The sequence below is a fragment of the Curvibacter fontanus genome (assembly GCF_054780335.1).
In genome coordinates this window covers 1-55,222 of record NZ_BAAGWN010000006.1, presented here as the reverse complement: position 1 = coordinate 55,222, position 55,222 = coordinate 1, and the positions used below count along the sequence as shown (strand labels likewise).

Below are 55,222 nucleotides of genomic sequence, written 5' to 3'. Positions count from 1 at the left end.
CTTCCAGGAGCGACCGGTCCACTCGCCCCTGGCCACATTGAATTCCAGCACGCGCAGGTACTCACGGCCGTCCTTGTTTTCCCACTGCTTGCCGGCTTCGTCCCACAGCGGGCCTTCGAGCAGGGGGTAGAGGAACCGGCCGTCCTTGGAAGCGGCCATGCCTTCGTAACCGCGCGAGCGGCGTACCGGGGTGCTGAAGGCGCCGGGCGTGGCGGGTGTGGTGACCGTGTAGTGATCGGGCGAGCGGGCCAGCTTGCCGTCGACCAGGGTGTCGTACACGGCCAGCACCTTGCCCTGGCGGTCGGTCTTGATCAGGTAGGGTCCGAGTTCGTCACCGAACCAGACGTGCTCGCCGATGAACTGCATCGATTCGATGTCGAAGTCGGCGCCGGTCAGGTAGCGCTTGCCCGTGCCTTCGTTGACGATGAGGAAGGGCACCTTCTTCTGCGGGTCGTGCAGGAACACGGTCTGCAGGCGTTTGACGCTGCCGCTCTTCCAGTCGGGCAAGACGCGGTGGAACATCAGCATGGCGTCGGCCGAGTTGGCCTTGCTGCCGTAACCGTTATCGGTCAGCACCCAGTAGCTGCCGTCCTTCATCGCCTTGATGCCCGAGAAGCCCTGCACCGGCTGGCCCTGGAAGGGCAGGCTGATGCCGGTGGGCCGGGGTGCGTCCTTGGCCGAGAGGAAGGAAGTGCCGGCGATGATGTTCAGGCGGTCTTCGCGGCGGCCGTCGGGGGTGGTGTATTTGCCGGAGGTCTGCAGGCTGGCCGGCGCATCCTTGGGCGCGGCCATGAAGGTGGTGGCCGGCAGGGCGGCATGGCCGGCCAGGGTGGCGGGGAAGGCGGTCTGGGCCTGGACAGGCGCCAGCGTGGTCAGGCTCAGCAGTGCCAGCAGGGGAGCGAGGCGCATGGTGTACAGGTTTGCGGTGGTTGGAAAACCTGCATGCTAGGCAGCGCATGTGACAGTCGCGTGACCGCTATGGAGGAGATATTTTCCGTTCGGGCTGAGCTTGTCGAAGCCTGTTTTGATCTGAGCCGAAGGGCCCGACGACCGCCTCAGGGCGAACGGATGTCTGCTTCAACCGTGGACCCGCTCGGCCTCGATCCAGCCGCGCAGGCTATTGAACACGGCCAGGCCCTCGGCGTCTTGCAAGGCCTCGACGGGAATCACGGCCTCTTCTATGCGGCCCTGTTCCAGATAGACCGCCCGCGCCACACCGTCGAGCAGGCCGCAGGCCAGCGCCGGCGTGAGCCAGCGCCCGCCCAGCTTGACGGCCACGTTGCAGCGCGTGCCCTCGGTCAGTTCGCCACGCGGGTTCCACAACAGGGTGTCGAAGACGGCGGGGTCGCGCGGGGCCAGGGCTTCGTAGTGGGCGCGACGCGTGGTCTTGTGGCGTACGAATTCACCGGGTGCGTCGAGGGCTGCGTGTGCAAGCTGCACGCGCACCCGTGCGGGCGCTGCGTCCATCGCGTAGCTTTCGGCGCGTACCGAGCCGTTGGCGGCCAGCAGCAGGCGCATGCGGCGCAGGCCCTGAGGATGCAGGGTGACCTCCTGCGTCAGCGCCGCCTGCAGGGCGGCCGGTTCGCAGCTAAACCCGAAATGCTGTGCCGCGCGCGCCATGCGCGCAAGATGCCGCGGCGTCTCAAGCAGCCGGCCATCCTGCAGGCGCAGGGTTTCGAGAAGCTCGAAGGGCTGGCTGGCCCGGTCGAGGAAGGCGCGCTTGTGGCGCCATTCCTGCCATTCGCCGGCTGCTGTTGCATCGCTCGTGATGCCGCTGCCGATGCCGCAGCGCAGCTGCTGCCCGCGTATGGTGACAGTACGGATCGCGACGTTGAAGGTGGCGTGACCGCCCGGCCGCACCACGCCGATGGCGCCGCAGTAGACACCGCGTGCTTGCGCCTCCAGGCCGTGAATCAGGCGCATGGCCTGCACCTTGGGGGCACCGGTGATCGAGCCGCAGGGAAAAAGCGCGCCGAAGACCCGGGCCAGCGTGGTGCCCGGGCGCACGCGGGCCGTGACGTCCGAGCTCATCTGCCAGACCGTGGGCAGGGCCTCGGTGCGAAAGAGCACAGGCACGTGCACGCTGTGCGGCTCGGCGATGCGCGAGAGGTCGTTGCGCAGCAGGTCCACGATCATCACGTTCTCGGCGCGCTCCTTGGGTGAGCTGCGCAGGGCCTGCACATTCGCCTGGTCTGCTGCGGCGTCGGCACCGCGCGGGGCCGTGCCCTTCATGGGGCGCGCAAGGATGTGCTCACCGTTCCAGTCGAAGAAGAGCTCGGGCGAGACCGAGAGCAGCTGCTCGTGGCCGCTATCGATGAGGGCTGCGTAGCCGCCGGGCTGCGCGCGTTGCAGGGCCTGGAACAGCGCGAGCGCCTCGCCCTGCAGCGTGCCGTCAAGCGGCGCGGTGTGGTTGACCTGGTAGAGCTCGCCCGCGGCGATGGCCGCGTGGATGCGCGCCATGTCGGCGTCGAAGGCCGCGCGGTCCGGGCCGCCGGTCCAGTCGGCGTGGGCGGGCGGTAGGGCCGGGGCATCGGGCCAGTCGAGCGCGCTTTCGTAGACGCCGAACCAGGCCAGCGGGCCGTCGGCCGCGTGCACCGTGTAGGCGGCGTCGAAGGCCGGGGCCGCCTCGTAGCGCACATAACCCACGCACCAGCGGCCGGCGCGCGCGTGGCGCTCCACGGCATCGAGCAGCGCCGGGACCTGCTGGGCCGAGCTTGCGACCAGGGTTGCCAGGGGCGTGTCAAAGGCGTGGCGCAGTGCGCCGGGCCGGCCGGTGGGCGCGTCGGTGAAATCGATCAGAACCTGCATACAAGGGGAGAAAGGACGAGGAGCGCAAACGCGCCCGGCCCTACATCATCGCGTAGCGTTTCTTGGCCTGCACCGCGTTGGCGATGTAAGAACGGGTCTCGTCATAGGGCAGCTTGCTGCGCAGCGCGTTGTAGACCTCGTCGGGGCGCATGGCGTTGACGGCGTCCAGCGCCTCGTCCTGGCGAGCCCGCCCGTTCTTGTGGCTGAAGGCCCGGTACACATTGCTGGGGCCGGTGTTGTAGGCGGCGATGGCGCAGTACTCGCGTGACACCGGGTCGCGGATCTCGCGCAGCGGGCTGTCGTAGAGCAGCACGCCCAGGTAGGCCGCGCCGAACTCGATGTTGTTCTCGGGGGTGAAGAGGAATTCCTTGCTCGGGATCACGTCCTCACCCCGGGCCTTGCGGTAGGCCTCGCGCCCGCCGCTGGTGGGCACGAGCTGCATCAGGCCGTAGGCCGGGGCGCTGGAGACCGCGTAGGGATTGAAGGAGCTTTCGATGCGGATGATGGCGTAGATCAGGCTGCGGCTGACCCGGGTCTTGTCCGAGTTCTGGCGCACCAGGGCCGCGTACTGCAGCGCGCGTTTGTCGATGGCGGCGTTGACCATGTTCATCTGCACGTAGAACACGGTTTTCGGTGCGCCGTTGACGTCGATATTGCGCTGCTGCAGACGGTTCTCGACCAGGTAGCTCGCGTAACGCTCCACGTCCTCGCGGGTCTTGATGACGGTGTTGTTCTGGTCCACCACCAGGTCCTGCAGATAGGGCTGACCGCTCAGCGTGACCTCCTTGTCCGAGAACAGGTCCACGGCGCCCGGGTCGCCGGGCGTGAGCAGGGCCACGACGGTGGCGCGGCGCAGCTTGTCCCGGGCGGCGTCTTCGTCCAGGTGCTCGATCAGGATGGTGCCGGCGTCGTAGTCCACCACGACCCGGTTCTTGTAGTTCTGCGTGTACTTCACGTAGCGCGTGCGGCTGGGCAGCGTGCCCGCTTCGCGCTGGCCCCACTGCTCGCCGCTCTCCTGCTGCAGATTGCCCATGAGCTTGTTGTACTCGTTCTTGATGCGGCGCAGGTCGGCCAGCGCGAGCTGGGGGTTGTAGGTGTAGGAGTTGACCCGGCTCTGGGCCATGTTGCGCAGGGCCGATTCCGGGCTCCTGGACATGGCGAGATTCACCATCTGCTGCGTGCTGCAGGCCGACAGCGCCAGGGCGCCGGTGGCGCCCAGTAGCAAGCGTCTGTTCATGTCCATGTGCTGTTCCCTGAGATGGCTCCAGTGGCGTGGCCTGGCGTTCGGGGCCATGGTAACGAGTTCCCGGGGCTTAAGCTGATCTTGTGGCGGCCCAGTCACGCGCGATTTGCAACACTTGTTGCAGGGCGTCGGGCGCGTCGCAGGGCACCACACGGCGCTGCGGCATGCTGCGCAGCCAGGTGATCTGGCGCTTGGCCAGCTGGCGCGTGGCGTAGATGCCGCGCTCGCGCAGCTCGCCCATGGGGGCCCGGCCGTCCAGGGCTTCCCAGGTCTGGCGGTAACCCACGCAGCGCATGGAGGGCAGATCGGCGTGCAGGTCACCGCGCGCGCGCAGGCGCTGCACCTCGTCCAGCAGGCCGCCGGCCAGCATGGTGTCGAAGCGCCGGGCGATGCGTTCGTGCAGCCAGGCGCGGTCCGTCGGTTCCAGCGAGATCAGCGTGGTGGCGCGGGCCAGGTCCGAGGGCCGGGCCGCGTCACTGCGTGTGTGGAAGGAGGACAGGGGCTGGCCCGAGACACGCCAGACCTCCAGCGCGCGCTGGATGCGCTGCGAGTCGCCGGGCGCCAGGCGCGCGGCCGTGAGCGGGTCCACCTTCATCAGTTCGGCGTGCAGGGCCGGCCAGCCTTTTGTTTGGGCCTCGGCCTCGATCTGCGCGCGCAGCGTCGCGTCGGCCCTGGGCATGTCGTCGATGCCCTCGAACAGGGCCTTGAAATAAAGCATGGTGCCGCCCACCAGCAGGGGGCGCCGGCCGCGTGCGTGGATGGCATGGATCAGTTCGGTGGCGTCATGCACAAACTCGGCCGCGCTGTAGGCCTGCAGCGGGTCGCGGATGTCGATCAGGTGGTGCGGCACGGCGGCCAGCTCGGCCACGCCGGGTTTGGCCGTGCCGATGTCCATGCCGCGGTAGACCAGGGCCGAATCGACGCTGATGATCTCCACCGGCAGTTCGGCTGCGATGGCCAGCGCGGCGGCGGTCTTGCCGCTGGCCGTGGGACCGGCCAACGCCAGGCAGGTCGGAAATTCAATGCTCGGACTTGCCATGTTTCTGCACCAGGGTCCAGGCCGCCAGCGAGACCAGCACACTCCAGAACCACACGCCGTACATCAGGGGCCGCGCCGTGCCGTCCATGACCTCGCCCAGCACGCTGCCCATGAGGAAGGAAACCAGCGCCATGGCGAAGCCGTTGAGCGCCGAGGCCGCGCCCGCCGCGTAAGGGAAGGGGCCCACGGCGCCGCTCTGGCTGCAGGGCTGGTGCACGCCGTGCGCGAGCATGAAAAGATAAAACGGCCCCATGATGGTCCAGCCATTGTGCAGCCCCGCGAGCGCGAACAGGCCCATGAGCGTGCCGCCCGTGAGGGTGAAGGTGGCTGCCAGCGCCACGGTGCGCTGCATGCCGTAACGCGGCAGCAGCCAGCGGCAGACCACGGTGCCCAGGATGTAGGTGAAGGACACCGAGCACATGATGAGCCCGTAGGCCCAGCGCGAGACCCCCAGCAGCTGGATGAAGATGAAGGACGAGGAGGCCAGCACCGTGAACAGCCCGCCGTAGGAGGCGCCCGACAGCGCCGACCAGGCCCAGAAGGTCCGGTGGCCCAGGATCTGGCGCCAGGTGGCCAGCAGCGTGGCGGGCTGCAGGGCCTGCGGGTTCTTCTGCGGCACGGTCTCTTCGAAACGCCAGACCACCAGGGCCAGTGCGCCCGCGCCGAACACGGCCAGTGCCAGCAGCGCCACACGCCAGCTGGCGATGTCCGTGAGCAGGCCGCCCAGCGGCCCGCTGAGGCAGGCGATCACGCCCAGGCCCGTGAGGCCCTTGGACATCACGCGTGCGCCTTCCACGGGGCGGTAGAGGTCACGCACGATGGCGCGCGCGCACATCACACCCGCGCCCATGGCCGCGCCCTGCAGCACGCGTGCGACGATCAGCAGCGCCATGGTGGGCGCCAGCGTGCTGAGCACCGAGGCCGCGACATAGGCGGCCAGGCCCCATAGCAGAATGGGCCGGCGGCCAAAACGGTCCGAGAGCGGGCCCCAGACCAGCTGCGAGAGGCCGAAGGCCAGCAACAGGGCCGTGAGCGTGAGCTGCGCCTGCGGCAGCGTGGCGCCGAAGCCCGCGGTCAGCGCGGGCAGGGCAGGCAGGTAAAGGTCGGTGGTGATCGGCTGCAGTCCCAGGAGCAGGGACAGCACGAGCACGATCAGGGCGGGGGACATGGCGGAAGCCGCAGCAGAGGAGGCAGACATCGCCAGCGAGACTACCAGATCAGTGCCTGCCCTGATCCCTCGCCCGGCAGCGGCTCGGCGCAACCCGGGACCAGGGCGAAGGCCGTGATCAGGGCGAGGAGGAGCAGGAGCCAGCGTTTCATGGGGGCATAGGATGTCTTGCGCGCCGGAAAAGTTCAGGCCGTCCCGAAATACCCCCAGATTCTGCTTGTGCGGTCTGGCATGGGTGGCCATAATATTGTTGAAATTTTCAACAATCAAATGCGCGCCATGTCCACCGTCAATTTCAGTGTTCCGGAAGACGTCAAGGATGCCTTCAATGCCGCATTCGAAGGGCAGAACAAGAGCGCCATCATCGCGGACCTGATGCGCGAGGCTGTGGAGCGTGCGCGGCGCCGGCAGCGCAGCATGGCGGCCTACAAACGCATCGCCCGCCGCCGGCAGCAGGCGCCCCGCGTCTCGCAGGGCCAGTTGCGGGCGGCACGTGAAGAAGGCCGGCCGTGACGGTGGTCCTCGATGCCAGCGTGGCCCTGAAGTGGTTTCTGGCCGATGCGGCTGGTGAGGATCACCTGGCCCAGGCCCTGGGTCTGCTGGGGCAGGTGGCCAGCGGGGAAGTGCGGCTGCTGCAGCCGCCGCATTTCGTGGCCGAGGTGGCGGCCGTGCTGGCGCGGCTCAAACCACAGCAGGCGCTGGACGATATGCTGGATCTGCTCGACATCGAATTCGAGACGGCCGACGACCCTGGCATCTACGCCCGTGCGCTGGAGCTGGCGATCCGGCATCAGCACCATGTCTTCGATACCCTGTACCACGCGGTGGCCCTGGAGACGCCGGGCGCGGAGTTCATCACGGCCGATGGCCGTTATTTCGAGAAAGCCAGGAGCGAGGGACGCATACGCCTGCTGGCGACGGTCTGAGCTTCTAGCGTCCGCGCAAAAACAAGGCGTCCAGGTCCTTCAAGGTCACCTGCCGCCAGGTCGGGCGGCCGTGGTTGCACTGGTCGGAGCGTTCTGTCTGTTCCATATCGCGCAGCAGGGCGTTCATCTCTTCCAGCGTGAGCTTGCGGTTCGCGCGCACGGCGCCGTGGCAGGCCATGGTGGCCAGCAGTTCGTTGCGTGCGCGTTCGATCACCGTGCTGCCCTCGTGCTGCCCCAGTTCGGCCAGCACGCTGCGCGCCAGTTCCACGGCATCGCCCTGCGCCAGTGTGGACGGCACGGCGCGCACGGCCAGGGTCCTGGGCGAGAAGGGTGAAATCTCCAGGCCCAGGGTCAGCAGCGTGGTGGCGTGGGCTTCGGCCGTGGCCACTTCCTGCGGCGTGGCGGCGAAGGTGGCGGGGATCAACAGGGGCTGGCTGGCAATGGCCTGCACGTCGAGCTGGTTCTTGAGGCGCTCGTAGACGATGCGTTCGTGCGCGGCGTGCATGTCGACCACGATCAGGCCCTGGGCGTTCTCGGCCAGGATGTAGACGCCCTGCAGCTGGGCGAGCGCGCGGCCCAGGGGCCACGTGTTTTCTGATCCCTCGCGGCCCAGGGGCCAGGCTTGTGCGTCTTCCGTTCGGGCTGAGCCTGTCGAAGCCCTTGGGGCCAGCCCTTCGACAAGCTCAGGGCGAACGGGGGCGGGCGGCTGTTGTCCGGCGGACGCCGGCTGCCAGAGCGCGCCCAGGTCGCGCACTTCATGGCCCCGGGCCGAGGTCTCGGCTGCTCCGAAATCAATAGCGGGCTGCGACCACGTTGGCGCGTAGGCTGAATTTTCTCCCTCTCCCCCTGGGAGAGGGGTGGGGTGAGGGCTCTCCGTCAGGCCCGCACCCGATGAACGCGGCGCGGCCAGGGCGCTTTCCACGGCATGGCGCACGGCCTGGTGCACTTCGCGGCTGTCGCGGAAGCGCACCTCGATCTTGGTGGGGTGCACGTTGACGTCCACGCGCGCCGGGTCGATCTCCACGTAGAGCGCGTAGACCGGCTGCTTGTGGCCGTGCAGCACGTCTTCGTAGGCGCTGCGCGCGGCGTGGGTAAGCACCTTGTCGCGCACGTAACGGCCGTTGACGTAGCAGAACTGATGGTCGGCGCGGCTGCGCGCGGCGTCGGGGATGCCGGCTCGGCCCCAGACCCGGACGCCATGGTAGGCGCCGGGCGCGGCGGCCGTCTGGAAATCCACGGCTACCGACTCGCTAATGAAGTCCTCGCCCAGCACGTCGGCCAGGCGCTGCTGCAGGGCTTCGGGCCCGCTGCATACGCGCCACTGCTCCACGAGCTTGCCCTCGTGCCAGATGGCGAAGCCCACGTCGGGCCGGGCTAGGGCGTGGCGGCGCACGGACTCGATGCAGTGCGCCAGTTCGGTGGCGTCGGTCTTGAGGAATTTGCGCCGCGCCGGCGTGCTGAAGAACAGCTCCTTCACTTCCACCGTGGTGCCGGCGCTGCGCGCCACGAGCCGGATCTCCCCGGTGCGGCCGTCCAGCAGAAAGGCGCTGGACTGCTCGGCCACGCGAGAGAGGATGGCACAGTCGGCAATGGAGTTGATGGCGGCCAGCGCCTCGCCACGGAAACCCATGGTGCCCACGGATTCGAGATCCTGCAGGCTGGCGATCTTGCTGGTGGCGTGGCGTTTCAGGGCGATGGGCAGTTCCTCGCGCGGGATGCCGATGCCGTTGTCTTCCACCGAAATCAGGCGCACGCCGCCGGCCAGCAGGCGCACGGTGATCTGGGTGGCGCCGGCGTCCAGCGCGTTGTCCACCAGCTCGCGCACCACCGAGGCGGGGCGCTCCACCACTTCGCCAGCGGCGATCTGGCTGATCAGCTCATCCGGCAGTTCACGGATGGGGCGGCGGGGGGCGGGGGAGAGGGGGGCGTTCACCGGGGCATTTTAGGCTGCGCGGAGCGCCCTGTTGCGGCTAGAAGCAGTCTTCCGATCTCGAGGGTCGGTTGAGCACTTTAGGCCGGCTGCGGTCACTTGGTTTCGGCGCTTGAGTCGACCCGTCTTGCATACGTCGGCTCGGTCTCATCTGACCGCGGCTAATTTCTTCACTGTGTCGCGAGCCAGGCTTGTACGCCTGGAGATCTCGCGAATTGAAATGTGCTCTTGTAATGCCAGCGCCTGATGACAGTCAATATCTCCACGTCAATCACTCCTGGTTGCCAAAAGTGGTTTATTCAAATACGCTCTTCTCTGGGGTTCTTTCTTAGAACTCAAAGGGCGGGATTCTTTTGCCGGTCTCCTGTCGACAAAAAATTGCTTAAGCAAAAAACGGAGGAATCATGGCTACACACTGGAAATATCTCCCCATCTTGAAATGGAAGCAGGGCGAACGCATTGCCTTGCAACATCTCACTTCGGCGCAGTGGGACGCGTTAGTTCCCCTTATTGAATTGCCACCAATAGTCGCGACTCCGGATGCAGCAGGCCTGAGGGCGGTGCTGCCTGCCTATCTGGCTAAGCTGGCTAGTGAGTTGAAGAAAACGTTCCCTGAGGGCGCGACATTTGCTATCGATGTGCGGTATGTGGCGCCAGCCTATAAAAGGCAGGTGCAGTTACTGCAGGTGATTTGTACGCAGCTAGCAAAACTATCAGAGCGAAAGATCATCCCAGTCATTACTCAGTCGATGCTCATCCAGCAACCGCAGGATTTAGGCGATCTGAAGACGTTTCCTGAGGTCGTGCTGCGCATCATCACCGGCTTTACGCAAGCCGACACGATTGATGAGATGGTAAAACTTTTAGCGAAAGAAGGCTTGACCAGATCGCGCTTGCACCTGTTGATCGATCAATTCTCGATCGTCAACGAGGCTTCGGCTGCAAGAGTGGCATTGGTAAAGCCTTACTTAGACGCCGCATTAGCTGTAAACGTGGCAAGCACAACCTTGGCTGGGGGGGCTTTCCCAATAAATCTAATGGGTATGGGACAGGGTGTAAAAGATCTGCCGCGAGTCGAGTGGCAAATCTGGAAGATCCTCCGAAAAGATGCCAAATACAAGATGATCAGATATTCTGATTACACAGTTAGCAATCCTGCTCCGGTTCCAGACATGGACCCGAAGATGGTGAACCCTTCAGTGGCAATTCGGTACGCGGCTGATGGGTTCTGGCGTTTGTTCAAGGCTGGTGGGTTCAAGAAAGGCAAGCCCAACCAATACAAAAACCTCTGCCTATTGCTGTTGGGTGACGCTATATATTCTGGTGCAGCATTCAGCTTTGGCGATGCCTGCTACGACAAGGCGGCGAACGCTAAATTAGGCAATGGAAATCCGAGCAGCTGGCGTCGGGACGCGACAAGCCATCATTTGGTCCTGACTGCTGCGGCCTTGTAGCCAACTTGTTACTTGACCTCGCTCGTAGTGTCTCTGAGACTCGGATGCGCAGGGAATCAAGGCTGAGTTCGGCTGCTAGGGAGTCATGCAACTGGCTTTTAGTGGCCTTCTTGGAGACGAATGCGCCGGTCTCTGATGTCAATGCATGCGCGGCTTCATCTCGCCATAAAAACATAGCGAGGCTTCGACTTTCTTGGCGCTCGTGAACACCTGCTTCACGTACTACTTCTGTGACTAGGTCACCATTTGAATGGCGACCTACGGCCCAGATGCCCCACCAAGAAGGCATGAGCTTGATTGCGCCTTGTGCGTGAGTCAGTCCCGTCACTAGCGTGATGCGATCAAAGACTCTGTTGTAGGCGTGGATCTGGTTGTGCAGGCGCCCGAAGTCGTCAAAGTCACTTTTTAACTCGAAGGCTTCCAAAATATCGCCCACTAGCGCAATGTCAACGCGCGAGGCACCTTGTTCAATCACAAGCTCCTCGTAAATAGAGGCGTGAGATTGCGCCACGCGATATGTGAGCTCGCGTATGACGTGGCAGCGAAGCTCTTTTTCAGTGATGGGGGCGGATGCCATGATTTGCATTATAGTCGGCATATTATGCCAAGAATATCTCGACCGCATTCGCGCCAAGCTTTGGTGGCAAGAGCGGCATTAAAGGAATACCTTTCCAAAAAAAGAGTCTCTGCTAGTGAGCTTGCTTCATCTGCAGGCGTGGCACAGCCGACATTGTCCCGGTTTTTGACGGGCCGCACCAAGAATTTGACGCGTGACATTCATGTTGTCTTGAAGTATGCCAGGATTGATGTTGTAGACGGCATAGGTGGTATGCTTGACCCACTGGATAACCCCAGGGTCAGAGAGGCATTTTCTAAAGTCTGGGATGGCTCCGACGCGGGGGCCGCTCTGATCGCCGATTTGGTTGAAGCATTAGCCCCTATTTTGTCCAAGCATTCAACGCAAGTATCCAGGAGAAAGCACTGAATATCACCGCCAAGTCTCTTTACGAGACAGTCAAAAAACTTGGGCTCACACGTGCCCAGGTACGGCGGCTCCTGCCCGATTGGTGGACTCCGGATATTGAGTCCACTTCAGATGGAGTAGCTGAGCTCGCACTTCACTTGAGTCGTCGTCTTAGTATTGACCTTCAATCGCTTCATCTGGGACGGATTGTTCCCAAAGGAGCCGTCTCTCGCCTCGCATTCAAGCACCAGGCTAACGTTGATGTTGACGCATTGTCTGCCGCTAGCTTCATTGCTTCATCTCTTTCACAGGCGGTTGTGGCCGCAATGGAGCGGCCATACCGACCGTTCCCGACAAATACTGTGCAGGTGCAAGAGGAGGCTCGTCAACTCCAAGGTGGAATGCTTAGTTTTGATGGCCTGCTTTCCTTATGCTGGCGATATGGTGTTCCAGTAATTCCTTTGCCCAATCTTCCAGTAGGAGTTCGCAAGATGGATGGAGCAGCTTTGCAGGTGGGGGATCGGCCAGTGATTGTTCTTGCGAAGAAGAAGTCCTCGCGAGCATGGCTAAGTTTTATCTTGGCGCATGAGATGGGGCATATCGTACGAGGACATCTGCAGCCTGGATCCAGCATAGTGGATATCTCTCTGCAAGAGACGGCTGAATATTCCTCAGAGTCTCTCGATGATCGTGAAGAAGCCGAGGCGGATGCATTCGCGTTGGAAGTTTTAGGAGGGCAGTATGTTGAGGAACAAATCGCCACGTGGTCGCGAGATGCAGAACCGGTCGAGCTCGCTGTAAATGCACGTGCTGCGTCGCAAGTTCATGGCATTGAAGCCGGCAACTTTATCTTGAGGCATGCTTTCAACACCAAGCGATGGCCAGATGCCGTTTCGGCTCTTCGATTCTTGAGTGAGGATCTGAATCCGCAGGACTCACTACTGTCGCATCTTCAACGGAATCTCAAGCTGGACCTGATTGCAGAAGATCTGCAAGATCTCGTATCGCAAGTCACTGGCTGGGATATAGCGGCCTAATCAACCGTGAGCCTGTTTATTGACGTTGACGCGATATGCAAACTGGCGCATTGGCAGTTGCTGGATAAGCTGCCCGCCCTTCTTGGGACGCCTATTGTCGAATGTGTCACTCTGAGTTCTGTGCGGTATCGTGCTCAAAGATGTTTATCTAAGCCTGATGGCAGGTTATTTCAGACGGCTGATGCCGCACAAGCGGTATTAGCTGCTGTTACTTCGATGAAGGCGCCGCTAGCCGCAACTGCTTTTGATCTGTCGGTCTTCGAGAATGCATCCGATATCGATCCGGGAGAGGCGGTGTTGTTAGCGGCAGTCATCGCAACGCCTGGAGCCCGTTTGCTTACTGGTGATAAGCGTGCACTCCGGGCAATCTCCAAGCTTGCGAGCATACGGCCTGTGCTTGCCGGCCGCGTTGTGATGCTCGAGCATGTCTTGCTTTTGGCACTCGATACCTACGGCTTAGATTGGGTTCGAAAAAGTGTGTGCCCACAAGCGGCTGTGGATAAGGCAATTTTTATTTGCATGGGTAGTAGATGTGACGCGCCGGAGATCTCGGTTCGAGAGGGTTTCGAGTCGTACTTGAATGAAATTCGCTGCGCTTGTGATCCCACTATTCTGATCAAATAGAGCCTCAAGAGTTCTGACCAGGAGGCAACTCAGTGTCTAGTTCCTCCGTGAGCAAACCGTCGAATACGCGCCAGCTCAGATATGCCCCAGCGCCCGCAACACCTTCTCCGGCGTGACCGGCTGTGACCAGACTTCCGCCTTCAGCGGGCGCAGCGCGTCGTTGATGGCATTGACCACCGCGCCCGGCGCGCCGGCGGTGCCGGCCTCGCCTGCGCCCTTGGCGCCCAGCACCGAGCTGCGCGTGGGCGTCTCGACGTGGGCCACCTCGATGTCGGGCATCTCGCTGGCCATGGGCACCAGGTAGTCGGCCATGCTGCCGTTGGTCATGAGGCCCTGGTCGTCGTAGAGGCACTCTTCGAACAGCGCGCCGCCGATGCCCTGCACGATGGCGCCGCGGATCTGCTCGTCCACCAGCTTGGGGTTGATGACACGGCCGCAGTCTTCCACCGCCCAGTGCTTGAGCAGCTTCACAAAGCCGGTCTCGGTGTCCACCTCCACATAGGAGGCCTGCACGCCGTTGGTGAAGATGAAAGGGTAGTCGCGCTGCGCATAGTGGCGCGTGACCATCAGCTCCGAGGTGAAGCCGGCGGGCAGCGTGTCCGGGCGGTAGTAGGCCACGCGGCCCAGCTCCATCAGGGGCAGCAGGGTCTCGCCGGTGGCGGCGTCTTGCACCGCGCCGTCGTGCACCTTCATGCCGGCGGCGTCGCGCTGCAAGATGGCCTCGGCCACCTTGAGGATGTTGCTGCGCAGCGCCAGGCCGGCCTGCAGCACGGCCTCGCCGCCGATGCCGGCGCCGCGCGAAGCCCAGGTGCCGCCGCCGTAGGGCACGGTCTCGGTGTCGCCCGTGACCAGGCGCACGGCGCTCATGGGCACGCCCACGGCGTCGGCGGCGATCTGCGCGTAGATGGCCTCGGTGCCCTGGCCCTGTTCGCCCACGCTCACCATCACGGCCACGCCGCCGGTGGGCTCCAGGCGGAGGGTGGCGCCATCCTGCGAGGAAATGCGCGCACCGCCCACGCCGTAGAAAGCAGCGCTGGGGTTGGTCAGTTCGATCAGGGTGGCAAAGCCGATGCCACGGTAGATGCCCTTGGCGCGCAGCGCGGCCTGCTCGGCACGCAGTGCGGGGTAGTCCATCAGCGCCTCGATCTTGCGCAAACACGCTTCATGCGAGAGTACTTCGAGTTTGATGCCCGAGGCGCCGGTGGCCGGGTAGGCGTGGTCGGGGATCACGTTGCGCTGGCGGAAGGCCAGCGGGTCCATGCCCAGCTTGGCTGCGGCCAGGTCCACCAGGCCTTCGGTCACCGCGCAGGCGATCGGGTGGCCCACGCCGCGGTACTGGCAGGTGGGGGTCTTGTTCAGGAACACCACGCTGAGCTTGGCGCGGTAGGCCTTGTGCCTGTAGGGGCCGCCGGTGAGGTTGACGACCTGGTTGCCCTCGATGCCGCTGGTGCGCGGGAACATGGAGAAGGGGCCGATGCCGGTGACGTCGTCGATCTCGAAGGCCAGGATGTCGCCTTCCTTGCTGGCGGCAATCCGGCCCTGGACGCGGTGCTCACGCGCATGGATATCACTGGTGAAGGACTCCAGCCGGTCGGCCACGAACTTCACCGGGCGCTTGAGCAGGATGGAGGTGGCCACGGTGGCGAAGTCGTCCGGGTAGGCGTGCACCTTGATGCCGAAGGACCCCCCCACATCCTTGCAGATCACGCGCACCGCCGCTTCGGCCAGGCCGAACTGGCGCGCGTACAGGTCCTGCATCATGTGCGGTGCCTGCTGCGAGTGGTAGACGGTGAGCTGGCCGGCGGCGGGGTTGTAGTCGGCGATCTGGCAGCGCGGCTCCAGCGTGACGCCGGTGTGGCGGCCGAAGTCGAAGGTGGCCTCGGCCACCACGTCGGCCTGGGCAAAGGCCTCGTCCACGCCGCCGGTGTCCAGGCTGCGCGCGAAGCACAGGTTGTCGCCGAGTTCAGGATGAATGACGGGCGTTTCAGGATTCAGCGCGGTGTTCATGTCCAGCGCGGCGGGCAGGGCCTCCCATTCCACCTGCACGTACTGCAGCGCGTCCTCGGCCTCGGCCCGGGTCTCGGCCACCACGGCCACCACGGGCTCGCCCTGCCAGCAGGCGCGCTCGATCGCCATGGGGTACTGCGGTGCCGACTTGATGCCGGCCAGGTGGGTGAGGGTGGCCACCCAGGGCTTGCAGATGGTCGCCAGGTCCGCGCCGTCGTAGACGGCCAGCACGCCGGGCATCATGCGCGCGTAGTCGCGCTCGATGCGCAGGATCTTCATGTGCGCCACCGGCGAGCGCCAGAACACCACATGGCCCATGCGCGGCAGCTCCAGGTCGTCGACGTACTGGCCGCGGCCTTCGGTCAGGCGCTCGATGTTGGGGCGCGGGATGGCCTGGCCGATGTGGCGCGCGTCCTTGAGCGCGCCACCCAGCGGCTCGGCCACCGGGGTGTGCGGGGCTTCGGCGCGGGTGGTCAGCGCGTCTTCGAGGGACCGTTGCAAAGCGCGGGATTCGGGGGCGTTCATGCGGGGGCTCCTTGGCGGCGGGCGGCCAGCACCTCGCAGACGGCGTCGACGATAGCCTGGTAGCCGGTGCAGCGGCAGTAGTTGCCGCTCATCCAGGCGCGCACTTCCTCGCGGCTGGCCCCGGGCTTGTGTTCCAGCAGCTCGCTGGCGGCCATCAGCATGCCCGAGGTGCAGAAGCCGCACTGCAGGGCGTTGTGGCGGATGAAGGCCTGCTGCAGGTCGCGGATGGCGCCGCGCTCGCTCAGGCCCTCGATGGTTTCCACGCGCCGGCCGTCGGCCTGCACGGCCAGCACCAGGCAGCCGCGCACCACCGTGTCGTCCAGCCGCACGGTGCAGGCGCCGCAGACGCCGTGCTCGCAGCCCAGGTGCGGGCCCTTGAGGCCCAGGCTCTCGCGCAGGAAGTCGACCAGGTGGGTGCGCGGCTGCACCGCGTGCTGGCCGCAGTGACCGTTGACGGTGAGGGTGACCGGGCGGGCGCCCGTGTCGAGTTCGTCGGGCGCTTCGTGGGTGGTGCTCATGGGGGTCCTCGTCGGCGTTCAGGCCTGCAGCGCGGGCTGCTGGGTCAGGGTGTGCAGGGCGCGCTTGAGCATTACCCCGGCCAGATGTTGTTTGGCGGCGGGGCTGTGGGTCAGGTCGCCTTCGATCTGCAGTTCGGCGCGCAGGGTCTGCAGCGCCTGCGCCAGCACGGCCTGGCTGAGGCGCTGACCGTCGAGCGCCTGCTCGGTGGCGGGCGAGCGCTGGGGCATGCTGCCGGTGCCCAGCCAGGCCAGGCGCACGCCGCCGAGCATGCCGTCCTGCAGGTGCGCGCTGGCGGCCAGGCCGACCACGGCGTAGTCGCCATGGCGGCGCGAGAGCTCGTCGAAGACGAAGCGCTGACCGCTGGTGGCCAGCGGGAGTTCGCAGGCCACGATCATTTCATTGGGCTGCAGCGTTGTCGTGTACAGGCCGGTGTAGAAATCTTTCGCGGCAATGCGGCGTTCACCCGCCACGCTGCGCGCCACCACCACGCCGTCGAGTGCCAGCAGGCAGGCCGGCCATTCGGCGGCCGGGTCGCCGTAGGCGATGGAGCCGCAGAAGGTGCCCAGGTTGCGGATGGCTCGGTGCGCGATGTGGGGGGCCGCCATCGCCAGCAGCGGCGCATGGCGCGCCACCTCGGCCGAGGCTTCGATCTCGCTGTGCGTGACCATGGCGCCGATGCGCAGCGTGTTGCCGCTGAACTGCAGGCCGCGCAGCGCGGTCACGCCTTGCAGGTCGATCAGCAGCGCGGGTTCGGACAGGCGCATGTTCAGCGTGGCCAGCAGGGTCTGGCCGCCGGCCAGCAGGCGGGCCTCGTCACGGTGGCGGTCGAGCAGGGCCAGCACCTCGGCGAGCTGCCGGGGGCGGGCGTAGGAAAAGGCGGGAGCTTTCATGGGCGGGGTCCTCGCGGCAGATGTGTAGCGTGCGTCGTGCTCAGCGCAGCCAGTGCGCGCCCATCCACACACCCAGCGCGGTGGAGGCCACGCCCGCGGCGAACCAGAGCAGGCGGGGTTTTTCCTGGTCGAACCAGCCGCCGGGCGCAGCGGGGTGGGCTTCGGCCCGGGCCAGGGCGGGCAGGCCGGCAGGCGAGGGCGCGGCCAGGGCCAGCGGCAGCGCAGGCACCGGCGCGGCGCTGAGCTGCGCCTTGAAGGCCTCGAAGAAGCGGTCGGCCAGCTGGCGCGCCGAGGCGTCGATCAGGCGGCCGCCGATCTGGCCCAGCTTGCCCGCCACCGAGGCCCGCGCGGTGTAGTCCAGGCGCGTGCCTTCGGCCACGGCGGCCAGGGTGATGACCGAGCTGCCCTTGGCGAAACCGGCGCTGCCCCCCGAGCCTTCGAAGTTGAGCGTGCAGCCCTGCAGCGGGCGCACGTCGGTGAGCAGCACCTTGCCGACGAAGTTGGCGCGCACGGGGCCGAGCTTGAGCAGCACGCGCGCGTGCATCTCTTCCGGCGAAATCTGGCGCACCTCCTCGCAGCCGGGGATGCACAGGCGCAGCATGTCGGGGTTGTTCAGGGCCCGCCAGACCTTGTCCGGCGTGGAGGGGATGGTCACGCTGCCTTGTAGTTCCATGGGCTGTCCTGTGTCGTCGAAGGATGCTTGGGGTTTGTCCTGATTCCGGCTTATTGACCAAGCGTTAAATTAACCCGGACTATCAAGCAAGCCCGTGACCACATCCATCCGTAAAAACCCTGTCAAACCCGTCGCCGAAGCGGCCGCGCCGCGGCGCCGGCTGTCGCCGGCCGAGCGCGAACGCCAGATCCTGGACGGGGCGGTGCGCTTCTTTTCCGAGCACGGCCTGGACGGGCAGTTGCGCGACCTGGCGCGCGAACTCGACATCACGCACACGCTGCTCTATCACTACTTTCCCACCAAGCAGGCCCTGATCGAACGCGTCTACGCCGACCTGTTCGCCGCGCGCTGGGAGAGCGAGTGGGAGGTCCTGCTGGACGACAAATCGCTGGACGTGGAGACCAAGCTCACCCGCTTCTACACCCAGTACGCCAAGCGCATCCTGGAGCGCGACTGGGTGCGCGTGTTCGTCTTCTCGGGCCTGAGCGACCGCTACATCACCGACCGCTATTTCGCCCTGCTGGGCGAGAAGCTCTTTCCGCGCCTGGTGCGCGAGAGCCGGCGCTACCTGGGCCTGCCCCATCGCGGCCCGCCCACGCCGCGCGAGATGGAGCTGCTCATGGGCCTGCACGGCAGCATCTTCTACATGGGCATGCGCCGCTGGGTCTATGGCCTGGAGATGGCCACCCCCAAGACCGACCCCTTCGACGCGGTGTTCGTGCACGACCGCGTGCTGGGCTATCTGCAGACCCTGCCCGAGGTGTTCGGCCAGGGCGGCAAACCCCGCGCCCGAAGCCGCAGCCCCGTGCTGGCGCTGGCCTAGACGTCCCACGAAGGAGAGATCACGATGGCCCTGTCACTCAACCATTTCTCGATCCGCACCACCGACATGGACGCCACACGGGTGTTCTACGAACAGGTGCTGGGTCTGACGGTGGGGCCGCGCCCGCCTTTTCCCTTTCCCGGCCTGTGGCTCTACAGCGGTGACACCGGCAGCTGGGCCAACGCCATGGTGCACGTGATCGGCATCGACAGGAACGACCCCGAGGGCCTCAAGCGCTACCTCGGCGACCGTGACGCCTCCTCGTTGCAGGGCAGCGGCGCGGTGGACCATATCGCGCTCTTCGCCCAGGGCCTGGAGCGTATGCTCGCGCACCTGAAAAAACTCGGCATCGAATGCCGCGAGCGCACCGTGCCGCTGATCGGCCTGCACCAGCTCTTCCTGGACGACCCCAGCGGCGTGGTGATCGAACTCAACTACCCGGCGCAGGAAAAGACCGAGCTGGACGCCAAACAGGCGAAAGCCGCCGCCTGATGGCACGCATGCTCGTCGCCGGTGGTTCGCTCGGTGGCCTGCTCGTGGCCAATATGCTGCTGCGCGACGGACACGACGTGACCCTGCTGGAGAAGGCCACGGGCTCGCTCGACGGCCGTGGCGCCGGCATCGTCACGCACCGCCCGCTGGTGACGGCGCTGTCGCGCTGCGGCATCACCTCGGAGGCGCCGCTGGGCGTGGCGATCGAGCGCCGCGTGGTGCTGGACCGCGCGGGCCACACCGTGGCCCAGGCCCGCATCCCGCAGGTGCTGACCTCCTGGAGCCGGCTGTACGCCATCCTGCAGGCGGTGTTTCCGGCCGAGCGTCATGTGCAGGGCGCGGCCGTGAGCCAGGTGCGCCAGACCGGGGCGGGTGTGAGCGTGCAGTGCGAGGACGGCCGCCGTTTCGAGGCCGAGCTGCTGGTGGCGTCCGACGGCATCCGCTCGGCGGTGCGCCATGCGCTCGCGCCGGAGGTGCCCATCCAGTACGCCGGCTACGTCGCCTGGCGCGGCGTGTGCGACGAGGCGGTGCTGTCCCGCCACACCCTGGAGACGGTGTTCGAGACCTTCGGTTTCGGCCTGCCGCCCGACGAGCAGCTCATCGGCTACCCGGTGGCCGGCGCCGGCAACTCGGTGGCGCGCGGCCAGCGCCGCTACAACTTCGTCTGGTACCGTCCGGCGCCTGACAACGGCGCGCTCCAGGCCCTGATGAGCGACGCCGACGGCCGGCACCATCCGCTGGGCCTGCCGCCCCACAGGGTGGACTGGCGCAACGTGGCCGCCGTGCGGCAGGCCGCGCGCGACAAGCTGGCCCCGCAGTTCGCCGAGATGCTGGAGAAGACGGCGCAGCCCTTTCTGCAGCCGATCTACGACCTGTGCAGCGAGCGCATCGCCTTCGACCGCGTCGCGCTGATGGGCGACGCCGCCTTCGTCGCGCGCCCGCACGTGGGCATGGGCGTGACCAAGGCCGCCGAGGACGCCATGGCCCTGAGCGACTGCATCGCCGCGCACGGCGCCACGCCCCAGGCCCTGCGGGCCTTCGAGCAGCTGCGCCGGCCGGCCGGCCAGGCGGCGGTGCAGCGCGCGCGCCGTTTGGGCGCCTACATGCAGTCGCACGCCCAGCCGGGGGCGACCGCCGATTCGATCGACCGCGACGCGCGCGAGGTGATGATGGAGACCGCCATCGACCTCTCGCCCGTCCCCGCATGACAACTCGACCTGGAATGCACCAGGCAGCTGGTATTTCTTTCAAACCCTGACAACCACCGGAGACACAAGATGACTGAGAAGACTGAGAAGCTTTCCCCCAGCAACCCGGGCCGTCGGTCCCTCATCGTCGGCGGCGCGGCCGTCGCCGTGGCGCCGGCCTGGATGGGCGTGGCGCGGGCCCAATCGACCCCGATCAAGATCGGCTTCCCGGTGCCGCTGACCGGCGCCTTTTCCGCCGAGGCGCAGGACCAGGTGCGCGCCGCCGAGATTGCCATCAAGGACTTCAACGAGGCCGGCGGCTACAAGGGCCGCAAGGCCGAGCTGCTGGTGCGCGACGACAAGCTCAACCCGGGCGAGGCGGCGACCCGCACGCTGGAGCTGATCGAGAAGGACAAGGTCGACTTCGTGGTGGGCTCGCTGTCGGCGGCCACCCAGCTCTCCATCAACGCGGTCTGCCGCGACCGCAAGGTGCTGTTCAACTCCATCAGCCAGTCCGACGCCATCAACGAGGCCAAGGACTGGAGCCTGTACACCTTCCACGAGGCGCTCAATCCGCATCTCACCGCCGGCGCGGTGGCGCGCTACGCCTTTCCGAAGTTCGGCAAGAAGGTGGTCTACCTGACCGCCGACTATGCCTACGGTCACGAGATGGTGCGCGGCTTCCAGCGCGCCGGCCAGGCCCTGGGCGTGCAGACCCTGGCCGACATCCGCCACCCCATCGGTGCGGCCGACTACTCGGCCTTCCTGCCGCGCATCCAGTCGCTCAAGCCCGACATCCTGGTGCTGTGCAACTTCGGCCGCGACCTGGTGAACTCGGCCAAGCAGGCCACCGACTTCGGTATCAAGGCCAACACCAAGATCATCGCGCCGGTGCTGCTGTACACGGCCCGCCAGGCCGGCGGCGCCGATGCCTTCGAGGGCATCCTGGGCGGCACCTCCTACTACTGGGGCATGGAGGACAAGATCCCGGCGGCCAAGGCCTTCAACGACAAGTTCCGCAAGGCCAACGGCGGCGCCGTGCCCTCGGACTACGGCGCGCTGGGCTACGCCGGCGTGCGCAGCGTGCTGCAGGCCATGCTCAACGCCAACTCGACGGAGTCCCTGAAGGTCAGCATCGCCCTGCGCCAGCTGCGCTACAACTGGTACAAGGGCGAGCAGTTCTACCGCAAGTGCGACCACCAGTCGGTGCAGTCGGTGGTGATCGTCGAATCGAAGTCGAAAAACATGAAGGACAAGTACGACGTCTTCAATGTGCTGGCCATCGAGAACGCCGACGAGAAGAACCTGCGCAGCTGCGACGAGCTGGGCCACAAGATCTCGACCTGATCCACGGCGCTTTCCGTTCCCGCGGCGCCTGTGTGCCGCGGGATCTTCCTGATTCCACAGAAGCAACCGCATGCTAGACATCTCGCCCCAACTGTTGGCCCTGCAGTTGATGACCGGCATCGCGCTGGGCGCCATCTACGCCCTGCTGGCGATCGGCCTCTCCCTGATCTTCGGCATGCTCACCGTGGTGAATTTCGCCCACGGCGCCTTTTTCATGGTGGGCGCCTTCCTCGGGGTCTACTTCCTGGGGATCACCGGCAGTTTCTGGTTCAGCCTGCTGCTGGTGCCGCTGGCCACCGGGGCCATCGGCCTGGTGTGCGAGCGTTTCCTGGTGCGCCCGCTGTACGGGCGCGGCATCGACTACCCGCTGCTGCTGACCTTCGGCCTGTCCTATGTGCTGGTCGACGCGATGCGCCTGCTGTTCGGCATCGAAGGCATGCCCAGTTCCACGCCCGCCGCGCTGCGCGGCTCGGTGTTCCTGGGCTTCGGGTATTTCCCGCTCTACCGCCTGTTCCTGATCGGCGCCACGGCCGCCATCGTGCTGGCCCTGTGGCTCTTCATCGAGAAGACACGCTATGGCCTGATCATCCGCGCCGGCTCGCGCGACCCGGAGATCGTCAAGGTGCTGGGCATCGACATCGCGCGCGTCTGGCTGCTGGTCTTCGGCATCGGCACGGCCATCGCCGGCCTCTCGGGCCTGTTGGCGGCGCCCACGCGCGCGGTCAACCCCGAGATGGGCATTCCCATCCTGGCCGAGTCCTTTGTGGTCACGGTGGTGGGCGGCATGGGCTCGCTGCCCGGGGCGGTGGTGGCCGGCCTGCTGGTGGGCATCGTCTTCGCGATGACCTCGCTGGTGGCGCCTGCGTACGCCGAACTCTCCATCTTCGTCCTGATGGCCGTGGTCCTGCTGATCCGCCCGCAGGGCTTCTTCGGCAAGGCCGGACTGATGAGCTGACCGAGCACCATGAAAAAATTTCTGATGTCCCCTCTCACGCTGGCGCGGCAGCACCGCGTGGCCTCGGCCCTGCTGTTCCTGCTGGTGTTTCCCTTCCTCATGCCCTACGACGCGCTGTCGGTCAACATCCTGATCTTCGGCCTCTACGCGGTGGGCTTCAACCTGCTGTTCGGCTACACCGGCATGCTGTCCTTCGGCCACGCGGCCTTCCTGGGTGTCGGCTCCTATCTCGCGGGCATCGCGGTGGTGCACGCCGGCTGGCCCTGGTGGGCGGCGATCCTGGCGGGCGTGGCCTCGTCCTGCGGGGTGGGGCTGGTGATCGGTTTCCTGGCCATCCGCACGCGCGGCATCTATTTCTCCATGGTGACGCTGGCGCTGGGCCAGATCGTCTACTACGCCTTCTACAAGGCCGACCGCTGGACCGGCGGCGAGAACGGCCTGCGCGGCGTGAAAGTGGAGTTCATCGAGCTGCCGGGCATTTCGATCAACTTTCTCGACCCGCTCAACAAGTACTACGTGATCTACGCCTTCGTGGCGCTGGCCCTGTGGTTCCTCTCGCGCGTGCTGAGCTCGCCCTTCGGCGCCGTGATCGAGGCCATCCGCGAGAACGAGAAGCGCGCCGCCGCCTGCGGCTACGACGTGGCACGTGCCAAGCTGCTGGTCTTCGTGCTCTCGGCCGGCATCTGCGGCCTGGCGGGCACGCTGCGCGCGCTGCACCTGTCCATCGTGCCGATCGACTCGCTGCACTACCTGCAGTCGGGCCAGGCCGTGATGATGTGCCTGCTGGGCGGCATGGGCACCTTCTTCGGTCCCTTCGTCGGCGCCGCCGTCTTCCTCTACCTGGAGGATGTGATCACCAACCTCACGCGCTACTGGATGGGGGTGGTGGGCCTGGTCTTCATGGTCTTCGTGCTGTTCTTCCCCAAGGGCCTGTGGGGCACGCTGCTGCACCGGCTGGAGCGCTGGCAGCGCAGCCAGGGAGGTGCTGTATGAGTGATACCCCTATCCTCGAAGTGCGCCACGCTTCGCGTTTTTATGGCAAGTTCAAGGCGCTCAGCGATGTGAGCGTGTCCTTCCGCGCCGGCGAGCTGACGGCCATCATCGGGCCCAACGGCGCCGGCAAGAGCACATTCTTCAACGTGATCAGCGGCGGCGTGCCGCCCAGCGCGGGGCAGGTGCTGTTCCAGGGGCAGGACATCACGGGCATCGCCCCGCACGAGTTCGCCCGCCTCGGCATTGCCAAGAGCTTCCAGATCACCAACGTCTTCAAGCACCTGAGCGCCCACGAGAACGTGCGGGTGGCGCTGCAGATGCAGACCACGCGCTTCCAGCTGCTGCGCCCGCGCCAGCATTACGTCGAACTCATCGAGCGCGCCGATGCCCTGCTGGCGCGCGTGGGCCTGCAGGCCTGCCGCGACAAGCTCGCCGGTGACCTGGCCCATGGCCAGCAGCGCTCGCTGGAAGTGGCCATGGCCCTGGCTTGCGAGCCCAGGCTGCTGCTGATGGACGAGCCCACCGCTGGCATGTCGCCCGAGGAGACGCTGGTGATGATGGCGCTGATCCGCCAGCTCGCGCAGGAACGCACCGTGATCCTGGTCGAGCACAAGATGAAGATGGTCATGGGCCTGTGCAGCCGGCTCATCGTGCTGCACCACGGCGAGCTGCTGGTGGATGGCACGCCCGAGGAGATCCGCAACAACGCCGAGGTCAGGCGCGTCTACCTGGGCCAGGGTTAAGGAAGATCATGCTGAAAGTCCAACAACTCAACGCCTGGTACGACCACAGCCATGTGATCCAGGGCCTGGATTTCGAGGTGCGTGCCGGCGAGATCGTCACGCTCATGGGGCGCAACGGCGCCGGCAAGACCAGCACGCTGCGCACCATCATGGGTCTGGTCGGCAAGTGCCGCGGCCAGGTTGTCTTCGACGGCCAGGACCTGCTGGGCCAGCCGCCGCACGTGCGCTTCCACCACGGTCTGGCCTATGTGCCCGAGGAGCGGCGTATCGTGCCGGGCCTGACCGTGCTGGAGAATCTGCAGCTCGGCCTGCTGGCCAGCCCGCGCCGCGGCGAGATGACCGCCATGATCGACGAGATCGCCGAGACCTTCCCGCGCCTGAAGGAGCGCCTGCACCAGGAGGGCACCTCGCTTTCCGGCGGCGAGCAGCAGATGCTGGCGATCGCCCGCGCCATGATGGCCAGGCCGCGCATGATCCTGCTGGACGAACCCTCCGAGGGCATCATGCCGCTGCTGGTGCACGAGATGTTCCAGCTCTTCGTCCGCATGAAACAGGCCGGCACCACCATCCTGCTGGTGGAGCAGAACGTGGAGCGCTCGCTCTCGATCTCCGACCGCGCCTACATCCTGGACCAGGGCCGGATCGTGCACCAGGGCGACGCCGGCGAGCTGCTGCGGAACGCCGAGATCCAGGAACGCTACTGCGCGGTCTGAGAGGCTGAGAGCAAATTGCCCATGGCCGCTCATCCCCCGCAAACACCCCCACTCGGCGTTGCAAATGCTCGCCGTAGCCCGAGCTATGGCTGTGCTTTGCGCCTTGATCGGGGGCGTTTGCAGGGTCTGCTCGACCACGGTCAATTCACTCTCGGCCTCTGAGCCGGCCGCAGGTCGGGGCAGGGTGGGACTGAGATAATCCCCCCCATGGAAATACTCGCCTTTCTGATCGACTTCATCCTGCACGTGGACAAGCACCTGGAGGCTTTCGTGCAGAGTTACGGCGCCTGGGTCTACGCGCTGCTCTTTCTCATCATCTTCGTCGAGACCGGCGTGGTGGTCATGCCCTTCCTGCCGGGCGACTCGCTGCTCTTCGTGGTGGGGGCCATGTGCGGCGTGGGGCTGATGAGCTACCCTCTGTCGGTGGGGCTGCTGTTTGCCGCCGCGGTGCTGGGCAACCAGAGCAATTACACGATCGGGCGCTACTTCGGCCCCAAAGTCTTCCAGTGGGAGGACTCGCGCTTTTTCAACAAACGGGCCTTCGACCAGGCGCATGCCTTCTACGAGAAGTACGGCGGCATCACCATCGTGGCGGCGCGTTTCATGCCCTTCCTGCGCACCTTTGCACCCTTTGTGGCCGGCGTGGCCGAGATGACACGTGCCAAGTTCCTGTTTTACGACGTACTGGGTGGCGTCCTGTGGGTGGGTGGCATCATCACCATTGGCTATTTCTTCGGCAACATCCCCTTTGTGAAATTGCATCTGGACAAGATCATCTGGGCCATGATCCTGATACCCGGCCTCGTCGTGCTCTACGGCGCCTGGAAGGCCCATCGCAAGTCGCGCAGCGCCTGAGCATTCGCGCGGTGGGGTGGATGAATGACCAGCTTGCCGGCAGTGGCCGGCTGTGTGCATCATTGGGTCAGTTCAGGCCGGCTGCCACGATGCCGGTCGTCAGCAGGAAGGTGCAGACATGCCACGCAAGAAAGCCGACACAGACAGCCACCGCCGCCACGAGACGCCCAGCATGAAGGCGGTGCCCGAGGCTGAGGAAGTGCTGGTGGGCCTGGTGCTCAAGCGTCCTGGCGGCTACTACTGGAGCCTGACGGATGGCGGGCGCGAATTCGGCCCTTACGACAGCTTCGAGGAGGCCCAGGCCGATATGGAGGCTGCGGCCGACCTGGAAGCCCCGGAGCCCGGCGAGAGCCTGCAGGAGGCCGAGAGCGAGCTGGGCATCGCCGACTGGATCGACCCTGAAACCGGCGAACCCGCCGAGGGATTGTCGCCCCCGCATCTGGACAACGACTGAATGTGCGAATAAATCTACTGCGCGGGCCGATGGCGGCGTTGCGCAGTGCTCATTCCCTCGCCTATCGTTTCGATATGTCTCGGTCATTGCGCGCTGGGCGCCTTGCCCTCGGCCCGCTCGCTACGATTTCTTCACACATTCAGGACCCCAGTCGTCAGAACCTGGCGAACACGCCCCAGGGCGAGTGGGTCAGCGCCACCGAGACCATGAAACCGTAGCAGGCCAGCGCGCCGATGTAGCACAGCGCCCTGGCCTCCCGCTGGCGCGCGTATTTGAGCGTCAGCATGCCCAGCCCGATGTAGAGCAGCAGCACGGCCAGCTTGATCTGCAGCCAGTGCGTGACCAGGGGGTTGAGACGCAGCTCCCACAGCAGCCTCAGGGCCGCGGCGAGCAGGCCGGTGTCGACGATGGCGCTGAGCCGGCCCAGCATGGGGTGCAGGGGCCAGCGCTGGCGGGCCAGCACGGCGGCGCCGCGCACCGCGAACAGGGCGCCGCTGCTGAAGGCCAGGCCCATGTGCAGATGGCGCAGGGCGGGGTAGTGGACGATCCAATCCATGCGTGCAGGCGGCTGCGGTGCTAGACGCTGCGGTTGCGCGCCAGCGGCGGGTTCTTGGCGAAGTAGCCCTCGATGCCACGCATCAGCGCGTCGGCCAGTTGCTTCTGGTAACGCTCGCTGTTGAGCTTGGCTTCTTCTTCGGGGTTGCTGATGAAGGCGGCTTCCACCAGCACGCTGGGGATGTCGGGGGCCTTGAGCACGGCAAAACCGGCCTGCTCCACGCGGGGCTTGTGCAGCTTGCCCACCCGGCCGATCTCCTGCAGCAGGGTGCCGCCGAGCTGCAGGCTGTCCTTGATCTGCGCGCTGGTGCTCATGTCCAGCAGGGCGCGTTGCACCTGGGCGTCCTTGGCCTGCACGTTGATGCCGCCGATCTGGTCGGCCTTGTTTTCCTTGGCCGCCATCCAGCGTGCGGCGCTCGACGAGGCCCCGCCGTGGCTCAGCGCGAACACGCTGGCGCCCTGCGGGCGCGGGGTGTAGAAAGCGTCGGCGTGGATGCTCACGAACAGATCGGCCTGCACCTGGCGTGCTTTCTGCACGCGCACATGCAGGGGCACGAAGAAGTCGCCTTCGCGTGTGAGGTAGGCGCGCAGGGTATGGCCGTTGATGCTGCTGCTGTTGATGCGGTCGCGCAGGTGGTGCGCCAGGCGCAGCACCACGTCCTTCTCGCGTGTGCCGTTGCGGCCGATGGCGCCCGGGTCCTCGCCGCCGTGGCCGGGGTCGAGCGCGATGATGATGAGGCGGTCGGTCTGGTTGCCGACGCCGCCGCGCGCGGGCAGGGCGGGCACCGGGGGGGTGTCGGCGTGGCGCGCGATCAGATCGCCCAGCGGATCAACCGCCGAAGCGGGCGGGCGGGCCACCTGGGGTCCCAGATGCCGGGCGATCAGCTGGGCCAGGGGGTCGGGCGGGGTGGTGGGGTAGAGGTCGAAGACCAGGCGGTGCTGGTAGGGCTCGATGGGCTTGAGCGTGAAGACCTGGGGTTTGATGGCCTGCTTGAGATCGATCACCAGGCGCACCACACCCGGTGCGTACTGCCCCACGCGGATGCCGGCGATGTTGGGGTCCTCGGGCAGCACCTTGGCCACCAGCTCGCGCAGGGCCGGGTTGAGCTCGATCCCCTCGATGTCCACGGCCAGGCGTGGCGGCTGTCCGATGAAGGTCTGCCTGGCCTTGAGCGCGGTGTCCGATTCCAGCGTGACGCGTGAGTAGTCCTCGGCCGGCCAGACCCGCACGGCCACGATGGCCGCGCCGTGCGCGATATGGGCACGGCCCAGCAGCAGCACCAGGGTGCCGGTCTGCAGCAGTTCGCGCCGCTGGATCATGCCTGCACCTCGCGCAGGCCCTGCAGCAGCGCGGCACCCGTGGGCGTGCGTGCCGTCAATGTGGCCAGGCGTGATTCGTCGGCCTGCACCTGCAGCTCGACGGCGAGGTCCGCTACAGGCAGCAGGCCGGCGGCCTTCTCGGGCCATTCAGCCAGCTTGAGGCCGGGGCTGGCGAAGAGGTCGCGAAAGCCCGCGTCCTCCCATTCGCGCGGGTCGCTGAAGCGGTAGAAGTCGAAGTGCCAGATGTTCAACACCGTTCGCCCTGAGCTTGCCGAAGGGCGGCTCCCGGCTTCGACAGGCTCGGCCGGAACGGGGACAAGAACCTCATACGGCTCGACCACGGCATAGGTGGGGCTCTTGATGCGGCCCGGCACGCCCAGGGCCCGCAGCAGGTGGCGCACCAGGGTGGTCTTGCCGGCGCCCAGGCTGCCCTGCAGTTCGATCAGGGCGTTGCGCAGGGACGGCTGCGCCGCCAGCACGGCGGCCAGGGCCTGCGTGGCGGACTCGTCAGGCAGGACGCGGGTTTCTACAATGGCTTCGTGACGTTCAGCAGCAGTCAATTCATTTCCCGGATACGGGCCTGGGCCCGTGAACTCGGATTTTCCCAAATCGGCGTGGCCGGTGTCGATTTGTCGTCCGCAGAAGAGGGTTTGCGCGCCTGGTTGTCGCGTGGTTTCCACGGTGAGATGGCTTATATGGCCACCCACGGTCTTAAACGCGCCCGCCCGGCCGAACTGGTGCCGGGCACGGTGAGCGTGATCACCGTGCGCATGGACTACCTGCCGGCGAGCAGGCCCGAGGGCTGGCAGGCCATCGAGTTCGAGCGCCTGCAGCGCCCCAGGGAGGGCGTCGTCTCGCTCTACGCCCGGGGCCGCGACTACCACAAGGTCCTGCGCGCGCGCCTGCAGCAGCTGGCCGAGCGCATGGCCACTGAGACCGGGCCCTTCGGCCACCGCGTTTTCACCGACTCGGCCCCGGTGCTGGAAGCGGAACTTGCCGCGCGCAGCGGCCAGGGCTGGCGCGGCAAGCATACCCTGGTGCTCAACCGCGAAGCGGGCTCCATGTTCTTCCTGGGCGAGATCTATGTGGACATCGCCCTGCCGGCCAGCGAGCCCACCAGCAACCATTGCGGCAGCTGCGAGGCCTGCATCACGGTCTGCCCCACCCAGGCCATCCTGGGCCCGGGCCGGCTCGATGCGCGGCGTTGCATCTCCTACCTGACCATCGAGCACGCCGGCCCCATCCCGGTGGAACTTCGCCCGCTGATGGGCAACCGCATCTACGGCTGCGACGACTGCCAGCTCATCTGCCCCTGGAACAAGTACGCGCAGCGCAGTCCCCTGCCGGACTTCACGCCGCGTCCCGGCATGGGCGGGGGCGATCTGCTGGAGCTGCTGGCCTGGAGCGAGGCCGAGTTCCTGCGCCGCACCGAAGGCAGCCCGATCCGGCGCATCGGCCATGAGCGCTGGGTGCGCAACATCGTGGTGGCTCTGGGAAATGCCTTGCGCACGGCGCATGACCCTGCGATAGTCGTGGCACTGCAGCGGCAGCTGGAGCAGGGCAGCGCCCTGGTGCGAGAACACGCGGCCTGGGCCCTGGCCCAGCAGCCGCAACCGCAGGCCCCCGCTTGAGTGACGGAGTCGGAACATGACCATGCAATACACCTACGTCTCGCCCCAGTTGCCGGAAAACAAGATGCGCATGTACCCGACGAAGGTGATCAACATCATCGGCGGGCCAGGCTGCGAAAAGTCGCTGTTCACTGCCGCCATCATCCTGTACCTGCACCTGCACCACAAGACGGTGGAACTGATACCGGACTACGCCAAATCGCTGGTGTGGCAAAAAGACTACGAGGCCCTGCGCAACCAGTACAAGATCGCGCAGGAGCAGTTCCACATGCTGGAGCTGCTCGACGGCCAGGTGCAGTTCCTGGTCGGCGAATGCTCGCTGCCGCAGGTCCTCTACTACAACGAGTTCTATCCCGACAACATCTGCGACACGGGCAAGACCCGCAAGCAGATCCTGGACTGGTACAAGCAGCACAACAACATCAACATCATGGTGGAGCGCGGCGAGCGCAAGTACATTCGCACCGGACGTTTTCAGGACGAGGAACAGGCCAGGGAAGTGGACCGCGGCATGCGCGCCCTCTTGCGCCGCGAGGGCATTGCATTCACGCCACTCAAGCCCGACCTGGAGGCCATTCACGCCTTCATGGCCGAACAGCTCAAGTCCTGAGCACGCCCAGCGCGAACGACAGGCTCACCACGCCCAGCAGGGTGGACAGGGTGACCAGGCCGGCCACATAAGCCCCGTCGTAGCCCATGCGCGCGGCCAGCACATAACAGCTGGAGGCCGTGGGCAGGGCCGAGAAGGCCAGCAGGATGGTGGTCTGCACCGGCGACAGGCCGAAGGCCCGGGACAGGCCCAGGGCGACCAGCGGCAGCAGCAGGTGCTTGATGGCCAGCACGGCCACGGTCAGCGCCTTGCCCCGGCCCAGGCTGGAGAAACGCAGGCCGGCGCCCGCCGCCATCAGGCCCAGCGCCAGCGAGGCGCCGCCGATGCGGCTGAGTGTGGGATCGGCCCAGACCGGGACCCGGAAACCCAGCACATTGGCGATCAGCCCCGACACGGTGGCGACGATCAGCGGGTTGCGCAGCAGCTCGCGGCCCACGCTGCGTTGCGCGTGGCGCGCCATGGGCCAGACCGCGCCCACGTTGAACAGCGGCACACAGAAGCCGATCAGCACCGCCAGCAGCAGCAGGCCTTCGGGGCCGGCCAGGCGGTCCGCCAGGGCCAGGCCGATGAAGGAGTTGAAGCGGAAGGCCACCTGTGCGCTGGCCGCGTGCAGGCGTGCGTCGACGTGGCGGCCGATGAGGGGCAGGAAGGGCAGGGCATAGGACAGGGCGATGCCGATGACGCCCATGGTCAGCGCGGCGCCGATCAGGCTGGAGGCAGCACCCAGGTCCAGCGGGCTGCGCACGATGCTGTGGAACAGCAGCACCGGGAAGAGAAAGTAATAGACCAGGATCTCGACCTGGTCCCAGACCGGGCGGTTCAGCGCCGTGTAGCGGCAGACCAGATAACCGCACAGGATCAGGGAGAAATCGGGGAAGAGCAACTGGGCGTAGTTCACAGGGCAAGAATACCAGCGAAGCCCGCCCCGAGGGTGCCTGCAGGGGCCATCACGTACGTGGATACCCGACTAACCTCCGGCCCCTGGCGGGCCTAGAATCCACCATCCCTTACTGGTTCAGGAGACCCTCACCATGTTGCGACGCGCTCTCTTCGCTTTCAGCCTGCTGGCAGCCGCCGGCTCCGCTATGGCCCAGGCTTACCCCCACAAGCCCATCAAGCTGCAGGTGCCCTTCGCACCCGGTGGCACCACCGACATCATCGCGCGTGTCATCGCCGAACCCCTGGGCAAGGCCCTGGGCCAGTCGGTCGTGGTGGAGAACAAGGCGGGCGGCGGCGGTGTGGTGGGCGCCAATGAGACCGCCAAGGCGACGCCCGATGGCTATTCCCTGGGCATGGCCACTGTCTCGACCACGGCCGCCAACCCGGCCATCAACCCGAAGATCCCGTACAACCCGATGGCGGACTTCACGCCCATCATCAACATCGCGGCCACGCCCAACGTGATCGCGGTGCACCCCGGCTTCCCGGCCAAGGACTACAAGGGCTTCATTGCCGAACTGAAGAAATCGCCCGGCAAGTACTCCTATGCCACCTCGGGCACCGGCGGCATCGGCCACCTGCAGACCGAGCTCTACAAGAGCCAGACCAAGACCTTCATCACCCACATTCCCTACCGCGGCGCGGGCCCGGCGCTCAACGACACGGTGGCGGGCCAGGTGCCCATCATCTTTGACAACCTGCCCTCGGCCCTGCCCTTCATCCAGTCCGGCCGTCTGACAGCCATCGTGGTCGCCGCGCCGCAGCGCCTGGCCGTGCTGCCCAATGTGCCCACCTTCAAGGAAGTGGGCCTGGAGCCGGTGAACCGCATGGCCTACTACGGCATCTATGGCCCCAAGGGCCTGCCCAAGGAGGTCGTGGACAAGATCAACGCCGGCGTGCGCAAGGCGCTGGAAGACCCGGCCGTGCGCAAGCGCATCGAGGACACCGGCTCCCTGATCGTGGCCAATTCGCCTGCCGAGTTCGCTGCCCAGATGAAAGCCGAGTACGAGGTCTACAAGAAGGTGGTGGAAACCGCCAAGCTGCGCCTCGACTGAGCGCGTGCCGCCGGGCATGGACGATACATCCATCGATGCCTTCGTCGATGCCCTGTGGCTGGAGGAGGGCCTGTCGCGCAACACGCTGACAGCCTACCGCCGCGATCTCACGCTTTACGCCCGCTGGCTCACGGCCCGCGGGCGTACGCTTCTGGAAAGCACCGAGCCCGATATCAACGCCTATTTCTCGGCCCGGCACGCGGCCACGCGCGCCACCACGGCCAACCGCCGCCTCACCGTCTTCAAGCGTTACTTCCGCTGGGCATTGCGCGAGCGCCGCATCAACGCCGACCCCACCCTGCGCCTGCAGGCCGCCCGGCAGGCCCTGCGCGTGCCCAAGACGCTGACCGAGGCCCAGGTGGAAGCCCTGCTGGCCGCCCCCGGCGAGAACACGCCCCTGGCCTTGCGCGACCGCACCATGCTCGAACTCATCTACGCCAGCGGCCTGCGCGTGAGCGAGCTGGTCGGGCTCAAGACCTACAACGTCAGCCTGTCCGAACATGTGCTGCGTGTCTTCGGCAAGGGCAACAAGGAACGCCTGGTGCCCTTCGGCGAGGTGGCTTCCCACTGGCTGCAGCGTTACCTCCAGGAGGCGCGCCCGGCCCTGCTGGCGGGCAAACAGACCGACGACCTCTTTGTCACCCTGCGCGGCATACGGGCCGGCGAGGCCATGAGCCGGGTGATGTTCTGGATGATCGTGAAAAAACACGCCCTGGCCGCCGGCATCACGGCGCCGCTCTCGCCGCACACCCTGCGCCACGCCTTCGCCACCCATCTGCTGAACCACGGGGCCGACCTGCGCGCCGTGCAGATGCTGCTGGGCCACGCCGACATCTCCACCACCACCATCTACACCCATGTGGCGCGCGAGCGCCTCAAGTCCCTGCATGCGCAGCATCACCCACGCGGATAAGAGCCTGTTTACGGTCTCGCAGGGGTCCCTGCGAAACCGTGAACAGGCTCTATGATCAGGCGATGATCACTGTTCACCACCTCGAAACCTCGCGCTCGCAACGCATCCTCTGGCTGCTCGAAGAACTGGGCCTGCCCTACGAACTCAAGGTCTACGCGCGTGACCCGCGCTCCCGCCTGGCCCCGCCGGAGCTCAGGCAGATCCATCCCCTGGGCAAGTCGCCCGTGATCACCGACGGCGAGGAAACCATCGCCGAGTCCGGCGCCATCATCGAGTACCTGGCCGAGCGCTATGGCGCCCAGGCCGGCGCTGAGCTGGCGCAACTGGTCCCCGGGCCGGGCACGCCGGCGCACCGCCAGTGCCGCTTCTGGATGCACTACGCCGAGGGTTCGCTGATGAACTGGCTGGTGATGAAGCTGGTTTTCATCAGCATCCCGCGCCAGCCCATGCCCTTTTTCGTGAAACCCATCGCGCGCCAGCTCTGCGCCACGGTGATCGCCAAGCTGATCGAACCCAATGTGCTGGATGCGCTGGCCTTCATGGAAAGCCACCTGTCCCGCAACACCTGGTTTGCCGGCGAGGCGCTGAGCATCGCGGATTTTCAGATGAGCTTTGCCGTGGAGGCCGCGCTCACACGCGGCACCGACATCACGCCCTACCCCCATGTGCGGGCCTTCCGCGAACGCATGAACGCCCGCCCGGCCTACCAGCGGGGGCTGCAGCGCGGCGGCCCGGTGATCGCGAAGTTCTAAGCCGAGGCCGGGTCCAGGTTCTCGGCCCAGCTCAGGGCCTGCAGGTGAGCCCAGTTGACCTGGTGGTTGGAGAGATGCAGCTGTGTGGCGGCGCGGGCAAAGGCCGCCTCGTCGGCCGACTCGCAGGCCAGCGTCAGCTCCAGGAAGGGCGCGAACATGCCCTTGCGCTGCAGCAGTGCGTCGGTCACGTGGGCCGAGAGCGAGATCGACTCCAGCGCCTGCTCCATGGGCAGGCCCAGCATGGTGTCCAGCAGCGAGAACACGCCGACCACAAAGGCGTCGTCGGCCTCCTCGGGCGGCAGCAGTTCGGCCGAGAGCAACTCCATGAGCCGGCCGCGCACCACGGCCATATTGCCCACGGCCGGCGAGGTGCCGCCCACGCGCGAGGTGGTCATCAGCAGCGCGGCCCAGCGGAACAGCTTCTGCATGCCCAGGATCATCACCGCGTGGCGGAACGAGGTGATCTCGCAGCTCAGGCCGAAACCGGCCGAGTTGATGAAACGCAGCAGGTTGAAGGACAGCGTGGGGTCGCGCTTGAGCAGTTGCTCGATCTCGCCCACCTCGGCCTGGCGCCGCACCAGGTTGATCAGCTGGATGATGTTGGCCTGGGCCGGGCGCAGGGTCTGGCCCTTGACCAGCACCGGCGTGGCGAACCAGTACCCCTGGAACAGCTTGATGCCGTGCCGCGCGGCCCGTTCATACTGCTCGGCCGTCTCCACCTTCTCGGCGATCAGCCTGGCGCCGCTGTGCTTCTCGGCAAACTTCACCAGCGGATCGATCACCTCGGGCTTGATCTGCTGCATGTCCACCTTGATGTAGCTGGCCAGGGGCAGCCAGGCGGCGTAGGGCCGGGCCAGCATGAGCTGGCTGAAGGCCAGCTTGAAGCCCTTGCGCTTCACCTCCGTCAGCATGGGCAGGCGTGCCTCGATCTCGGTCGGGCCATGGCCCGCCACCGGCGGGACTTCCAGCACCACGCGCTCGGGGTGGATCAGTTCCAGGTGCCGCCCGGCCAGGCTCTCGTGCGTGCAGTTGATGAACATGGTCTTGCGGCCCATGAGTGACTGGTGCTCGGCATGGGAGAGCACATTGAACAGCAGCTCGGCATCACTGGCGGCGGTGTGCGTGTTGGCGTCCAGCGAACGGTCGTAAAGCTCATAGCCGATGACGTTGCGCCCCTCGTCCAGGATGGCCTGGCGGGCGATGGCGGTCTGGTCGCCGGTGGCTGGCGGCGTAGAGGCTTCGGTGGGCGTGGTCATGATGGTTCTGGGTGTTTGCCGATCATTCTATTGACGTTTTCGGTGTTCACGACACCTTCCCGTTCGGGCTGAGCCTGTCGAAGCCCTCCGACAGGCTCAGCCCGAACGGATGCAACGCAACGTCACCCGTGACGACATTTTCACTCGGGCGATAATTTCGCCACCATGGAACTGCGTGCACGCTGCCTCGAACTGCTGGCCCTGGCCGACCCCGTGGCCAAGGCCGCCGGCGTGGCCGCGCTGGACCGCACGGGCCCGATCGACTGCGTCCGTGAGTTCGCCGAACCGCCCGGCGTGCCCGGCCGCAGCGAGCGCCCGCGACTGCTGCCCCATACCCGGATCAAGACCGGCTCTCTGGCCACCCCACGTGGCCATGCGGCCCTGGTGCACAGCATCGTGCACATCGAGCGCAACGCCATCGACCTGGCGTTGGACATCTGTTGGCGCTTTGCCGGCCTGCCCGAGGCCTTCTACCGCGACTGGCTGCAGGTGGCGTTTGAAGAGGCTTACCACTTCACGCTCTTGCGCAATCACCTGCTGACGCTGGGCTTCGATTACGGCGACTTTCCGGCCCACGACGGCCTGTGGTCGATGGCGGAGCGCACGCGCGGTGATTTGCTGGCCCGCGTGGCGCTGGTGCCGCGCACGCTGGAAGCCCGGGGGCTGGACGCCTCACCGGCGGTGAAGACCAAGCTCGTCTCCATCGGCGACCATCGCGCCGGGGAGATTCTGGACATCATCTTGCGGGATGAGATTGGGCATGTGGCTACCGGCAACCGGTGGTATGCGTGGGCTTGTGCTCAACGCGGTCTCGACCCCGTGCGTACCTATGCCGAGTTGACGGTGAAGTACGAGGCGCCTAAGTTGAAGAAGCCGTTCAATCTGGATGCTCGGCGGGCTGCGGGCTTCAGTGATGCTGAGCTGTCTGCGCTGCAGGCGGACTGAGCTTCTTTGCTGCGCATGCCTTGGCAGGCGTGGCAAGCCGGGTCTCGCCCCGGCGGGCGAGGTACTTTTCTTTGCTTCGCCAAAGCAAAGTACCCAAAAGAAAGGCGAGCCGGATTCGTCGTCCCTGCGCTGCGCTACGGGCACGCTGCGTTGCTCGGAATCGGCGGGAAGCGCAGAAACTCGCTGCGCTCAAACATCTGCGCTTCTTTTTCCGCCGCTCCCTGCGCTACTCGCCTCCTCATTACGGCGGGGAGTCCAAACAGCAAACAACCGAACCAGTACGTGCCATGGCGCGTACTGGTGATCGTCTCAATGGTCAAGCAGTGAGCGGTCTTGCATTTGAATTGACAGCATCCAAAAGCGATATGCTGAAACAAGTTCACTGGCCTGCGAATGGCTGCCACGCGTTGTACTCCACTTCTGTCCCATCCTTTTCTTTTCGCTTGCCTGTGACGACCTGCCATGTCTTGCCCGTGTCACCATCGAGCAGGAATGTGTGACGAACAGCGAGACCGGATGTGAATAGCTGGAATCGAGGTTTGATAGGTTGTAGGACTGGGGGGCGGTCGAATACCATCATTTCTTCCCACGCGTTATCGTCGTCGGAAGTTCTGACTAGCTGCCAAACCTTGCCTGTATAACGATCAAGTCGAAAGGTCCATCGGGCCGCGAGTGTTGACTGCATTACTTCAAATCGAGCACCTGGAGCTGTAGTCGTGAGTTGATGACTACGGATGTTGACATCAACGTCAGCAGCCATGGTCGATGAACAGAGTGCAATCAATGTGATCGAAGCGAATCGAAAGATGTTGCTCATTGATTTTCCCTTGATTGTTCTAAGTGAGTCTTATATCAATATTCCGTTTGACCGTCCAATGGCGTGTCCTTGTTGTCTCCGGTATTTGGTTCTCACGCCGTAATGAGGAGGCGAGTAGCGCAGGGCCGGGCGGATCAGGGGCGCGCATGTTTGAGCGCAGCGAGTTTGCGCGCACCCCGCCTGGGCCGAGCAACGCAGCGTGCCCGTAGCGTAGCGGAGGGTCGACGAATCCGGCTCGCCTTTCTTTTGGGTACTTTGCTTTGGCGAAGCAAAGAAAAGTACCTCGCCCGCCGGGGCGAGACCCGGCAAAGCCACGATCACAAGCCCGCTGGCACAAGTGCATCAACGGGTTGGTCGCCCCCGCTTGCTTACGCGGCGATGTCGATGTACTCGACTTGGCTGGCGCCTGCGGGTACGGGCAAACCGTCTTCGCGCAATCCTTCGAGATGGAAGGCGATGGCCTCACGGATTTCAGATTCGACCTCGGCGACGGTTGCGCCAGTCGCCACACACCCAGGCAGGTCGGGCACATAGGCTGAGTAATTTCCTTCGGCTTTTTCAATGACGATTGCGTAGCGCATAAAACCTCACTTGAGACCAGCCTGCTTGAAGATACTGTTCAGCGTACCCGACGCCAAGTCGTCGCTTGGCTTTCCAGGAACGGTGACGCGGCCAGGCTTGTTCGCGTGCTTGAACTGTCGATGACTCCCCCTTGTCGCCACCAGGCTCCAACCATCGTTTTGAAGGATGCGTAGAACCTCGCTGACTTTCATGACAAAAGGATATCAGGTATCCGTCCGCCACCAGCCCTGGGAAAATCACCCTCTTTACAATCCTCCTCAATCCCCGAAACCAGAGACGGAACAAGAAAATGGCAATCTACGAGCTGGACGGTCAAGCCCCCAAACTAGGCAAAAACGCCTACGTCGCCGACAGTGCCCAGGTCATCGGCCAGGTCACCCTGGAAGAAAATGTCAGTGTCTGGTTCGGCACCGTCATCCGCGGTGACAGCGAACACATCCACATCGGCCGCAACACCAATGTCCAGGACGCCAGCGTGCTGCACGCCGACCCCGGCGTGCCGCTGACCCTGGGCGAGAACGTGTCGGTGGGCCACCAAGTCATGCTGCACGGCTGCACCGTGGGCGACGTTCACTGATCGGCATCGGCGCCATCGTGCTGAACCACGCGAAGATCGGCCAGAACTGGTGGGGGCGGGCGCGCTCGTGACCGAGGGCAAGGAATTTCCGGATGGCTCCATGATCCTGGGCAGCCCGACCAAGGCGGTCCAGCAGCTCAGCCCAGAGCAGAACTCGTCGTTGCANTTCACTGGCACTCGTCTGCCCCTCGCTGTGCCATGCGGCGTTGCAAATGCTCGCCGGGCCTACGGGCCCGTCTGTGCTTTGCGCCTTGCCTGCCGCAGCGCTGGTCAGCCGCTTGCCGGCGATCTCACAGATTCAGTCTACTAGCCCAGGCGGCCAGCCTGGGCTAGGAGTGCGCCTGGATTGGCGCTGTTTGCACCCCGTTCGCACCTGAGAAATTAGTGTGAGCAGGCCCTGGCTCAGACTGCTTCCCCATCGATTCACAGAGCGTGTCACTTCATCCCGTTGCGCTGCGCCAGTTCCACGAACAGGCCGGACTGGTCCAGATCCCTCAGGCCGTGGTCCACGCCCTCGGCGTACAACTGCTCCAGGAGCGCCGTGATGGGTGCGGTGAAACCCATGCTGGCGGCGGTTTCCATGGCATTGCGCATGTCCTTGAGCTGCACGGTCATGTAGGCGCGCGGGGCGAAGTCGCGCTCCACCATGCGCTGGCCATGCACCTGCAGGATGCGGCTGTCGGCAAAACCGCCGCTGATGGCTTCCCTGACCTTGGTCGGGTCGGCGCCGCCTTTCTGGCACAGCAGCAGGGCTTCGGCCACGGCGCCGATGGTGATGCCCACGATCATCTGGTTGGCCAGCTTGGCCAGCTGGCCCGAGCCGCTGGGGCCCACCAGGGTGGCGCGTCCCAGTGCGGCGAAAACGGGTTTGGCCCGCTCGAAGGTGCTGGTCCGGCCGCCGGCCATGATGGCCAGGGTGCCGGCTTCGGCGCCCAGGGTGCCGCCGGAGACCGGGGCGTCCAGGTGGGTGATGCCCATGCCGCCCAGGCGTTCGGAATGTGCGCGGGCCTCGGCCGGTTTGATGGAGGACATGTCGATCAGCACGGTGCCGGGTTTCATGGCGCCGGCCACGCCGGTCTCGAACAGCAGCTGCTCGACCACGGGGCCGTGTTCCAGCATGGTGACGACGAATTCCGCACCCTGCACGGCCGCGGTGGCGGTGTCGTGCACCGAGGCGCCATGGGCGGCCAGGCCTTCGGCCTTGGCGCGCGTGCGATTCCAGACGTGCACGGTGTGGCCGGCGTCGCACAGGCGGCGTGCCATCGGGTAGCCCATCTTGCCGGTTCCCAACACGGTGATGTTCATCTTGTTACCTCCAGATATGCCAAGATAATCCTATCCCAGCGAAACCGCACCATTGTCTTTCATCCGGAGCCCTGACATGAAAAAATTCGCCCCCGCCTGGCTGGACCGCATGTACAACAACCGTGCCCTGGTGCCCGAGCATGCCATGCATTTCGCGCGCTGGGCCGACGCCTCGGAAGACGCGCGTGAAGCCCATGCCTGCCAGACCGGCATCGCCTATGGCGACGGCCCCATGGAAAAGCTGGATGTGTTTCCCAGCAACCAGCCGGGCTCACCCGTGGTGGTCTTCATCCACGGGGGCTACTGGCGCTCGCTCGACAAGTCCGAGCACTCCTTCATCGCCCCGGCCTTCAAGAACCCGGGGGGCTGCGTCTTCCTGCCCAATTACGCGCTGTGCCCGGCCGTGACCATCCCCCAGATCACGCTGCAGATGGTCCAGGCCCTGGCCTGGATCTACCGCAACGCGAAGCGGTTTGGTGGAGACCCGAGCCGCATCTATGTGGTGGGCCACTCGGCCGGCGGCCACCTGGCGGCCATGCTGCTGAGCTGCCTCTGGCCGGCTTACGGCAAGGACCTGCCGGCCGACCTGGTCAAGGGGGCCTTGTCCATCTCAGGCCTTTACGACCTGGAGCCCATCCTGCACACGCCCTTCCTCAAGGACTCGCTGCGCCTTACGCCCGAGCAGGTCCGCCTGGCCAGCCCGGCCGGGCTGCCGGCGCCCAAGAAGGGCGTGCTCTATACCGTGGCCGGCGCCGAAGAGAGCGCCGAGTTCATCCGCCACAACAGGCTGATCCAGCAGGCCTGGGGCAAGCAGGTGGTGCCGGTGTGCGAGACCATCCCCGAGCGCAACCACTTCAGCGTGCTGGAGGACCTGACCGCGCCCTGGCAGCACTTGCACCAGTTGGCGATCCGGCTGGTCTTTGGCAAGGTCTGAGTCCGACACCGGGTCCCAGGCGCATGTCCTGCACCTGGGAAAACCCGGAGGGGTCGCGGCAAAGATGCGGGCCCCCAGGGCTCTTCTGCGGCAGGCGCGCAACACTGCCGCTGCTCTTTGCGGAATCTTTCGCTGTCCTCGTCAGGGTGCTGGCTAAACTTCCCATCCGTGGGGACGAGCGAAGTGCGCAAGACACCTCGCCGCTGTGCGCCGAACAAAGAGCGAGACAAAAAATGAGACCCGAAGAGTATCTGCTGGCGAGCCACGCCATCCATATCGAGATGGGCCGGCTCGCGGAGCGCCTGCTGGAACTGGCGCGCTTCCGCTGTGCCGAGCCCTCCAATCAGGCCTTCCTGAACCTCATGAACCGTCAGGCCGAGCTGCTGGAAACGCTGACCGAGATGCACGACAGGGCATCGACCGATTTCAGGAGTTCGTCCGCGCGCATGCCGCTGAACTGAGGCGCGAGCCGGACACACCCGGGGGCTTTCCTACAATGGAGGCATGTCCTCTGTACTGCCGCCCACCGGCGCCCCTTCTTCCCTGTTCCCCTCCCACGCCGAATCGCCCCTGCTGGCCAGCCTGAACGCCGAGCAGCGCGCGGCCGTGGCCTTGCCGGCCGTGCCGGCGCTGATCCTGGCCGGGGCGGGTTCGGGCAAGACGCGGGTGCTGACCACGCGCATCGCCTGGCTGCTGCAGACGGGCCAGGTCTCGCCCGGCGGGGTGCTGGCCGTGACCTTCACCAACAAGGCGGCGCGCGAGATGATGACGCGCCTGCAGTCCATGCTGCCCGTCAATGTGCGCGGCATGTGGATCGGCACCTTCCACGGCCTGTGCAACCGCCTGCTGCGCGCGCACCACCGCACGGTCGGCCTGCCGGCCACCTTCCAGATTCTGGACACACAGGACCAGTTGAGCGCCATCAAGCGCCTGTGCAAGCAGTTCAATGTGGACGAGGAACGCTTTCCCCCGAAGCAGCTGGCCTGGTTCATCGGCGGCTGCAAGGAAGACGGCCGGCGCCCGAACATGGTGGAGGCCAGCGACCCCGACACGCGCAGGAAGGTCGAGGTCTACCAGCTCTATGAAGACCAGTGCCAGCGCGAGGGTGTGGTGGACTTCGGCGAGCTGCTGCTGCGCAGCTACGAGCTGTTGCGCGACCACGATGCCGTGCGCGAGCATTACCAGCGGCGCTTCCGCCACATCCTGATCGACGAGTTCCAGGACACCAACAAGCTGCAGTACGCCTGGATCAAGCTGCTGGCGGGTTACACCCCGGCCGGCACGCTGCGCGACGACGGCGGTGCAGCTGCCGTGCTGGCCGTGGGCGACGACGACCAGAGCATCTACGCCTTCCGTGGCGCGCGCGTGGGAAACATGGCCGACTTCGTGCGGGAGTTCAATGTGCAGCACCAGATCAAGCTGGAGCAGAACTACCGCAGCTGCAGCTTCATCCTGGACACGGCCAACGCGCTGATCAGCCACAACAAGCACCGCCTGGGCAAGAACCTGCGCACCGACCAGGGCGCGGGCGAGCCCGTGCGCGTCTACGAATCGGTGAGCGACTACGCCGAAGCGCAGTGGATGATCGACGAGATCAAACATCTCGTGCGCGAAGGTGCGAGCGCCGCACGGCCGCCCGAAGGCGAGAGGGCCCCCTCGGGGGGCAGCGCAGCACACGAAGTGGCAAGCGTGGGGGCTACGTTTTCTCAGAAGGAGATCGCCGTGCTCTACCGCAGCAATGCGCAGAGCCGGGTGATCGAGACGGCGCTGTTCAACGCCGGCCTGCCCTACCGCGTCTACGGCGGCCTGCGCTTCTTCGAGCGGGCCGAGATCAAGCACGCGCTGGCCTACCTGCGCCTGCTGGAGAACCCGAAGGACGACACCAGCTTTTTGCGTGTGGTGAACTTCCCGCCGCGTGGCATCGGCGCGCGCTCCATCGAGCAGCTGCAGGATGCGGCGCGGGCTGCCAACAGCTCGCTGCACGATGCGGTGAGCGCCCTGCCGGGCAAGGCCGGCGCCAATCTCGGCGCCTTCGTCGCCAGGATCGATGTACTGCGCGAACAGACGCAAGGGATCACCCTGCGCGAGATCATCGAGCTGGTGCTGCAGCACAGCGGACTGGTCGAGCACTACCAGGCCGAGCGCGAAGGCGCCGACCGCATCGAGAACCTGGAGGAACTGGTCAACGCGGCCGAGAGTTTTGTGAGCATCGAGGGTTTCGGCCGGGAGGCGGAGGCGCTGCCGGACGTACCCCCACCCCAACCCTCCCCCGGAGGGAGAGGGAGTGAATGGCCCCCTCTCCCTCCGGGAGAGGGCGGGGGTGGGGGCACGCCAGACGACACCGGCGAAGTCATGTCTCCGTTAGCCGCCTTCCTGACCCACGCCGCTCTCGAAGCCGGAGATAACCAGGCGCAGGAAGGGCAGGAGGCCGTGCAGCTGATGACCGTGCATGCCAGCAAGGGCCTGGAGTTCGACGTGGTGTTCATCACGGGCCTGGAAGAGGGTCTGTTCCCGCACGAGAACGCCATGAGCGACTTCGACGGCCTGGAGGAAGAACGCCGCCTGATGTACGTGGCCATCACCCGCGCCCGCCAGCGTCTGTACCTGAGCCATTCGCAGACACGCATGCTGCACGGCCAGACCAGGTACCACATCCGCAGCCGTTTCTTCGACGAGCTGCCCGAGGAAACGCTCAAGTGGATCACGCCGAAGAACCAGGGTTTCGGCAGCGGTTTTGCACCACCGGCCTCAGGCTACAGGCACCAGCGTGAAGGCTGGAGCGAGGGTTGGAAGGGCGGCAATCATGGCCGCGACACGGGCAGCAGCCCGGCCCCGATGGCATCCAAGGCGCAGGAAGCTGCTACCGGCCTGAAACTCGGCATGCGGGTCTTCCACAACAAGTTCGGCGAGGGCACGGTGCTCACGCTGGAGGGCTCGGGCGACGATGCGCGTGCGCAGATCAACTTCCCGCGCCACGGCACCAAGTGGCTGGCCCTGTCGGTGGCCAAGCTCACGCCGGTGGTCTGAATCCGCGCGCGTCGGGCAGCGCCTCGGCCCGAGGGCTTCACGAAACTGTCACGCGGTTTTTATAACATGCGTGTGCCTGCTCCAGGCTTCGTGTCCAACCCGCTGAAAGTCCCGCCATGCCGACCCTGTCTTCGCTGTCCCGCCGCCAGGCGCTCCAATTGCTTGCCAGTTCGCCTCTGCTGCCCCTGGGGACGCTGGCCTCCGGCGCACTGCTGACCGGCTGCGCGACAGGCGGCGCCACGGCGGCAGGCGGTGACTTCCTGTCCGCCAGCTTCACGGCCATGGCCGCGCCGACGCTGGCCGATCCGGCGGCCATGGCCGCCACCACGGTGGCCTCCGGCCTGCAGGTCCGGCGCACCGACGGCAGTGTGCAGAGCTACAAGCTGGCTTATCGGCCTTTCTTCGTGACCGGGGACCTGGTGCCGGACGGCAAGGGGGGGCAGCTGTTGGCCGGCGGCTACTACGACATCCTGAACCGTCCCATCGTCGACAGGTCGGCGCCGGGCAAGGAACGCCAAGTATTTTCGGATTGCCCGGACGGCACTTCGCTGCTGCAGCTGGCCAATCCCAAAGTGCCCGGCATCAAGGGCAAGGCGCTCTTTGCCGTGGTGCAGTTCGAGTACGCCACCCGCAATCTGGGCGGCGCCAAGACCTATGGCACGCTGCCGTCGCCGATCGCCGTGCTGACCCTGGACCAGGATCAGACCACCGGCCAGCTCAGCCTGGTGAAGTACCACAACGTCGATACCTCGTCGGTGCAAGGCTTGTGGATCACCTGCGGCGCCAGCCTCTCGCCCTGGAACACCCATCTGTCCAGCGAGGAGTACGAGCCCGATGCCTTCAACCCCGGCGACAAGCGTTTCAAGGCTTTCAGCAGGAACCTGTTTGGCGACGAGAGCGTCGCCAACCCCTATCACTACGGCCACCTGCCGGAAGTCACGGTGCACCCGGATGGTTCGGGCTCGATCGTCAAGCACTTTTGCCTGGGCCGGATTTCGCATGAACTGGTCGAGGTCATGCCCGACCAGCGCACCGTTCTGATGGGCGACGACACCACCAACGGCGGTCTGTTCATGTTCATCGCCGACAAGGCTGCGCGCCTGTCCGCCGGTACGCTGTACGTCGCCAAGTGGGAGCAGACCTCCGCTGTCGGTCCGGGCAGCGCCACGCTGTCGTGGATCAAACTTGGTCACGCCAACAGTGACGAGATCGAAGCGCTGGCGAACAAGCTCAAGCCGACCGACATCATGGACGTCAAGACGGCCGATCCGCGCGATGCCGGCTACACGAAGATCCGCTACGCCGGCAAGGACAACTGGATCAAGATCGCGCCGGGCATGGAGAAGGCGGCGGCTTTCCTGGAGACGCACCGTTACGCGGCCCTGGCGGGCGGCAGCATGGGTTTCACCAAGATGGAGGGCACCACCGTAAACGCGCGCGACAAGGTGGCCTATTCGGCCATGAGCTACATCCAGGAGTCCATGGTGGACGGCACGACCGACATCAAGGTGCAAGGCCCCAAGTCCGGCGCCGTCTATGCGCTCAACCTCAAGGGCGGGCAGCAGGACCGGGCCGGCGCTGCCATCGACAGCACATGGGTGCCGGTGGACATGGCGGCTCCCGCAGCGCTAGTGGGCAAGGACCTGGCCATGCCCGATGCGCTGGGCAATCTGTCCCATGCCGATCACATTGCCAATCCGGATAACATCAAGTTCTCCGAGAAGCTGCGCACCTTGTTCATCGGTGAAGACAGCGGCCGCCACGTCAACAACTTCCTGTGGGCCTACAACGTCGATACGCAGCGACTGTCGCGCATCCTGTCGTGCCCGGCGGGTGCGGAATCGACCGGCCTGCAGTCGGTCGATGCGCTCAACGGCTGGACCTATATCATGAGCAATTTCCAGCACCCGGGTGACTGGGAAAAACCGCTGCACGACAAGGTCAAGGACGTGCTGGACCCGCTGGTCAAGGCGAATTACAAGGACCGCTTCGGTGCTGCGGTGGGCTACCTGACGGCCGACCCGGCCGGCCTGAAGCTGTAACCTTGGCGGCCTTAGCCCGCCAGTCCCACGAACATGTCCTGCACGTCGTCGTGGGCGTCGAGGGCGGCGAGGAAGGCTTCCACCTCCTCCAGCTGCTCGGCGCTCAGGCTGGCCGGGTCCACGGGGTTCTTGGGTTTGTAGCCCAGCTTGGCCGAGAGCACGGTGAAACCCTGGGCCGGCAGGGCGCGGCTCACCAGGTCCAGGTCGGCGGCATCGGTGATGAAGAGCGCCACACCGTCTTCACCAGGCGCTTCAAAGTCCTGCGCACCCGCCTCGATGGCGGCCAGTTCCGGATCGGCGGCAGCGGCAGAGGCTTCGGCCTCGATCATGCCCACGTGGTCAAAATCCCAGGCCACCGAGCCCGAGGTGCCCAGCTGACCCTTGCGGAACAGCACGCGCATCTCGGGCGCGGTGCGGTTCACGTTGTCGGTCAGGCATTCCACCATCACGGGTACGCGGTGCGGGGCAAAACCTTCGTACATCACGTGTTCGAAGTTCACCACCTCACCGGTGAGGCCGGCGCCCTTCTTGATGGCACGCTCCAGCGTGTCCTTGGGCATGGAGGCCTTGCGGGCCTGCTCCACGGCCAGGCGCAGGCGTGAGTTCAGGGCAGGGTCGGCGCCGCCGCGTGCGGCGACCATGATTTCCTTGGCCAGCTTGCCGAAGAGCTTGCCCTTGGCGTCGGCGACCTGCGCCTTGCCTTTTGCTTTCCACTGCGCGCCCATGTCGGAACTTCCTTGTGCTGATGGCGCGCTCACGCGCCGGTGGGATTCAGGGGGTGGCTGTCGGCTCGTTGCCGGCGGCCGCGGCGGGCGGTTCATCGTCGGCGACAAAGCTGTCGCGGAAGGTGAACCAGATCGAGCTGAAGAACATGGCCGCCAGCAGCATGGCGGTGGGGAACATCAGCGTGTGCATCAGGCCGGGCTGACCCAGCATGACAGTGAGGACCATGACCACCATGCCCACGCCCATGAACAGGCCCAGCCAGGCCAGTGTGTAGAGCGTGAACGCACCGAAGTTGCGCGTGCAGGCCACGAAGCTGAAGAACAGGCTCTTGCCCGGGGAGACGCCGTGCCAGTGCACCAGGGCCGGGGCGTGCCAGAACAGCATGGAAAAGGGCAGGTAGATGCCCATGACGATCCACATGGCGTTCTGGAAGGCGGCCGATTGCAGCAGCTCGGGGCTGAGTTCGCCGCCCACCAGGTACATGCGGGCAAAAGCGCCGCCGTCGGCCAGGGCCGAGGCGCCCAGCATGACGAGGAAACCTGCGGCATACACGACACCGAGCAGGACCATGGCGCGCGCCTGCTGGCGGCCCGCGCGAAAGGCGCTGATCAGGATGGTGGGCATGGGGAACCTGCCCAGGGAGGCTTCACGCGTGGCGGCCATGAGGCCCAGGGTGGCGGCCGGCAGCAGCACCAGGGCCAGCACGCTGCCCACATAGGGGACCAGGCTGGCCACCGAGATCAGCGTGATGAACATGAAGAACAGGCCCGCCAGCGCCAGCGGCTGCCGCCAGAAGGTGCGGACGCCGGCGCGTGCCCAGGCAAAACCGGTGCGGGCGGGGACGATGTTGAGTTTCATGCGGGGGTCGCTTCGAGGAGTTCGGCCGCATGCAGCGGGTGCAGCACGCGCTGCCTGAGCACGCGTTCGAAATGCGTGGGGTCATGCGGCTGCAGCATGCTGGCCTCGCGCGGCAGGTGGAAATCCCACAGGCGCGAGATCCAGAAGCGCAGGGCGCCGGCACGCAGCATGGCCGGCAGCAGCTGGCGCTCGGCCGCTGTCAGGGGGCGCACGGCGGCGTAGGCTTGCACAAAGGCGGCGCTGCGCTCCGGGTCGGTCTCGCCCGTGACGAGGTCGACGCACCAGTCGTTCAGGCAGACGGCCAGGTCGAAGAGCCAGGTGTCGATGCCGGCGAAATAGAAGTCGAAGAAGCCGCTGAGCTCGGGCGCGTCGGCCGGGCCGTCGAACATGACGTTGTCGCGGAACAGGTCGGCGTGGATGGGTCCGCGCGGCAGGGCCGTGTAGGCGGGCGATGTGGCCACGTGGTTCTGGTAGGCCAGCTCGCCGCGCAGCAGGGCGGCCTGCTCGGCGGCTATGTGGGGCAGCACCAGGGGCACGGTCTCGTTCCACCAGGCCAGGCCGCGCAGATTGGGCTGGCGGCGTGCGTAGTCGCGCCCGGCCAGGTGCATTTTCGCCAGCATGCCGCCCACGGCGGCGCAGTGGCTTGCCGTGGGCTGGAGTTCGTGCTGGCCGCGCAGGCGGTTCACCACGGCGGCGGGTTTGTCCTTGAGCCGGTGCAGGATGTCGCCGTCGCGGTTGGCGGCCGGGTCCGGCACCGGGATGCCCTGCAGCGCCAGGTGCTTCATGAGGTGCAGGTAGAAGGGCAGCTGTTCGAAGGTGAGACGCTCGAACAGGGTCAGCACGTACTGGCCCTGGTCGGTGGTGGCGAAGTAGTTGGTGTTTTCGATGCCGCTCTGGATGCCCCGCAGTTCCTGCAGTGGGCCGAGCTGGAGGCCTTGCAGCAGGATGTTGGCCTCGTCGAAAGAGACTTCGGTAAAGACAGCCATCGGATCAATACTTCAGGATGTTCCACCCGCCGGTGCCGCTGCGTTCGCGGTCGGTGCTGGCGGGGTTGCGGTTATTGCTTTCGGGCGCGACCTGGTAGGCCGGGGCATCGCCCTTGGGCTGAACGGTGATGCTTTTGGTCTCGCCGCCCACGCGCAATTCGTCGATGCGCGCGCCCGCGTCTTCGTGGCGGATGCGCTCGATCTTCTGTTCGGTGCCGCCGGGCGGGGGCGGGGCGACGTCGCGGGGCAGCGCCGCAGGCTTCTGGGCCAGGGCCGCGGCTGCCGCCAGGCCGCACAGGGCCACCAGCAGTTGGGAAAAACGGGGGAGGGAGGCGGGCATTCCGCAATTGTAGAGGGCGCCGCCACAGGGTCCGGGCGCAGGCACAATCGGCATCTGCCCTACGGACCCTGCTCATGAGCGACAAGAAAACCCTGCTGCTGGTCGACGGTTCCAGCTACCTGTACCGCGCTTTCCACGCCATGCCGGACCTGCGCGCTGTGCCGGGGGACCCGACGAGTCCGCCCACCGGCGCCATCCGCGGCATGATCAATATGCTGCAGAGCCTGCGCAAGGACGTGCCGGCCGACTACGCGGCCTGCGTCTTCGACGCCAAGGGCCCGACCTTCCGCGACGCGATCTACCCCGAGTACAAGGCGCAGCGCTCCCCCATGCCGGACGATCTGCGCGCGCAGATCGAGCCCATCCACGAGGTGGTGCGCCTCATGGGCTGGAAGGTGCTGGATGTGCCGGGTGTGGAGGCCGACGACGTGATCGGCACCCTGGCCGTGGCCGGTGCGAGTCAGGACGTGGAGGTGATCGTCAGCAGCGGCGACAAGGACCTGGCCCAGCTGGTGACGCCGCACATCACCATCGTCGACACCATGAACGGCAAGCGCCGCGACGTGGCGGGTGTGGAGGCCGAGTTCGGCGTGCCCCCGCATCTGATGATCGATTACCAGACCCTGGTGGGTGACACGGTAGACAACGTGCCGGGCGTGGAGAAGGTGGGCCCCAAGACCGCCGCCAAGTGGCTGAAGGAATACGGTTCGCTGGACAACATCGTGGCCAACGCCGACGCCATCAAGGGCGCGGCCGGCGAGAACCTGAGGAAGGCGCTGGACTGGTTGCCCACCGGCCGCCAGCTGCTGACCATCAAGACCGACTGCGATCTCAATGGCTGGGTGCCCGGCCTGCCGGCGCTGGACGCCGTGCGGGTGGGTGAGCCCGACACGGCGGCGCTCAAGGACTTCTACGAGAAATACGGCTTCAAGGGCCTGGCGCGTTCGCTAGGCGGCAGCCCCTCACCCCAGCCCTCTCCCCAGAGGGGCGAGGGGGGCAAACCGGGGGCCAGTGGCGACCTGTTCGACGAGGGGCTCCCTCTCCCCGCTGGGGAGAGGGCTGGGGTGAGGGGCACGCACTACGACACCATCCTCGACTGGGACAGCTTTGACCGCTGGCTGCTCAAGCTGCAGGCCGCCGAGCTGGTGGCGCTGGACACCGAGACCACCTCGCTGGCCGAGATGGTGGCCGAGATCGTGGGCATCTCCTTCAGCGTGGTGCCGGGCGAGGCGGCCTACATCCCGCTTACGCACGACTACCCTGATGCGCCCGCGCAGCTGCCGCGCGACGAGGTGCTGGCCAAACTGAAACCCTGGCTGGAAAATCCCGCGCACAAGAAGCTGGGCCAGCACGTCAAGTACGACCGCCATGTCCTGGCCAACCACGGCATCGAGGTGCAGGGCTACGCGCACGACACCATGCTGCAGAGTTATGTGCTCGAAGTGCACAAACCCCACGGCCTGGCCAGCCTGGCCGAGCGCCACCTGGGGCGCAGCGGCATCCAGTACGAAGACCTGTGCGGCAAGGGTGCCAAGCAGATTTCCTTCAGCCAGGTCGCCATCGACAAGGCGGCCGAATACTCCTGCGAAGACTCGGACCAGACCCTGGACGTGCACCGCACGCTCTGGCCGCTGCTGCAGGCCGACGAGAAGCTGAAGTTCATCTATGCGCTGGAGATGACCAGCTCCGAGTCGCTGTACCGCATCGAACGCAACGGCGTGCTGATCGACGCGCCCACCCTGGCCAACCAGAGCCACGAGCTGGGCCAGCGCATCCTGCAGCTGGAACAGGAGGCGCACGAACTGGCCGGGCAGCCCTTCAACCTCGGCTCACCGAAGCAGATCGGCGAGATCTTCTTCACCAAGCTGGGCCTGCCCGTCGTGAAGAAGACGGCCACCGGTGCGCCGAGCACGGACGAAGAAGTGCTGGAGAAGCTGGCAGAAGATTTCCCCCTGCCGGCCAAGATCCTGGAGCACCGCGGCCTCTCCAAGCTCAAGGGCACCTACACCGACAAACTGGCCCTGATGGTCCACCCACGCACCGGCCGCGTGCACACGCATTACGCGCAGGCCGTGGCCGTGACGGGGCGGCTATCGAGCAATGACCCGAACCTGCAGAACATCCCGATCCGCACGCCCGAAGGCCGGCGCGTGCGCGAGGCCTTTGTGGCCCCGGCGGGTTGTGTGATCGCCAGCGCCGACTACTCGCAGATCGAGCTGCGCATCATGGCCCACATCAGCGGCGACGCCGCCCTGCTGCTGGCCTTCCACGACGGCATGGACGTGCACCGCGCCACCGCGTCGGAAGTCTTTGGCGTGCCGACCAGCCAGGTCAGCAGCGAGCAGCGCCGTTACGCCAAGGTCATCAACTTCGGCCTGATCTACGGCATGAGCGCCTTCGGCCTGGCCCGATCCTTAAGCATCGACAACACGGCGGCCAAGAGCTACATCGAGCGCTACTTCGACCGTTACCCCGGCGTGAAGCGCTATATGGACGACACCCGCCAGCAGGCCAAGGCCCGCGGTTATGTGGAAACGGTGTTCGGCCGCCGCCTCTACCTGCCCGAGATCAACTCACCCAACGGCCCGCGCCGCAGCGGCGCCGAACGCGCCGCCATCAACGCGCCCATGCAGGGCACGGCGGCCGACCTCATCAAGCTCAGCATGAACAAGGTGCAGGCCGTGCTGGACGCCGAGCAGCGCAAGACCAGGATGATCATGCAGGTGCACGACGAACTGGTTTTCGAAGTGCCGGAAGAGGAGGTCACCTGGCTGCGCCACGAGATCCCGAAGATCATGGCCGGCGTGGCCCAGCTCAAGGTGCCCCTGCTGGCCGAGGTGGGCGTGGGGCCGAACTGGGACAAGGCGCACTGAGAGGCTGTGTTTCACCCCTTCTGGCGCTTGGCAGCCGCGGCTGTTTGGCAGGACAATGGACCAGAACGTTCGAATCCGTCATATGAACGCCGTCATGCCGCCCCGACTTCTGCAGGCCCGCGCTGCCCCCGCGCTGGCCGCGGGGCTGGTCCTGGCCGGCCTGCTGCTGGCTTGGTCGGGCAGGGCCGCTGCGTCGGGACCCGGTACACCCGCCGAGGCCACGCCCCCCATGGACCTGCCCAAACCCGCCACCAGGATCTACAAATCCCTCTCGGGCGGCACCACCTCGTTTTCCGACCGGCCACCGAGCCACGGGGCTTATGTGGTGCTCAGGCCGCAGTGTTTTGCCTGCAATTCCGCGTCCACGGTGGACTGGCATGTCACCCGTCTGTACCGGGACGCATTTGCCGAAGAGATCAACGTGGCCGCACGCCAGTACAAGGTCGATCCGGCCCTGGTGCGTGCAGTGATCCACGCCGAGTCGGGTTTCAACGTCCATGCCCGTTCACCCAAGGGCGCGGTCGGCCTGATGCAGCTCATGCCCGCGACGGCGAAGGTTCTGGGGGTGGCCAATCCCCGGGTGCCCCGCGAGAACATCCATGGCGGTGCGAAGTACCTGGCCGACCTGCTGGCCCAGTTCAAGAACGACGTGATGCTGGCCACCGCCGCCTACAACGCCGGCCCGCAGGCCGTGCAGAAGTACGCGGGCGTGCCGCCCTATGCCGAGACCCAGGTCTATGTGCAGCGCGTGCGCATCCTGCACCAGCGCTACAAGAGCGGCCCGCAGAGCTGAGCCTGGGCTCCCTGCCTAATCACCCGTTTCAGCACGGGCATCGTCCCTGGCCGAAAATAGGCCCATGAAATCACTCAAGGACATCGCTCTTTCCATGCTGGACCTGGTGGCCGTGCGCGAAGGCGGCACGGTGGCCGAGGCGCTGGGCATCGCCCTGCGCACCGCGCAGCACGCCGAAGCCCTGGGCTTCACGCGTTACTGGCTGGCCGAGCACCACAATATGCCGGGCATCGCCAGCTCGGCTACGGCGGTGCTGGTGGGGCATATCGCCGGTGGCACCCAGCGCATCCGTGTGGGTTCGGGCGGCATCATGCTGCCCAACCACGCGCCGCTGGTGGTGGCCGAGGCCTTCGGAACGCTCGCCGAGCTCTACCCGGGGCGCATCGACCTGGGCCTGGGCCGCGCGCCCGGCACCGATCCCATGACCATGCGCGCCCTGCGGCGCGACCGCGTGGAGACCGAGGAAGACTTCCCGCGCGACGTGGCCGAGCTGCAGCGCCTGCTGGGCCCGGCCCAGCCCGGCCAGCGCCTGGTCGCCATGCCCGGCGCCGGCACCAACGTGCCCATCTGGCTGCTGGGCTCCAGCCTGTTCTCGGCGCGCCTGGCGGCGGAGCAGGGCCTGCCCTATGCTTTTGCCTCGCACTTCGCGCCGCGCCTGCTGCTGCAGGCCATCGAGATCTACCGCAGCCAGTTCCGCCCCTCGGCCACGCTGGCGCAACCCCATGTGGCCATCGGCGTGCCGGTGATCGCCGCGCCGACCGACGAGGAGGCCGAGTTCCTGGCCAGCAGCACCTACCAGCGTGTGCTGGGCATCATCACGGGCAAACGCGGCCGCCTGGCGCCGCCGGTGCAAGACTTCATGGCGCAGCTGCACCCGCAGGAGCGCGCAGCGATTGCCGACTTCCTGGCCATCGCCGTGATCGGCGGGCCGCAGACCGTGCGCGCCGGTTTCGAGCAACTGGCCCAGGCCACGCAGGCCGACGAGTTCATCCTGGTTTCTGACGTTTACGATGCCGAGCTGCGCCTGCGCTCGCTGGACATCGCGGCCGCGGCGCGCAGCCTGGTCCCGGTAGCGGCTTGAAGCACAATACGTCCTCATGAACGACAGCACCGCATCCCAGGCTTCGCAGCGCCCCGAGCTGCCCGACCACCTCTCCATCGATCCGCGCAGTCCGCACCATGTGGCGGCCGTGTTCGAGCACGACGTAGGCATCACCTTCAACGGCAAGGAACGCAAGGACGTCGAGGAGTACTGCATCAGCGAAGGCTGGGTCAAGGTGCCCGCCGGCAAGACGCTGGACCGCAAGGGCAACCCGCTGATGATCAAGCTCAAGGGCAAGGTCGAGGCCTTCTACCGCTGAGCCATTGCAGGTACCTGCCTCGACGATGGTCGAGGCACAAAAAAGAGGAGTGTGTATCACACTCCTCTTTTTTTCATCGGCGTCCATGCCGCCGGCCTTCAGGCACCAGGTGGCACGGGAAAGGCCTCAGCCTCAGGCGGACACTTTGGCCGGGGCGGCGCTTTTTTTGGTCGCTTGCACCACATGCTCGCTGGCCTGCACAGAGTGGGTCCTGGCCTTTTCAACATGGATCTGGGCGCCCGACGGATCGCCGGAGCCCAGCAGCCTGGCCGCATCCTTGTGGGACTTGGCGGCCTGTTCGAGGTGCTCGGCGGCCTGCACGTGATGCTGCTGTGCTGTCTGTGCGGAGGTGGTGTCGTGGTTCTTGGTTTCGTTGAGTGTCATGTCGATGTCTTTCGGTGGGGGAGAGAGCTTCAAAGTGCACGCCATGGCATGACGTCCGTTTCATCTTTCCGGATTTCGGGGCATCCCTCTGTCTGCCTGCCCACATACATGGAGAAAGTCCGTCGTCTTGATTTGCATGGACGGTATGCACCCAGGATTGCAACGTTACCCGAATATGTTTGACAGCGTACAGATCAAGGCCAGTCGATGGCGCAGAGTGAGGCATCGATGAATGGTTTGTTCCCAGTTCATCCGGACGCACCCTGGACAAGCAAGCCCGGGGTGCCACCGCGCCGTCTACCGGGACTTTCCGGTTCAACCCACCAGGGGAAGAAAATGAACAGATTCGACAACACCAACCGATCCGCCATCCATTGGTTCATGCCCTTGCTGGCGGCCGCCGTACTCGCTGCTTGTGGCGGAGGCAGCACCTCCAGCGGAACGCCTGCAGCGACGCCCGTCAATTCCGGACCCGCAGGCGCCTCTCCCACCCTGGGGGCGGCGGCCACCTACGGCATCTTTGCCAGCAATGCTGCGATTACCCTCGCGTCGAATTCCTCGGTCACAGGCGATGTCGGTTTGAACCCGGCCGGTGCCTGCAACAACTGCGTGGTCGGCGTCACGGTTCTGAACGGCGTGGTGCACAACGGCGACCAGGCGGCCATCGACGCGCAAGCCGCGTTCAACACCGCCTACATCGATGCTGCCAACCGCAGCACCAATGCCTGCACCCTCGTCAATAGTGAACTCTCCCAAGCCCAGGCGGCCTGCGCGGGCGTGACCAACGGCCCCATCTATGTGCCGGGTCTTTATCGCAGCGCCAGCCCGATCGGGGTAGGCAGCAACTTCACCATCACCCTGGATGCGAAAGGCAATCCGGATGCGGTCTTCATCTTCCAGACCGGCGCCGCCATCACCACCGGCACCCGCAGCGCGGTGGTGCTGGCTGGTGGTGCGCAGGCCAAGAATGTGTGGTGGATGGCTGGCAGCGCGGCCACGCTGGGCGTGAGCTCCACCTTCAAGGGCACCGTCATTGCCAATGGCGCCGCCGTGCAGGTTCTGGGCGGCACCGCCCTGAACCCAACCGTGGTGGAAGGACGCCTGTTCTCGCATGCGGCGGGTGTGGTGCTCGATACCTTCTCCTCGGTGACCGTGCCGCAGTAAACCGTACTGGCGCCACAAGCGCAAGCACAAGCGGCAGGCCACGTCCGTGTTTCACGGGCGTGGCCTTTTTTGCGCTGCCCCGCGTGCCTGGCCCGCAGCACTATTCAT

55 protein-coding genes and 1 pseudogene (1 of these 56 cut by a window edge) are annotated in these 55,222 nt (G+C 65.8%); 31 read left to right on the top strand and 25 right to left on the bottom strand.

From position 1 onward, the window contains the following. The 5 genes from ACYVH8_RS03870 to ACYVH8_RS03850 form a co-directional block, all read right to left on the bottom strand. On the bottom strand, positions 1-909 hold the 5' portion of the coding sequence (locus ACYVH8_RS03870; protein ID WP_460487568.1) for an esterase-like activity of phytase family protein. The gene continues 453 nt to the left of window position 1, outside the view; only the first 909 of its 1,362 coding nucleotides appear in the window; its start codon is at positions 907-909; its stop codon lies off the left edge, out of view. Between the two features lie 168 nt (positions 910-1,077). Next, complete coding sequence (gene pabB / locus ACYVH8_RS03865; protein WP_460487567.1) at positions 1,078-2,808, bottom strand: aminodeoxychorismate synthase component I; 1,731 nt, start codon at positions 2,806-2,808, stop codon at positions 1,078-1,080. Positions 2,809-2,848: 40 nt separating this feature from the next. Beyond that, positions 2,849-4,045, bottom strand: a complete 1,197-nt coding sequence (locus ACYVH8_RS03860) for a murein transglycosylase domain-containing protein (protein WP_460487566.1) — start codon at positions 4,043-4,045, stop codon at positions 2,849-2,851. A gap of 76 nt (positions 4,046-4,121) precedes the next feature. Beyond that, entirely contained in the window at positions 4,122-5,090 is a 969-nt protein-coding gene (miaA, locus tag ACYVH8_RS03855; RefSeq protein ID WP_460487565.1) for a tRNA (adenosine(37)-N6)-dimethylallyltransferase MiaA, read from the bottom strand. Then, positions 5,071-6,258 carry a multidrug effflux MFS transporter gene (locus tag ACYVH8_RS03850; RefSeq protein ID WP_460487564.1) on the bottom strand — a complete coding sequence of 396 codons (1,188 nt, stop codon included), beginning with the start codon at positions 6,256-6,258 and terminating at the stop codon, positions 5,071-5,073. Before ACYVH8_RS03850 ends, miaA begins: the two co-directional genes overlap by 20 nt. Before the next feature lie 279 nt (positions 6,259-6,537). Here ACYVH8_RS03850 and ACYVH8_RS03845 point away from each other — a divergent pair, with 279 nt between their 5' ends. After that, positions 6,538-6,771: a hypothetical protein gene (locus ACYVH8_RS03845; protein WP_460487563.1), complete on the top strand. Its 234-nt coding sequence runs from the start codon at positions 6,538-6,540 to the stop codon at positions 6,769-6,771. After that, positions 6,768-7,184: a type II toxin-antitoxin system VapC family toxin gene (locus ACYVH8_RS03840; protein ID WP_460487562.1), complete on the top strand. Its 417-nt coding sequence runs from the start codon at positions 6,768-6,770 to the stop codon at positions 7,182-7,184. The genes ACYVH8_RS03845 and ACYVH8_RS03840 overlap by 4 nt, the downstream gene beginning before the upstream one ends. Before the next feature lie 4 nt (positions 7,185-7,188). Here ACYVH8_RS03840 and mutL read toward each other — a convergent pair whose 3' ends face one another. Next, the gene (gene mutL / locus ACYVH8_RS03835) at positions 7,189-9,117 is read right to left on the bottom strand and encodes a DNA mismatch repair endonuclease MutL (RefSeq protein ID WP_460487561.1); all 1,929 of its coding nucleotides are present in this window, start codon (positions 9,115-9,117) and stop codon (positions 7,189-7,191) included. 401 nt (positions 9,118-9,518) lie between these two features. Between mutL and ACYVH8_RS03830 the strand changes: the two genes are divergently transcribed. Further along, a complete protein-coding gene (locus ACYVH8_RS03830) occupies positions 9,519-10,568 on the top strand; it encodes a beta family protein (protein WP_460487560.1) in 1,050 nt (349 codons plus the stop codon). Here ACYVH8_RS03830 and ACYVH8_RS03825 read toward each other — a convergent pair. Continuing rightward, entirely contained in the window at positions 10,486-11,145 is a 660-nt protein-coding gene (locus ACYVH8_RS03825) for a sce7726 family protein (RefSeq protein WP_460487559.1), read from the bottom strand. The two genes, ACYVH8_RS03830 and ACYVH8_RS03825, sit on opposite strands and share 83 nt — an antisense overlap. Before the next feature lie 545 nt (positions 11,146-11,690). Here ACYVH8_RS03825 and ACYVH8_RS03820 point away from each other — a divergent pair. Beyond that, on the top strand, positions 11,691-12,569 hold the full coding sequence (locus ACYVH8_RS03820) for an ImmA/IrrE family metallo-endopeptidase (RefSeq protein ID WP_460487558.1): 879 nt from the start codon (positions 11,691-11,693) through the stop codon (positions 12,567-12,569). A gap of 6 nt (positions 12,570-12,575) precedes the next feature. Then, a complete protein-coding gene (locus ACYVH8_RS03815; RefSeq protein WP_460487557.1) occupies positions 12,576-13,193 on the top strand; it encodes a hypothetical protein in 618 nt (205 codons plus the stop codon). 75 nt (positions 13,194-13,268) lie between these two features. Here ACYVH8_RS03815 and ACYVH8_RS03810 read toward each other — a convergent pair whose 3' ends face one another. From ACYVH8_RS03810 to ACYVH8_RS03795, 4 genes are read right to left on the bottom strand one after another with little or no spacing between them, the layout of a single operon-like run. After that, entirely contained in the window at positions 13,269-15,725 is a 2,457-nt protein-coding gene (locus ACYVH8_RS03810) for a xanthine dehydrogenase family protein molybdopterin-binding subunit (protein ID WP_460487556.1), read from the bottom strand. Further along, the gene (locus tag ACYVH8_RS03805) at positions 15,722-16,243 is read right to left on the bottom strand and encodes a (2Fe-2S)-binding protein (protein ID WP_460487555.1); all 522 of its coding nucleotides are present in this window, start codon (positions 16,241-16,243) and stop codon (positions 15,722-15,724) included. Before ACYVH8_RS03805 ends, ACYVH8_RS03810 begins: the two co-directional genes overlap by 4 nt. A gap of 18 nt (positions 16,244-16,261) precedes the next feature. Further along, positions 16,262-17,134 (bottom strand): FAD binding domain-containing protein, encoded by an 873-nt coding sequence (locus ACYVH8_RS03800; RefSeq protein ID WP_460487554.1) that lies wholly within the window; start codon positions 17,132-17,134, stop codon positions 16,262-16,264. Positions 17,135-17,174: 40 nt separating this feature from the next. Next, positions 17,175-17,807 (bottom strand): CoxG family protein, encoded by a 633-nt coding sequence (locus tag ACYVH8_RS03795; protein WP_460487553.1) that lies wholly within the window; start codon positions 17,805-17,807, stop codon positions 17,175-17,177. A gap of 94 nt (positions 17,808-17,901) precedes the next feature. Here ACYVH8_RS03795 and ACYVH8_RS03790 point away from each other — a divergent pair, with 94 nt between their 5' ends. From ACYVH8_RS03790 to ACYVH8_RS03745, 10 genes are all read left to right on the top strand, one after another. Beyond that, the gene (locus ACYVH8_RS03790; RefSeq protein ID WP_460487552.1) at positions 17,902-18,630 is read left to right on the top strand and encodes a TetR/AcrR family transcriptional regulator; all 729 of its coding nucleotides are present in this window, start codon (positions 17,902-17,904) and stop codon (positions 18,628-18,630) included. A 24-nt stretch (positions 18,631-18,654) separates the two neighbouring features. Continuing rightward, positions 18,655-19,122 carry a VOC family protein gene (locus ACYVH8_RS03785; RefSeq protein ID WP_460487551.1) on the top strand — a complete coding sequence of 156 codons (468 nt, stop codon included), beginning with the start codon at positions 18,655-18,657 and terminating at the stop codon, positions 19,120-19,122. Then, positions 19,122-20,330, top strand: a complete 1,209-nt coding sequence (locus ACYVH8_RS03780) for an FAD binding domain-containing protein (RefSeq protein ID WP_460487550.1) — start codon at positions 19,122-19,124, stop codon at positions 20,328-20,330. Before ACYVH8_RS03785 ends, ACYVH8_RS03780 begins: the two co-directional genes overlap by 1 nt. A 69-nt stretch (positions 20,331-20,399) precedes the next feature. Further along, the gene (locus ACYVH8_RS03775; protein ID WP_460487549.1) at positions 20,400-21,656 is read left to right on the top strand and encodes an ABC transporter substrate-binding protein; all 1,257 of its coding nucleotides are present in this window, start codon (positions 20,400-20,402) and stop codon (positions 21,654-21,656) included. Between the two features lie 70 nt (positions 21,657-21,726). Beyond that, complete coding sequence (locus ACYVH8_RS03770; protein ID WP_460487548.1) at positions 21,727-22,611, top strand: branched-chain amino acid ABC transporter permease; 885 nt, start codon at positions 21,727-21,729, stop codon at positions 22,609-22,611. A gap of 9 nt (positions 22,612-22,620) precedes the next feature. Then, the gene (locus ACYVH8_RS03765; RefSeq protein WP_460487547.1) at positions 22,621-23,604 is read left to right on the top strand and encodes a branched-chain amino acid ABC transporter permease; all 984 of its coding nucleotides are present in this window, start codon (positions 22,621-22,623) and stop codon (positions 23,602-23,604) included. Continuing rightward, on the top strand, positions 23,601-24,347 hold the full coding sequence (locus ACYVH8_RS03760) for an ABC transporter ATP-binding protein (RefSeq protein WP_460487546.1): 747 nt from the start codon (positions 23,601-23,603) through the stop codon (positions 24,345-24,347). The genes ACYVH8_RS03765 and ACYVH8_RS03760 overlap by 4 nt, the downstream gene beginning before the upstream one ends. 8 nt (positions 24,348-24,355) lie before the next feature. Further along, positions 24,356-25,060, top strand: a complete 705-nt coding sequence (locus ACYVH8_RS03755) for an ABC transporter ATP-binding protein (RefSeq protein WP_460487545.1) — start codon at positions 24,356-24,358, stop codon at positions 25,058-25,060. 207 nt (positions 25,061-25,267) lie between these two features. Continuing rightward, positions 25,268-25,915 (top strand): VTT domain-containing protein, encoded by a 648-nt coding sequence (locus ACYVH8_RS03750; protein WP_460487544.1) that lies wholly within the window; start codon positions 25,268-25,270, stop codon positions 25,913-25,915. Positions 25,916-26,033: 118 nt separating this feature from the next. Next, on the top strand, positions 26,034-26,369 hold the full coding sequence (locus ACYVH8_RS03745; RefSeq protein WP_460487543.1) for a hypothetical protein: 336 nt from the start codon (positions 26,034-26,036) through the stop codon (positions 26,367-26,369). A 154-nt stretch (positions 26,370-26,523) separates the two neighbouring features. Here ACYVH8_RS03745 and ACYVH8_RS03740 read toward each other — a convergent pair whose 3' ends face one another. Genes ACYVH8_RS03740 through tsaE form a run of 3 tightly spaced genes read right to left on the bottom strand, consistent with a single transcriptional unit; the run spans position 26,524 to position 28,804 of the window. Further along, on the bottom strand, positions 26,524-26,925 hold the full coding sequence (locus tag ACYVH8_RS03740) for a SirB2 family protein (protein WP_460487542.1): 402 nt from the start codon (positions 26,923-26,925) through the stop codon (positions 26,524-26,526). Positions 26,926-26,945: 20 nt separating this feature from the next. Beyond that, positions 26,946-28,244, bottom strand: a complete 1,299-nt coding sequence (locus tag ACYVH8_RS03735) for an N-acetylmuramoyl-L-alanine amidase (protein WP_460487541.1) — start codon at positions 28,242-28,244, stop codon at positions 26,946-26,948. Beyond that, the gene (gene tsaE, locus ACYVH8_RS03730) at positions 28,241-28,804 is read right to left on the bottom strand and encodes a tRNA (adenosine(37)-N6)-threonylcarbamoyltransferase complex ATPase subunit type 1 TsaE (RefSeq protein WP_460487540.1); all 564 of its coding nucleotides are present in this window, start codon (positions 28,802-28,804) and stop codon (positions 28,241-28,243) included. Before tsaE ends, ACYVH8_RS03735 begins: the two co-directional genes overlap by 4 nt. 12 nt (positions 28,805-28,816) lie before the next feature. Here tsaE and queG point away from each other — a divergent pair, with 12 nt between their 5' ends. Beyond that, complete coding sequence (gene queG, locus ACYVH8_RS03725) at positions 28,817-29,875, top strand: tRNA epoxyqueuosine(34) reductase QueG (RefSeq protein WP_460487600.1); 1,059 nt, start codon at positions 28,817-28,819, stop codon at positions 29,873-29,875. A gap of 16 nt (positions 29,876-29,891) precedes the next feature. Next, positions 29,892-30,485 carry a hypothetical protein gene (locus ACYVH8_RS03720; RefSeq protein ID WP_460487539.1) on the top strand — a complete coding sequence of 198 codons (594 nt, stop codon included), beginning with the start codon at positions 29,892-29,894 and terminating at the stop codon, positions 30,483-30,485. Here the strand turns inward: ACYVH8_RS03720 and ACYVH8_RS03715 are convergent. After that, entirely contained in the window at positions 30,475-31,383 is a 909-nt protein-coding gene (locus ACYVH8_RS03715) for an AEC family transporter (protein ID WP_460487538.1), read from the bottom strand. The two genes, ACYVH8_RS03720 and ACYVH8_RS03715, sit on opposite strands and share 11 nt — an antisense overlap. Before the next feature lie 133 nt (positions 31,384-31,516). Between ACYVH8_RS03715 and ACYVH8_RS03710 the strand changes: the two genes are divergently transcribed. The 3 genes from ACYVH8_RS03710 (at position 31,517) to ACYVH8_RS03700 (ending at position 34,144) form a co-directional block, all read left to right on the top strand. Further along, on the top strand, positions 31,517-32,479 hold the full coding sequence (locus ACYVH8_RS03710; protein ID WP_460487537.1) for a tripartite tricarboxylate transporter substrate binding protein BugE: 963 nt from the start codon (positions 31,517-31,519) through the stop codon (positions 32,477-32,479). Positions 32,480-32,495: 16 nt separating this feature from the next. Then, a complete protein-coding gene (gene xerD, locus ACYVH8_RS03705; RefSeq protein WP_460487536.1) occupies positions 32,496-33,392 on the top strand; it encodes a site-specific tyrosine recombinase XerD in 897 nt (298 codons plus the stop codon). Between the two features lie 62 nt (positions 33,393-33,454). After that, the gene (locus ACYVH8_RS03700) at positions 33,455-34,144 is read left to right on the top strand and encodes a glutathione S-transferase family protein (protein WP_460487535.1); all 690 of its coding nucleotides are present in this window, start codon (positions 33,455-33,457) and stop codon (positions 34,142-34,144) included. Here the strand turns inward: ACYVH8_RS03700 and ACYVH8_RS03695 are convergent. After that, positions 34,141-35,400: an EAL and HDOD domain-containing protein gene (locus ACYVH8_RS03695; RefSeq protein ID WP_460487534.1), complete on the bottom strand. Its 1,260-nt coding sequence runs from the start codon at positions 35,398-35,400 to the stop codon at positions 34,141-34,143. The genes ACYVH8_RS03700 and ACYVH8_RS03695 overlap by 4 nt on opposite strands. Before the next feature lie 165 nt (positions 35,401-35,565). On the opposite strand from ACYVH8_RS03695, the gene ACYVH8_RS03690 reads away from it, so the two are divergent. Then, positions 35,566-36,345 carry a ferritin-like domain-containing protein gene (locus ACYVH8_RS03690; RefSeq protein ID WP_460487533.1) on the top strand — a complete coding sequence of 260 codons (780 nt, stop codon included), beginning with the start codon at positions 35,566-35,568 and terminating at the stop codon, positions 36,343-36,345. Positions 36,346-36,724: 379 nt separating this feature from the next. Here the strand turns inward: ACYVH8_RS03690 and ACYVH8_RS03685 are convergent, their stop codons facing one another. The 3 genes from ACYVH8_RS03685 to ACYVH8_RS03675 all read right to left on the bottom strand — a co-directional run bounded on the left by ACYVH8_RS03685 (position 36,725) and on the right by ACYVH8_RS03675 (position 37,935). Next, entirely contained in the window at positions 36,725-37,162 is a 438-nt protein-coding gene (locus ACYVH8_RS03685; RefSeq protein ID WP_460487532.1) for a hypothetical protein, read from the bottom strand. Between the two features lie 368 nt (positions 37,163-37,530). Next, on the bottom strand, positions 37,531-37,743 hold the full coding sequence (locus ACYVH8_RS03680) for a type II toxin-antitoxin system HicB family antitoxin (protein WP_460487531.1): 213 nt from the start codon (positions 37,741-37,743) through the stop codon (positions 37,531-37,533). A gap of 6 nt (positions 37,744-37,749) precedes the next feature. Continuing rightward, on the bottom strand, positions 37,750-37,935 hold the full coding sequence (locus ACYVH8_RS03675) for a type II toxin-antitoxin system HicA family toxin (RefSeq protein WP_460487530.1): 186 nt from the start codon (positions 37,933-37,935) through the stop codon (positions 37,750-37,752). Positions 37,936-38,033: 98 nt separating this feature from the next. Between ACYVH8_RS03675 and ACYVH8_RS03670 the strand changes: the two are divergent. Next, positions 38,034-38,484 (top strand): annotated as a pseudogene (locus tag ACYVH8_RS03670) (gamma carbonic anhydrase family protein); the annotation flags it as partial. A gap of 272 nt (positions 38,485-38,756) precedes the next feature. On the opposite strand, the gene ACYVH8_RS03665 reads toward ACYVH8_RS03670, so the two are convergent. Continuing rightward, entirely contained in the window at positions 38,757-39,626 is an 870-nt protein-coding gene (locus ACYVH8_RS03665) for an NAD(P)-dependent oxidoreductase (RefSeq protein WP_460487529.1), read from the bottom strand. A 76-nt stretch (positions 39,627-39,702) separates the two neighbouring features. Between ACYVH8_RS03665 and ACYVH8_RS03660 the strand changes: the two genes are divergently transcribed. From ACYVH8_RS03660 to ACYVH8_RS03645, 4 genes are all read left to right on the top strand, one after another. Next, positions 39,703-40,560 (top strand): alpha/beta hydrolase, encoded by an 858-nt coding sequence (locus ACYVH8_RS03660; protein ID WP_460487528.1) that lies wholly within the window; start codon positions 39,703-39,705, stop codon positions 40,558-40,560. 233 nt (positions 40,561-40,793) lie between these two features. Then, positions 40,794-41,021: a hypothetical protein gene (locus tag ACYVH8_RS03655; protein ID WP_460487527.1), complete on the top strand. Its 228-nt coding sequence runs from the start codon at positions 40,794-40,796 to the stop codon at positions 41,019-41,021. Between the two features lie 43 nt (positions 41,022-41,064). Beyond that, entirely contained in the window at positions 41,065-43,587 is a 2,523-nt protein-coding gene (locus ACYVH8_RS03650) for a UvrD-helicase domain-containing protein (protein ID WP_460487526.1), read from the top strand. A 116-nt stretch (positions 43,588-43,703) separates the two neighbouring features. Next, on the top strand, positions 43,704-45,629 hold the full coding sequence (locus tag ACYVH8_RS03645; protein ID WP_460487525.1) for a PhoX family protein: 1,926 nt from the start codon (positions 43,704-43,706) through the stop codon (positions 45,627-45,629). An 11-nt stretch (positions 45,630-45,640) separates the two neighbouring features. Here the strand turns inward: ACYVH8_RS03645 and ACYVH8_RS03640 are convergent, their stop codons facing one another. From ACYVH8_RS03640 to ACYVH8_RS03625, 4 genes are read right to left on the bottom strand one after another with little or no spacing between them, the layout of a single operon-like run. Beyond that, complete coding sequence (locus ACYVH8_RS03640; RefSeq protein ID WP_460487524.1) at positions 45,641-46,354, bottom strand: YebC/PmpR family DNA-binding transcriptional regulator; 714 nt, start codon at positions 46,352-46,354, stop codon at positions 45,641-45,643. 46 nt (positions 46,355-46,400) lie between these two features. Next, a complete protein-coding gene (locus tag ACYVH8_RS03635; protein WP_460487523.1) occupies positions 46,401-47,213 on the bottom strand; it encodes a BPSS1780 family membrane protein in 813 nt (270 codons plus the stop codon). After that, a complete protein-coding gene (locus ACYVH8_RS03630) occupies positions 47,210-48,199 on the bottom strand; it encodes a homoserine kinase (RefSeq protein ID WP_460487522.1) in 990 nt (329 codons plus the stop codon). Before ACYVH8_RS03630 ends, ACYVH8_RS03635 begins: the two co-directional genes overlap by 4 nt. Before the next feature lie 4 nt (positions 48,200-48,203). After that, positions 48,204-48,539: a hypothetical protein gene (locus ACYVH8_RS03625; protein WP_460487521.1), complete on the bottom strand. Its 336-nt coding sequence runs from the start codon at positions 48,537-48,539 to the stop codon at positions 48,204-48,206. A 74-nt stretch (positions 48,540-48,613) separates the two neighbouring features. Between ACYVH8_RS03625 and polA the strand changes: the two genes are divergently transcribed. The 4 genes from polA to ACYVH8_RS03605 all read left to right on the top strand — a co-directional run bounded on the left by polA (position 48,614) and on the right by ACYVH8_RS03605 (position 53,566). Beyond that, a complete protein-coding gene (gene polA / locus ACYVH8_RS03620; protein WP_460487520.1) occupies positions 48,614-51,412 on the top strand; it encodes a DNA polymerase I in 2,799 nt (932 codons plus the stop codon). A 94-nt stretch (positions 51,413-51,506) separates the two neighbouring features. Further along, complete coding sequence (locus tag ACYVH8_RS03615) at positions 51,507-52,205, top strand: lytic transglycosylase domain-containing protein (RefSeq protein ID WP_460487519.1); 699 nt, start codon at positions 51,507-51,509, stop codon at positions 52,203-52,205. Between the two features lie 64 nt (positions 52,206-52,269). Then, positions 52,270-53,286 (top strand): LLM class flavin-dependent oxidoreductase, encoded by a 1,017-nt coding sequence (locus ACYVH8_RS03610; protein ID WP_460487518.1) that lies wholly within the window; start codon positions 52,270-52,272, stop codon positions 53,284-53,286. 16 nt (positions 53,287-53,302) lie between these two features. Next, positions 53,303-53,566, top strand: coding sequence for a DUF3297 family protein (locus ACYVH8_RS03605; protein WP_460487517.1), 264 nt, complete (start codon positions 53,303-53,305; stop codon positions 53,564-53,566). Between the two features lie 132 nt (positions 53,567-53,698). Here the strand turns inward: ACYVH8_RS03605 and ACYVH8_RS03600 are convergent, their stop codons facing one another. After that, positions 53,699-53,950, bottom strand: coding sequence for a hypothetical protein (locus ACYVH8_RS03600; protein WP_460487516.1), 252 nt, complete (start codon positions 53,948-53,950; stop codon positions 53,699-53,701). Positions 53,951-54,286: 336 nt separating this feature from the next. On the opposite strand from ACYVH8_RS03600, the gene ACYVH8_RS03595 reads away from it, so the two are divergent. Then, a complete protein-coding gene (locus tag ACYVH8_RS03595; protein ID WP_460487515.1) occupies positions 54,287-55,114 on the top strand; it encodes an ice-binding family protein in 828 nt (275 codons plus the stop codon). Positions 55,115-55,222 lie beyond the last annotated feature (108 nt).

Coding starts and splice junctions, on each gene's coding strand:
- pabB (WP_460487567.1), bottom strand. CDS start 2,808: ATGCAGGTTCTGATCGATTTCACCGACGCGCCCACCGGCCGGCCCGGC.
- ACYVH8_RS03860 (WP_460487566.1), bottom strand. CDS start 4,045: ATGAACAGACGCTTGCTACTGGGCGCCACCGGCGCCCTGGCGCTGTCG.
- miaA (WP_460487565.1), bottom strand. CDS start 5,090: ATGGCAAGTCCGAGCATTGAATTTCCGACCTGCCTGGCGTTGGCCGGT.
- ACYVH8_RS03850 (WP_460487564.1), bottom strand. CDS start 6,258: ATGTCCCCCGCCCTGATCGTGCTCGTGCTGTCCCTGCTCCTGGGACTG.
- ACYVH8_RS03845 (WP_460487563.1), top strand. CDS start 6,538: ATGTCCACCGTCAATTTCAGTGTTCCGGAAGACGTCAAGGATGCCTTC.
- ACYVH8_RS03830 (WP_460487560.1), top strand. CDS start 9,519: ATGGCTACACACTGGAAATATCTCCCCATCTTGAAATGGAAGCAGGGC.
- ACYVH8_RS03825 (WP_460487559.1), bottom strand. CDS start 11,145: ATGGCATCCGCCCCCATCACTGAAAAAGAGCTTCGCTGCCACGTCATA.
- ACYVH8_RS03810 (WP_460487556.1), bottom strand. CDS start 15,725: ATGAACGCCCCCGAATCCCGCGCTTTGCAACGGTCCCTCGAAGACGCG.
- ACYVH8_RS03805 (WP_460487555.1), bottom strand. CDS start 16,243: ATGAGCACCACCCACGAAGCGCCCGACGAACTCGACACGGGCGCCCGC.
- ACYVH8_RS03800 (WP_460487554.1), bottom strand. CDS start 17,134: ATGAAAGCTCCCGCCTTTTCCTACGCCCGCCCCCGGCAGCTCGCCGAG.
- ACYVH8_RS03795 (WP_460487553.1), bottom strand. CDS start 17,807: ATGGAACTACAAGGCAGCGTGACCATCCCCTCCACGCCGGACAAGGTC.
- ACYVH8_RS03785 (WP_460487551.1), top strand. CDS start 18,655: ATGGCCCTGTCACTCAACCATTTCTCGATCCGCACCACCGACATGGAC.
- ACYVH8_RS03780 (WP_460487550.1), top strand. CDS start 19,122: ATGGCACGCATGCTCGTCGCCGGTGGTTCGCTCGGTGGCCTGCTCGTG.
- ACYVH8_RS03775 (WP_460487549.1), top strand. CDS start 20,400: ATGACTGAGAAGACTGAGAAGCTTTCCCCCAGCAACCCGGGCCGTCGG.
- ACYVH8_RS03770 (WP_460487548.1), top strand. CDS start 21,727: ATGCTAGACATCTCGCCCCAACTGTTGGCCCTGCAGTTGATGACCGGC.
- ACYVH8_RS03765 (WP_460487547.1), top strand. CDS start 22,621: ATGAAAAAATTTCTGATGTCCCCTCTCACGCTGGCGCGGCAGCACCGC.
- ACYVH8_RS03760 (WP_460487546.1), top strand. CDS start 23,601: ATGAGTGATACCCCTATCCTCGAAGTGCGCCACGCTTCGCGTTTTTAT.
- ACYVH8_RS03755 (WP_460487545.1), top strand. CDS start 24,356: ATGCTGAAAGTCCAACAACTCAACGCCTGGTACGACCACAGCCATGTG.
- ACYVH8_RS03750 (WP_460487544.1), top strand. CDS start 25,268: ATGGAAATACTCGCCTTTCTGATCGACTTCATCCTGCACGTGGACAAG.
- ACYVH8_RS03745 (WP_460487543.1), top strand. CDS start 26,034: ATGCCACGCAAGAAAGCCGACACAGACAGCCACCGCCGCCACGAGACG.
- ACYVH8_RS03740 (WP_460487542.1), bottom strand. CDS start 26,925: ATGGATTGGATCGTCCACTACCCCGCCCTGCGCCATCTGCACATGGGC.
- ACYVH8_RS03735 (WP_460487541.1), bottom strand. CDS start 28,244: ATGATCCAGCGGCGCGAACTGCTGCAGACCGGCACCCTGGTGCTGCTG.
- ACYVH8_RS03720 (WP_460487539.1), top strand. CDS start 29,892: ATGACCATGCAATACACCTACGTCTCGCCCCAGTTGCCGGAAAACAAG.
- ACYVH8_RS03710 (WP_460487537.1), top strand. CDS start 31,517: ATGTTGCGACGCGCTCTCTTCGCTTTCAGCCTGCTGGCAGCCGCCGGC.
- xerD (WP_460487536.1), top strand. CDS start 32,496: ATGGACGATACATCCATCGATGCCTTCGTCGATGCCCTGTGGCTGGAG.
- ACYVH8_RS03700 (WP_460487535.1), top strand. CDS start 33,455: ATGATCACTGTTCACCACCTCGAAACCTCGCGCTCGCAACGCATCCTC.
- ACYVH8_RS03695 (WP_460487534.1), bottom strand. CDS start 35,400: ATGACCACGCCCACCGAAGCCTCTACGCCGCCAGCCACCGGCGACCAG.
- ACYVH8_RS03690 (WP_460487533.1), top strand. CDS start 35,566: ATGGAACTGCGTGCACGCTGCCTCGAACTGCTGGCCCTGGCCGACCCC.
- ACYVH8_RS03685 (WP_460487532.1), bottom strand. CDS start 37,162: ATGAGCAACATCTTTCGATTCGCTTCGATCACATTGATTGCACTCTGT.
- ACYVH8_RS03680 (WP_460487531.1), bottom strand. CDS start 37,743: ATGCGCTACGCAATCGTCATTGAAAAAGCCGAAGGAAATTACTCAGCC.
- ACYVH8_RS03675 (WP_460487530.1), bottom strand. CDS start 37,935: ATGAAAGTCAGCGAGGTTCTACGCATCCTTCAAAACGATGGTTGGAGC.
- ACYVH8_RS03665 (WP_460487529.1), bottom strand. CDS start 39,626: ATGAACATCACCGTGTTGGGAACCGGCAAGATGGGCTACCCGATGGCA.
- ACYVH8_RS03660 (WP_460487528.1), top strand. CDS start 39,703: ATGAAAAAATTCGCCCCCGCCTGGCTGGACCGCATGTACAACAACCGT.
- ACYVH8_RS03655 (WP_460487527.1), top strand. CDS start 40,794: ATGAGACCCGAAGAGTATCTGCTGGCGAGCCACGCCATCCATATCGAG.
- ACYVH8_RS03650 (WP_460487526.1), top strand. CDS start 41,065: ATGTCCTCTGTACTGCCGCCCACCGGCGCCCCTTCTTCCCTGTTCCCC.
- ACYVH8_RS03645 (WP_460487525.1), top strand. CDS start 43,704: ATGCCGACCCTGTCTTCGCTGTCCCGCCGCCAGGCGCTCCAATTGCTT.
- ACYVH8_RS03640 (WP_460487524.1), bottom strand. CDS start 46,354: ATGGGCGCGCAGTGGAAAGCAAAAGGCAAGGCGCAGGTCGCCGACGCC.
- ACYVH8_RS03635 (WP_460487523.1), bottom strand. CDS start 47,213: ATGAAACTCAACATCGTCCCCGCCCGCACCGGTTTTGCCTGGGCACGC.
- ACYVH8_RS03630 (WP_460487522.1), bottom strand. CDS start 48,199: ATGGCTGTCTTTACCGAAGTCTCTTTCGACGAGGCCAACATCCTGCTG.
- ACYVH8_RS03625 (WP_460487521.1), bottom strand. CDS start 48,539: ATGCCCGCCTCCCTCCCCCGTTTTTCCCAACTGCTGGTGGCCCTGTGC.
- polA (WP_460487520.1), top strand. CDS start 48,614: ATGAGCGACAAGAAAACCCTGCTGCTGGTCGACGGTTCCAGCTACCTG.
- ACYVH8_RS03615 (WP_460487519.1), top strand. CDS start 51,507: ATGCCGCCCCGACTTCTGCAGGCCCGCGCTGCCCCCGCGCTGGCCGCG.
- ACYVH8_RS03610 (WP_460487518.1), top strand. CDS start 52,270: ATGAAATCACTCAAGGACATCGCTCTTTCCATGCTGGACCTGGTGGCC.
- ACYVH8_RS03605 (WP_460487517.1), top strand. CDS start 53,303: ATGAACGACAGCACCGCATCCCAGGCTTCGCAGCGCCCCGAGCTGCCC.
- ACYVH8_RS03600 (WP_460487516.1), bottom strand. CDS start 53,950: ATGACACTCAACGAAACCAAGAACCACGACACCACCTCCGCACAGACA.
- ACYVH8_RS03595 (WP_460487515.1), top strand. CDS start 54,287: ATGAACAGATTCGACAACACCAACCGATCCGCCATCCATTGGTTCATG.